The 56,399-nt window shown below is 72.4% G+C and carries 50 protein-coding genes and 4 pseudogenes (1 of these 54 running past the window's edge); 27 read left to right on the forward strand and 27 right to left on the reverse strand.

The annotated features are described in order from the left end of the window. Positions 1-63: 63 nt before the first annotated feature. Positions 64-795 (forward strand): hydrogen peroxide-dependent heme synthase, encoded by a 732-nt coding sequence (gene hemQ / locus ACFP2V_RS24625; RefSeq protein WP_381216536.1) that lies wholly within the window; start codon positions 64-66, stop codon positions 793-795. A 121-nt stretch (positions 796-916) separates the two neighbouring features. Here the strand turns inward: hemQ and ACFP2V_RS24630 are convergent. From ACFP2V_RS24630 to ACFP2V_RS24655, 6 genes and pseudogenes are all read right to left on the reverse strand, one after another. Next, positions 917-1,477, reverse strand: a pseudogene (locus ACFP2V_RS24630) (alpha/beta hydrolase); the annotation flags it as partial. Continuing rightward, the gene (locus ACFP2V_RS24635) at positions 1,471-2,358 is read right to left on the reverse strand and encodes a TIGR04222 domain-containing membrane protein (RefSeq protein ID WP_381216539.1); all 888 of its coding nucleotides are present in this window, start codon (positions 2,356-2,358) and stop codon (positions 1,471-1,473) included. The gene ACFP2V_RS24635 and the pseudogene ACFP2V_RS24630, both read right to left, overlap by 7 nt. A 137-nt stretch (positions 2,359-2,495) precedes the next feature. After that, entirely contained in the window at positions 2,496-3,827 is a 1,332-nt protein-coding gene (locus ACFP2V_RS24640) for an MbnB/TglH/ChrH family RiPP precursor modification enzyme (RefSeq protein WP_381216542.1), read from the reverse strand. A 212-nt stretch (positions 3,828-4,039) separates the two neighbouring features. Further along, complete coding sequence (locus ACFP2V_RS24645) at positions 4,040-4,582, reverse strand: hypothetical protein (RefSeq protein WP_381216545.1); 543 nt, start codon at positions 4,580-4,582, stop codon at positions 4,040-4,042. A 767-nt stretch (positions 4,583-5,349) separates the two neighbouring features. Continuing rightward, entirely contained in the window at positions 5,350-5,721 is a 372-nt protein-coding gene (locus ACFP2V_RS24650) for a YunG family protein (protein ID WP_461089043.1), read from the reverse strand. 170 nt (positions 5,722-5,891) lie between these two features. Continuing rightward, a complete protein-coding gene (locus ACFP2V_RS24655) occupies positions 5,892-6,620 on the reverse strand; it encodes an aminoacyl-tRNA hydrolase (protein ID WP_381216548.1) in 729 nt (242 codons plus the stop codon). A gap of 131 nt (positions 6,621-6,751) precedes the next feature. Here ACFP2V_RS24655 and ACFP2V_RS24660 point away from each other — a divergent pair, with 131 nt between their 5' ends. After that, positions 6,752-6,880, forward strand: a complete 129-nt coding sequence (locus ACFP2V_RS24660) for a hypothetical protein (RefSeq protein ID WP_381216742.1) — start codon at positions 6,752-6,754, stop codon at positions 6,878-6,880. A gap of 5 nt (positions 6,881-6,885) precedes the next feature. On the opposite strand, the gene ACFP2V_RS24665 is transcribed toward ACFP2V_RS24660, so the two are convergent. After that, on the reverse strand, positions 6,886-7,731 hold the full coding sequence (locus tag ACFP2V_RS24665) for a polysaccharide deacetylase family protein (protein ID WP_381216551.1): 846 nt from the start codon (positions 7,729-7,731) through the stop codon (positions 6,886-6,888). Between the two features lie 141 nt (positions 7,732-7,872). Here ACFP2V_RS24665 and ACFP2V_RS24670 point away from each other — a divergent pair, with 141 nt between their 5' ends. Both ACFP2V_RS24670 and ACFP2V_RS24675 read left to right on the forward strand, forming a co-directional pair. Beyond that, positions 7,873-8,271 (forward strand): ArsR/SmtB family transcription factor, encoded by a 399-nt coding sequence (locus tag ACFP2V_RS24670; protein ID WP_381216554.1) that lies wholly within the window; start codon positions 7,873-7,875, stop codon positions 8,269-8,271. Then, entirely contained in the window at positions 8,268-8,756 is a 489-nt protein-coding gene (locus ACFP2V_RS24675) for an SRPBCC family protein (RefSeq protein ID WP_381216556.1), read from the forward strand. Before ACFP2V_RS24670 ends, ACFP2V_RS24675 begins: the two co-directional genes overlap by 4 nt. A gap of 54 nt (positions 8,757-8,810) precedes the next feature. Here ACFP2V_RS24675 and ACFP2V_RS24680 read toward each other — a convergent pair whose 3' ends face one another. From ACFP2V_RS24680 to zapE, 3 genes are all read right to left on the reverse strand, one after another. After that, positions 8,811-10,235, reverse strand: a complete 1,425-nt coding sequence (locus ACFP2V_RS24680) for an alkaline phosphatase PhoX (protein WP_381216559.1) — start codon at positions 10,233-10,235, stop codon at positions 8,811-8,813. A gap of 133 nt (positions 10,236-10,368) precedes the next feature. Next, the gene (locus ACFP2V_RS24685; RefSeq protein WP_381216562.1) at positions 10,369-11,376 is read right to left on the reverse strand and encodes a slipin family protein; all 1,008 of its coding nucleotides are present in this window, start codon (positions 11,374-11,376) and stop codon (positions 10,369-10,371) included. A gap of 134 nt (positions 11,377-11,510) precedes the next feature. Beyond that, on the reverse strand, positions 11,511-12,623 hold the full coding sequence (gene zapE / locus ACFP2V_RS24690) for a cell division protein ZapE (protein ID WP_381216565.1): 1,113 nt from the start codon (positions 12,621-12,623) through the stop codon (positions 11,511-11,513). A 37-nt stretch (positions 12,624-12,660) separates the two neighbouring features. Between zapE and ACFP2V_RS24695 the strand changes: the two genes are divergently transcribed. The 4 genes from ACFP2V_RS24695 to msrB all read left to right on the forward strand — a co-directional run bounded on the left by ACFP2V_RS24695 (position 12,661) and on the right by msrB (position 16,184). Continuing rightward, on the forward strand, positions 12,661-13,491 hold the full coding sequence (locus ACFP2V_RS24695; protein WP_381216568.1) for a pyrimidine reductase family protein: 831 nt from the start codon (positions 12,661-12,663) through the stop codon (positions 13,489-13,491). 250 nt (positions 13,492-13,741) lie between these two features. Further along, the gene (locus ACFP2V_RS24700) at positions 13,742-14,215 is read left to right on the forward strand and encodes an indole-3-glycerol phosphate synthase (protein WP_381216570.1); all 474 of its coding nucleotides are present in this window, start codon (positions 13,742-13,744) and stop codon (positions 14,213-14,215) included. Between the two features lie 101 nt (positions 14,216-14,316). Then, positions 14,317-15,723, forward strand: a complete 1,407-nt coding sequence (murC, locus tag ACFP2V_RS24705; protein ID WP_381216574.1) for a UDP-N-acetylmuramate--L-alanine ligase — start codon at positions 14,317-14,319, stop codon at positions 15,721-15,723. Between the two features lie 53 nt (positions 15,724-15,776). Beyond that, entirely contained in the window at positions 15,777-16,184 is a 408-nt protein-coding gene (msrB, locus tag ACFP2V_RS24710; RefSeq protein WP_381216577.1) for a peptide-methionine (R)-S-oxide reductase MsrB, read from the forward strand. Between the two features lie 101 nt (positions 16,185-16,285). Here msrB and ACFP2V_RS24715 read toward each other — a convergent pair whose 3' ends face one another. Beyond that, positions 16,286-17,701 carry a hypothetical protein gene (locus ACFP2V_RS24715; RefSeq protein ID WP_381216580.1) on the reverse strand — a complete coding sequence of 472 codons (1,416 nt, stop codon included), beginning with the start codon at positions 17,699-17,701 and terminating at the stop codon, positions 16,286-16,288. Positions 17,702-17,814: 113 nt separating this feature from the next. Between ACFP2V_RS24715 and ACFP2V_RS24720 the strand changes: the two genes are divergently transcribed. Then, positions 17,815-19,173 carry a molybdopterin-dependent oxidoreductase gene (locus ACFP2V_RS24720; protein ID WP_381216583.1) on the forward strand — a complete coding sequence of 453 codons (1,359 nt, stop codon included), beginning with the start codon at positions 17,815-17,817 and terminating at the stop codon, positions 19,171-19,173. 12 nt (positions 19,174-19,185) lie between these two features. Then, complete coding sequence (locus ACFP2V_RS24725; RefSeq protein WP_381216586.1) at positions 19,186-19,701, forward strand: hypothetical protein; 516 nt, start codon at positions 19,186-19,188, stop codon at positions 19,699-19,701. A gap of 75 nt (positions 19,702-19,776) precedes the next feature. Here ACFP2V_RS24725 and ACFP2V_RS24730 read toward each other — a convergent pair whose 3' ends face one another. From ACFP2V_RS24730 to ACFP2V_RS24740, 3 genes are read right to left on the reverse strand one after another with little or no spacing between them, the layout of a single operon-like run. After that, positions 19,777-20,544, reverse strand: coding sequence for a class I SAM-dependent methyltransferase (locus tag ACFP2V_RS24730; RefSeq protein WP_381216589.1), 768 nt, complete (start codon positions 20,542-20,544; stop codon positions 19,777-19,779). Continuing rightward, positions 20,541-21,176, reverse strand: coding sequence for a TIGR04282 family arsenosugar biosynthesis glycosyltransferase (locus ACFP2V_RS24735; RefSeq protein ID WP_381216592.1), 636 nt, complete (start codon positions 21,174-21,176; stop codon positions 20,541-20,543). Before ACFP2V_RS24735 ends, ACFP2V_RS24730 begins: the two co-directional genes overlap by 4 nt. After that, a complete protein-coding gene (locus ACFP2V_RS24740) occupies positions 21,173-21,844 on the reverse strand; it encodes a glycosyltransferase family 2 protein (protein WP_381216729.1) in 672 nt (223 codons plus the stop codon). The genes ACFP2V_RS24735 and ACFP2V_RS24740 overlap by 4 nt, the downstream gene beginning before the upstream one ends. A 197-nt stretch (positions 21,845-22,041) precedes the next feature. On the opposite strand from ACFP2V_RS24740, the gene ACFP2V_RS24745 reads away from it, so the two are divergent. Continuing rightward, complete coding sequence (locus tag ACFP2V_RS24745; protein WP_381216595.1) at positions 22,042-22,764, forward strand: response regulator transcription factor; 723 nt, start codon at positions 22,042-22,044, stop codon at positions 22,762-22,764. A 2-nt stretch (positions 22,765-22,766) separates the two neighbouring features. Next, positions 22,767-23,879 carry a sensor histidine kinase gene (locus ACFP2V_RS24750; RefSeq protein ID WP_381216598.1) on the forward strand — a complete coding sequence of 371 codons (1,113 nt, stop codon included), beginning with the start codon at positions 22,767-22,769 and terminating at the stop codon, positions 23,877-23,879. A gap of 74 nt (positions 23,880-23,953) precedes the next feature. On the opposite strand, the gene ACFP2V_RS24755 is transcribed toward ACFP2V_RS24750, so the two are convergent. The 3 genes and pseudogenes from ACFP2V_RS24755 to ACFP2V_RS24765 all read right to left on the reverse strand — a co-directional run bounded on the left by ACFP2V_RS24755 (position 23,954) and on the right by ACFP2V_RS24765 (position 26,268). Next, positions 23,954-24,955 carry an NAD-dependent epimerase/dehydratase family protein gene (locus ACFP2V_RS24755; RefSeq protein ID WP_381216601.1) on the reverse strand — a complete coding sequence of 334 codons (1,002 nt, stop codon included), beginning with the start codon at positions 24,953-24,955 and terminating at the stop codon, positions 23,954-23,956. A gap of 79 nt (positions 24,956-25,034) precedes the next feature. Then, positions 25,035-25,370 (reverse strand): annotated as a pseudogene (locus tag ACFP2V_RS24760) (sensor histidine kinase); the annotation flags it as partial. Positions 25,371-25,576: 206 nt separating this feature from the next. After that, positions 25,577-26,268: pseudogene (locus ACFP2V_RS24765) on the reverse strand (response regulator transcription factor). 284 nt (positions 26,269-26,552) lie between these two features. Here ACFP2V_RS24765 and ACFP2V_RS24770 point away from each other — a divergent pair. The 4 genes from ACFP2V_RS24770 (at position 26,553) to ACFP2V_RS24785 (ending at position 30,319) form a co-directional block, all read left to right on the forward strand. Beyond that, entirely contained in the window at positions 26,553-27,677 is a 1,125-nt protein-coding gene (locus ACFP2V_RS24770) for an ABC transporter ATP-binding protein (protein WP_381216604.1), read from the forward strand. Beyond that, positions 27,674-28,381 (forward strand): ABC transporter permease, encoded by a 708-nt coding sequence (locus ACFP2V_RS24775; protein WP_381216607.1) that lies wholly within the window; start codon positions 27,674-27,676, stop codon positions 28,379-28,381. The genes ACFP2V_RS24770 and ACFP2V_RS24775 overlap by 4 nt, the downstream gene beginning before the upstream one ends. Further along, positions 28,378-29,043, forward strand: coding sequence for an ABC transporter permease (locus ACFP2V_RS24780; RefSeq protein ID WP_381216610.1), 666 nt, complete (start codon positions 28,378-28,380; stop codon positions 29,041-29,043). The genes ACFP2V_RS24775 and ACFP2V_RS24780 overlap by 4 nt, the downstream gene beginning before the upstream one ends. A gap of 319 nt (positions 29,044-29,362) precedes the next feature. Further along, positions 29,363-30,319, forward strand: coding sequence for an ABC transporter substrate-binding protein (locus ACFP2V_RS24785; protein WP_381216613.1), 957 nt, complete (start codon positions 29,363-29,365; stop codon positions 30,317-30,319). Positions 30,320-30,442: 123 nt separating this feature from the next. On the opposite strand, the gene ACFP2V_RS24790 is transcribed toward ACFP2V_RS24785, so the two are convergent. The 5 genes from ACFP2V_RS24790 to ACFP2V_RS24810 form a co-directional block, all read right to left on the reverse strand. Further along, positions 30,443-31,039, reverse strand: coding sequence for a GTP-binding protein (locus tag ACFP2V_RS24790; protein ID WP_381216616.1), 597 nt, complete (start codon positions 31,037-31,039; stop codon positions 30,443-30,445). Next, positions 31,026-31,385: a DUF742 domain-containing protein gene (locus ACFP2V_RS24795; protein WP_381216618.1), complete on the reverse strand. Its 360-nt coding sequence runs from the start codon at positions 31,383-31,385 to the stop codon at positions 31,026-31,028. Before ACFP2V_RS24795 ends, ACFP2V_RS24790 begins: the two co-directional genes overlap by 14 nt. Position 31,386: 1 nt before the next feature. Then, positions 31,387-31,815: a roadblock/LC7 domain-containing protein gene (locus ACFP2V_RS24800; RefSeq protein ID WP_326755524.1), complete on the reverse strand. Its 429-nt coding sequence runs from the start codon at positions 31,813-31,815 to the stop codon at positions 31,387-31,389. Between the two features lie 50 nt (positions 31,816-31,865). Then, on the reverse strand, positions 31,866-34,385 hold the full coding sequence (locus ACFP2V_RS24805; protein WP_381216621.1) for a sensor histidine kinase: 2,520 nt from the start codon (positions 34,383-34,385) through the stop codon (positions 31,866-31,868). A 186-nt stretch (positions 34,386-34,571) separates the two neighbouring features. After that, complete coding sequence (locus ACFP2V_RS24810; protein ID WP_381216624.1) at positions 34,572-35,585, reverse strand: substrate-binding domain-containing protein; 1,014 nt, start codon at positions 35,583-35,585, stop codon at positions 34,572-34,574. A gap of 693 nt (positions 35,586-36,278) precedes the next feature. Here ACFP2V_RS24810 and ACFP2V_RS24815 point away from each other — a divergent pair. From ACFP2V_RS24815 to ACFP2V_RS24840, 6 genes are all read left to right on the forward strand, one after another. Beyond that, positions 36,279-36,926 (forward strand): ScbR family autoregulator-binding transcription factor, encoded by a 648-nt coding sequence (locus ACFP2V_RS24815; protein WP_381216627.1) that lies wholly within the window; start codon positions 36,279-36,281, stop codon positions 36,924-36,926. 119 nt (positions 36,927-37,045) lie between these two features. Then, positions 37,046-38,224 carry a damage-control phosphatase ARMT1 family protein gene (locus tag ACFP2V_RS24820; RefSeq protein ID WP_381216630.1) on the forward strand — a complete coding sequence of 393 codons (1,179 nt, stop codon included), beginning with the start codon at positions 37,046-37,048 and terminating at the stop codon, positions 38,222-38,224. 146 nt (positions 38,225-38,370) lie between these two features. After that, positions 38,371-40,566 (forward strand): germacradienol/geosmin synthase Cyc2, encoded by a 2,196-nt coding sequence (gene cyc2 / locus ACFP2V_RS24825; protein WP_381216633.1) that lies wholly within the window; start codon positions 38,371-38,373, stop codon positions 40,564-40,566. Between the two features lie 75 nt (positions 40,567-40,641). Further along, entirely contained in the window at positions 40,642-41,310 is a 669-nt protein-coding gene (locus ACFP2V_RS24830) for a PDZ domain-containing protein (protein ID WP_381216636.1), read from the forward strand. A 223-nt stretch (positions 41,311-41,533) separates the two neighbouring features. After that, positions 41,534-41,665 carry a hypothetical protein gene (locus ACFP2V_RS24835; protein WP_381216639.1) on the forward strand — a complete coding sequence of 44 codons (132 nt, stop codon included), beginning with the start codon at positions 41,534-41,536 and terminating at the stop codon, positions 41,663-41,665. A 48-nt stretch (positions 41,666-41,713) separates the two neighbouring features. After that, on the forward strand, positions 41,714-42,664 hold the full coding sequence (locus ACFP2V_RS24840) for an aminoglycoside phosphotransferase family protein (RefSeq protein ID WP_381216642.1): 951 nt from the start codon (positions 41,714-41,716) through the stop codon (positions 42,662-42,664). A 30-nt stretch (positions 42,665-42,694) separates the two neighbouring features. On the opposite strand, the gene treZ is transcribed toward ACFP2V_RS24840, so the two are convergent. Beyond that, positions 42,695-44,440, reverse strand: coding sequence for a malto-oligosyltrehalose trehalohydrolase (gene treZ / locus ACFP2V_RS24845; protein WP_381216645.1), 1,746 nt, complete (start codon positions 44,438-44,440; stop codon positions 42,695-42,697). Between the two features lie 181 nt (positions 44,441-44,621). Between treZ and ACFP2V_RS24850 the strand changes: the two genes are divergently transcribed. The 3 genes and pseudogenes from ACFP2V_RS24850 to ACFP2V_RS24860 all read left to right on the forward strand — a co-directional run bounded on the left by ACFP2V_RS24850 (position 44,622) and on the right by ACFP2V_RS24860 (position 46,152). After that, on the forward strand, positions 44,622-45,173 hold the full coding sequence (locus tag ACFP2V_RS24850) for an FHA domain-containing protein (protein ID WP_381216648.1): 552 nt from the start codon (positions 44,622-44,624) through the stop codon (positions 45,171-45,173). A gap of 3 nt (positions 45,174-45,176) precedes the next feature. Continuing rightward, a pseudogene (locus tag ACFP2V_RS24855) lies at positions 45,177-45,715 on the forward strand (dehydrogenase); the annotation flags it as partial. Next, a complete protein-coding gene (locus ACFP2V_RS24860) occupies positions 45,712-46,152 on the forward strand; it encodes an SSI family serine proteinase inhibitor (protein ID WP_381216651.1) in 441 nt (146 codons plus the stop codon). The pseudogene ACFP2V_RS24855 and the gene ACFP2V_RS24860, both read left to right, overlap by 4 nt. 19 nt (positions 46,153-46,171) lie before the next feature. On the opposite strand, the gene ACFP2V_RS24865 is transcribed toward ACFP2V_RS24860, so the two are convergent. Both ACFP2V_RS24865 and lpdA read right to left on the reverse strand, forming a co-directional pair. Beyond that, a complete protein-coding gene (locus ACFP2V_RS24865) occupies positions 46,172-47,452 on the reverse strand; it encodes a M14 family zinc carboxypeptidase (protein ID WP_381216655.1) in 1,281 nt (426 codons plus the stop codon). Between the two features lie 125 nt (positions 47,453-47,577). Further along, positions 47,578-49,011, reverse strand: coding sequence for a dihydrolipoyl dehydrogenase (lpdA, locus tag ACFP2V_RS24870; protein WP_381216658.1), 1,434 nt, complete (start codon positions 49,009-49,011; stop codon positions 47,578-47,580). A 113-nt stretch (positions 49,012-49,124) separates the two neighbouring features. On the opposite strand from lpdA, the gene ACFP2V_RS24875 reads away from it, so the two are divergent. Next, complete coding sequence (locus tag ACFP2V_RS24875) at positions 49,125-50,048, forward strand: LysR family transcriptional regulator (protein ID WP_381216732.1); 924 nt, start codon at positions 49,125-49,127, stop codon at positions 50,046-50,048. Here ACFP2V_RS24875 and treY read toward each other — a convergent pair. Continuing rightward, positions 50,028-52,499 (reverse strand): malto-oligosyltrehalose synthase, encoded by a 2,472-nt coding sequence (treY, locus tag ACFP2V_RS24880; protein ID WP_381216660.1) that lies wholly within the window; start codon positions 52,497-52,499, stop codon positions 50,028-50,030. The genes ACFP2V_RS24875 and treY overlap by 21 nt on opposite strands. A gap of 103 nt (positions 52,500-52,602) precedes the next feature. Beyond that, a complete protein-coding gene (glgX, locus tag ACFP2V_RS24885) occupies positions 52,603-54,924 on the reverse strand; it encodes a glycogen debranching protein GlgX (RefSeq protein WP_381216663.1) in 2,322 nt (773 codons plus the stop codon). A gap of 337 nt (positions 54,925-55,261) precedes the next feature. On the opposite strand from glgX, the gene ACFP2V_RS24890 reads away from it, so the two are divergent. After that, positions 55,262-56,399 carry the 5' portion of an SAV2148 family HEPN domain-containing protein gene (locus ACFP2V_RS24890; protein ID WP_381216736.1) on the forward strand. 131 nt of this gene lie beyond the right edge of the window, so the window shows 1,138 of its 1,269 coding nt (coding positions 1-1,138); it begins with the start codon at positions 55,262-55,264; its stop codon lies beyond the right edge, outside the window.

The following is a 56,399-nucleotide window of genomic DNA, read 5'->3' on the forward strand; positions in this document are numbered from 1 at the left end:
ACGTGCGGGACGTCACCGCCACCCGGTGAGAACCCTCCACGGAGGAGCAGGAGAATAAGGGACATGAGTGACGACGCCACCACCCCCGCACCCGACCGGATCCCGAACAAGGGCAAGCTGGCCAAGGACCTGAACGAGGTCATCCGCTACACCCTCTGGTCCGTCTTCAAGCTGAAGGACGTGCTGCCCGAGGACCGCGCCGGGTACGCCGACGAGGTCCAGGAGCTGTTCGACCAGCTCGCCGCCAAGGACGTCACGGTCCGCGGCACGTACGACGTCTCCGGTCTGCGCGCCGACGCCGACCTGATGATCTGGTGGCACGCCGAGAGCAGCGACCAGCTCCAGGAGGCGTACAACCTGTTCCGCCGCACCAAGCTGGGCCGTGCGCTGGCCCCGGTCTGGTCGAACATGGCGCTGCACCGGCCCGCCGAGTTCAACCGCTCGCACATCCCGGCGTTCCTCGCCGACGAGGAGCCCCGCGCGTATGTGAGCGTGTACCCCTTCGTGCGCTCCTACGACTGGTACCTGCTGCCCGACGAGGACCGCCGCCGCATGCTCGCCGACCACGGCAAGATGGCCCGCGGCTTCCCCGACGTGCGCGCCAACACGGTCCCCTCGTTCTCCCTCGGCGACTACGAGTGGGTCCTCGCCTTCGAGGCCGACGAGCTGTACCGCATCGTCGACCTCATGCGGCACCTGCGCGGCTCCGAGGCGCGGATGCACGTCCGTGAGGAGATCCCGTTCTACACGGGCCGTCGCAAGGACATCGCGGAACTCGTCGCGGGCCTCGCCTGAGCGAGTGTGACGGTGACCGGGCCTGCCTGTTCTTGAACGGGGTGGGCCCGATCGGGCTCGACCAGGCCTGCTCAGGCCTGAGCCGGTCAGGTCTGGTCGAGCCTGGTCTGGTCCGGTTCGATCAGGCCGTCGGCCGGGCGGGCGTCGCCTTCCCGGCCGGCGCGACCGCACGCGCTTCCGGTTCCGGGCGCGGTGCGCAGGACGCGCGCCGCGCCGGGACCCGGCCGGTGAGCAGATACGCCTCCAGGTGGCCGTTCACGCAGGCGTTGGACCCGCCCGCGACGCCATGCGTACCGGTGTCCCGCTCGGTCACCAGTGCCGAACCCGCGAGCCGCCGGTGCAGCTCCAGGGCTCCCTCGTACGGGATCGCCGCGTCCCGCTCGGCCGCCAGGATCAGCGTCGGCGGCAGCGCGCCCGCACCGGCCCGTACGTCCAGTGGCCGCTGCCGGGGGGCCGGCCAGAAGGCGCAGGGCAGATTCGCCCACACGTTGGCCCAGGTCTCGAACGGGGCCCGGCGGGCGAGCCGCGTGTTGTCCCGGTCCCACACCTCCCAGTCCGTCGGCCAGGGCGCGTCGTTGCACTCCACGGCGACATACACCGAGCGCGCGTTCTCCGCCTCCATGGCCGCCTCCGGATGCGATTGCGCCTGCTCGACCAGCGGCTCCGGATCGCCCTTCAGGGCTCCCGTACGCTCCCGGGACCGGAACCGGAGTCGGAGCCGGGGTCGTCCCTCGCGCGGTGATGTCCGGATGAGTGGCCGGGACGGTGCCCCGGAGTGCGGCCCGGGTGGTGCTCGCGGTGTGCGAAGGCCGCACGCAGGTCCGGTTCGCCGACCGCGCGGATGCCGTGCACGGCGACCGACGTCAGATACGTACGGTCGTCGTCGCCGGTGCTCACCGAGCGCCGGGGGAGGGCGCCCAGCAGCCGCAGGCCGGCCGGGGAGGCCCAGTGGGTGTGCGGGGGGAGCTCGATCCGCGCGATGACCAGGCAGCTCAGGGTCAGCGTCAACGGCAGTGCGAACCACAGGGCGACCAGATGGCCCGGCAGATACGACGCGGCCGGCACCAGCAGCGCGGCGGCGCCCAGTCCGGCCACGGCCAGCGCGGCGATCCGTACCTGCCGTACGCCGTCGGCGATCGTCGTGGCCGCGCCGTCGGGCACGGCCAGCCCGGCCCGCTCCAGCCGGTCGGCGAGGCCGCGCACCGCGTCCGTCGCCGCCGCGGCGGCCCGCACCGGAGCGATGGGGGACTGCCCCTCCGGCCCGATGACCCCTATCACCGACCGCTCCATGTCGTCCCGCCCGAGCGGATCGACCACGGTCGCCCAGCCGGTGTGGGCCAGCAGCAGCCGGCGCTGGCGCGCCATCGCGACCAGGGTGACGTCGGCGACCCGCCGAGGGCCGCCGGACAGGAACGCCGTCTCGTACAGCGTCAGCTCACGCCCCCCACCCCCGGCCGTACCCACGTCGTGGACGGCCGCCGCGCGTACGGCGGCCAGGCACAACCGTGTGCACGCGGCGCCGGCGACGGCCCACGAGACGAGCAGGAGGAGCACCCAGAGCATGACTTGTTTGTAAACGACACGGTCCCCGAAGCACCATGCCCTGTTCACCATCCGGACAGAGTGTTGTCTGCACGTGACGTTCCGTTTGACGGCCGGGTGCCGGAAACGGACCCCGCTCCGACTGGTGTGCCTCGGCCTCAACGCCGCAGCAGCACCCGCCGCGTGGCGCGCGCCAGCCGCACCGCGGGCCGGCGCGACCGCGGCACCGGCCCGGACCGCTCCAGCCACCACTCCCGCAATTCCCGCAGGGGCACCTGCTCGTCCTGCCGCCCCCGCTGCCCGGAGGCGAGCAGCAACTGCTCGACGAAGTCCAGGGCGTCCTGCCGGTAACCCCCGGTCATCGGCCGCTTCTGGGCATGGGCGAGGAAGGCCGCCCGGTACCGCTCGCCGAGCATCACCGGCAGCTCGGGCGCGACCTTGGCGACGACGTCCGCCCGCTTCGCGGCGAGCGCCCGCGCCTGCACAGCCATCCGCACCCGGTCGAACCCTTCGGGCACGGGTGTCCCGGCGACCAGCGAGGACAGCACCGCCGCCTGGGCGAGCGCCACCCGCTGCCGCGCGGGTTCGCAGGAGCCGGATTCCCTTACGGAGTCGGAGTCGGGGTCGGATCCGGAGCTCTTCGCCTGTGCCGTGCTCCGCGCGGTCGCCCCCTTCTCCACCGCTTCCCGAATGGCCGTCAGCTCCCGCTCCAACTCGCCCGGTTCGGGGAAGTCCTCGTCCCGTTCCAGGAGGACGCCGGGAGGGGAGACGCGGGAGGCGAGGTCGGTGAGGATGTCCAGTACCGGCCGGGGTACGGGGTGGGCGTGGCTGTCGTGCCAGACGCCGTCCCGCTCGACGCCGCCCGCGACATGGACGTACGCGATGGCTTCCAGGGGAAGTTCGGCGAGCGCTCTCGCCGGGTCCTCGCCGCGGTTGACGTGGTTGGTGTGCAGGTTGGCCACGTCGATGAGCAGCCGTACGCCGGTGCGGTCGGCCAGGTCGTACAGGAACTGGCCCTCGGTCATCTCCTCACCGGGCCAGGAGAACAACGCCGCGATGTTCTCCACGGCGAGCGGTACGGGCAGGGCGTCCTGGGCGATCCGGATGTTCTCGCACAGCACGTCGAGCGCGTCCCCGGTGCGCGGCACCGGCAGCAGGTGACCGGCCTCGAGCCGAGGGGAGACGCTGAGCGGTCCACCCGCCCGCACGAACGCGATGTGCTCGGTGACCAGCGGCGCCCCGAGCGCCGTGGCCCGCTCGGCCAGCGCCTCCAGCCGCCCCGCGTCCGGCCGCTCGGCCCCGCCGAGCCCGAGCCCGACCCCGTGCGGCACGACGGTCACCCCGCGCTCGCGCAGCCGCAGCAGCGACTCGGGGAGGTGCCCGGGACACACGTTCTCGGCCACCACCTCGACCCAGTCGATCCCCGGCATCCGCTCGACGTCCCCGGCGATCTCCGGCCGCCACCCGATACCCGTCCCCAGTCGCTCCATGTCACTGCCCCCTCCTCCACCGGCCACCCCGTCGGCCCCCGCCGGACGCCCGCTCGGACGTGACAGGGGTATGGCCCCGAAGTCCGCGCCCGAACCGTGTCGCGGCCACATCCAGAGCAACATTTGAGCTTCCCCGAAGGAGTCGCCGGGCGGTGCCGGGAAAGCGCGTGCGGCGGGGCCCGCCGTTCTGGTCCGGCCCGGACGTACGCGTACTACCAGTGGTCGCCCACAGGGATGTCGGGCGCGAAGTGGGCGACGGTGGCGACCAGCCGGTCCCGGTCAAGGCGCCATCCGGTCACCGGTCGGGAGGTCATCACGACCCCGGCCGGCACCGGAACGAGGCGCCCGAGAACGGCACGGGCCTTCGGGGAGTCCCCGGGCAGGGCCGGAGCGTCCTCCCGCCGGGTGACCCCGACATAGGGCACATGGGCGCCGCCTGCGGTTTGCCGCCAGAGCACCACACCGGTGATGTCGCCCCACGGCACATGGGCGGTGGTGGCTCCGTACCGGGCGGGGTTCCCGCCGAGCAGCACACCTGTCTCGTCCACCCGGAACGCGACCTTGCCGCTCATCGCCATGTACGCCATGAACAGCCCGCCCACGCCGAAGAGCGGCAGACCCAGGAGGCGCATGTACAGCGGCGCGTCCGAGAAGAACAGGACCGCGGTGAAGACGGTGCAGAGGACCACGACCGCTGTGGTCCTGCGGTCCCAGCCGTAGTGCGCCTGGTACACGGGTGGGGTGGTCTCGGCCATGGTCGGATCATGGCGGTGACCGCCCGCAGGGGGAAGTGCTGGGGACGGCGCCGTTCCCGCCCGGCATGGCCTCCGTCTCGGGTGCGGCCGGGGTGAGGCCGCGGACCCGCGGGGCCGGCAGGGCGAAGACCCGGACCAACCTGCGTTGCCTGTTCCTCATCAGGCCGCCGTAGGAGTGGGCCCGCCGGTCCGGACTGACGCTCAACACCGCGGTGCAGGGCTTGTGGACGGTACTGCCGGCCCGGTCGACGGGACGGGACGACGTGGTGTTCGGTGCCACCGTCTCCGGCCGGCCACCGGAGGACGTCGAGGTGATGAGAACGCCAGCTTTCCTCCGGATGACCGGCTGCTCGCCGGTGCGGCACAGTGAACGGCCGGCCTGCTGGCGCAATGCAGGAGGGCTGGTAGCTGCTCGCCGGGGAGTGGACACGGGGCCGCGTCGGCTCGATCGTGTGATGGTTCGTTCGCGCGCTCATGGCGCCCCGGGCCGGCCGGGTCGACGTGAGCGTGCGCTCCGGGACGCCGGGCACGGCGCCGGCGGGCGGGGCCCCCGCTCCACCGGTGGGATGGTTCGGGGCCTCCCCGTCGCCTTGGCCGTACCCGTGGGGCCGGGTCGCGCAGGGAACCGGCCTCCCGGGACCGGACCACGCACGGGAGGCGGGCCGCCGACCCGGGGCCGGGTACGCCGGGGGCCTGGGGGCGCCTCCCACGCCCTTGAGGCGGTGGGGGAGCGCCCAGGGCCGTTCGGGGCGTGCGACTGAGTGGGCTCACTCCCGCTCAGTCTTCAGGAACGGTCCGTCACTGCCACCGGGCTTTCGGGCTTCGGGCGGCCTGCCCAGCCGAGCGGGCCGGCGCCGGCCCGCTCGGAGAGGCTCCGGGAGCCGGCCGAGATGCTCGGTGACGCGCTCGCGCGGCAGGAGGCGTCCCTCCCAGCGGCGGGGCAGGCGGCCCGGCGGGCGCTCGACGACACGGGCGGCCACGACGGTCTGTCCACGCTGGAACTGCTCGCGGGTCAGGTCGAGTTCCACACCGCTGGGCAGCCGGTTCCACCGGTGGAAGCCGCGCTGGGCCCCGTCGACGTGCACTTCGCCGACCATGGGATCGCCGCCGAATACATCGTTGACGACCAAGGCCGTGATGTCACGGTGTCCTCAGGCCGGGTCGTCCGGCTGCCGGTCGGCCTCGGCCTGGTCGTCGGACGAGCAGGTGTCGGCGGCCCAGGAGGCGCGAAGGGCCCTGTCGAGGTCGAGCAGGTTCCACGGAGTCATGCCGCGAGCATCGCAGCCGCCGCTGACACCGAGCCGGGGTGTCAGCGCAGCGACGGGTGGTCCGCGACCACCGTGCAGGAGCCGGGTGCGATCTCGGTGAAGCCCGCGTCGCGGACCGTGGGAAGGCCACTGGTCGTCAACTCGCCCCAGCGGGACGGGGCCGCGGTGCGGACCGTGAGCGGGAAACCGGCCTTCCGCCAAGCCGTGCGTTCCTCGTCCGACAATTCCCACCAGGCCAGTTGGGCGCCGTGGCCCGCCTGGGCCATCGCCTTGCCGGCCGACATGTCGAGGTCGGGGTTCAGCCAGAGGACGGGGGCCGTCGGGTCCGCCGGGGGCGGGGGCTCCGGGTCGTCCAGGTCGGTGCCGGAGACCTGGAGGCGGGCCAGGTCCTTGGGCCAGCCCTCCAGCGGGACGGGCGGGAAGACGCGGACCTGGGCCGACTCGCCGGTGACCGTGATGCCGGCCAGGGCCTCCGCGCGGCGCCATTCCGCGCCGCGGGCCCTGCGGACCACCTTGCGGATGCGGGCGTCCTGCCAGTCGCGCATCGCCTGCGCCCACTCGCCCTCGCCCACCGACCGCTCGTCCGCCAGCATCGTCAGCACCGCGCGGGCCGCCGTCTCCAGCGCGTCCGTGCGGGCCGGGGGCGCCGACCGCTCGATGCGCGCCACCAGGGGCAGCACGAACTGAGGGGCCTCGTCGCGGGCACTGGGCTCGGAACGGAAGGGGCTCGCGGCGGCGGGCGTCCGCTCATGGGTCTGGTCGTTGTCCACCCCGCCAGTCTGCCAAGTCGTGCCGCGCTTTCGTCAGCCCGGGCAGGCCGTGCGCCGTGCCTCCCGCCTCCCCCGAGTTCTCGACTTCGCTCGGACAGGGGCCCATGCACACCGGGCACAGGGTGATCCCCGTGTACGACTCCGGGTACTCCGTCGGCTTCCGGCACAGCACGCACTCCGCGTACGGAGGCACCCCGGCCTTCGGCGGCCTGGTCGCGTCGATCGGGCAGGAGCCGTTCTCGGTCAGGTCTCCAGCGTAGGACGCTCAGCCTCGTTCGCCCGCAGCCGCGATCAGGTCGGAGACCTTCACGAAGCGGTAGCCCTGGCGGCGCAGTTCCGGGACGATCGTCCGTACCGCGCGCTCGGTCGCCGGGGCCGCGCTGCGGGTGCAGTGCAGGACGACGACGGAACCCGGGCGCACTCCGTCCAGGACCTGCCGGGCCACCGCTTCGGCGTCCGTGGCGAAGGCGTCACCGCCGACCACGTCCCACTGCACGGCGGTGACACCGGCCGGGGCGAGTGCCTTCAGCGCCTCGCGGTCGTAGCAGCCGCCGGGGAAGCGGAAGTACGGCATCGGATGCGACACCCCCACCGTGCGGAAGGCCGTGTACGCCCGTTCCACGTCCGCGCGTATCCGGTCCCGGTCGAGGGTCGGCAGGCCGTAGCAGTCGTCCGTGAACGCGTAGTGGCTGTACGAGTGGTTGGCGACCTCGAAGAGCGGGTCCCGGCCGATGGAACGGGCCTGGTCCGGGTACTCTTCGGCCCAGCGCCCCGTCATGAACACGGTGGACGGCACCTTCAGTGCGCGCAGGGTGGCGATCAGCCGGGGATGGTCGAAGCGCTCGCCCGCCGCCGCCCGCGGGCCCTGGTCGGCGGTCATGTCGGCGTCGAAGGTGAGGGCGACGGTCTTCTCGGCGCTTCGGGGGGCGTGCTCGAAGACCGGGGTCAGGCCCGCCGGCCCCGGGGTCAGGGTGGGCAGGCGGGGGGCCGGTGTCGTGGGGGTGGCGGAGGGGGTGGGACGTGGCCGCTGCGCGGGGTGAGGGGCGGCGCAGGCGGCGAGCGCGACGGTGAGGGCGCAGACGGCTGCTGCTCGGTGTACCGGTGTGATCACTACATGAAGATATGAGGGGTGTCGAGTCTTTTCCTTTCTCGCGGGCGGGTGTGGCGTGGTGTCGCTCGGATGGCCGAGCCGTGGCGCTTCCCCGCCCTCCGCTTGCAGGGGGTGGGGTGTGCGAGGCTAACGTGCAACCAAATGGTTGTAGATGGATTGACCGACGAGACCGTGGACCGGCTGTTCCACGCCCTGGCCGACGCGACGCGTCGCGACATACTCCGTCGTTGTGTGCGGGGTGAGCTGTCCGTGTCACGTCTGGCCGAGGCGTACCCGATGAGCTTCGCCGCGGTGCAGAAACACGTCACGGTGTTGGCACGGGCCGGCCTGGTCACCAAGCAGCGCCGCGGCCGGGAGCAGCTCGTGCGCACCGACCCCGACGCGGTGGGCAGGGCGCGGCAGGCCCTCGACGAACTGGAGACGGCCTGGCGGGCGCGCGTGGACCGGATGTCCGGTCTGCCGGCGGGCGACGCCGGAACCGAGGCCGGAACCGAAGCAGGGTCCGGCGACAAGGAATCGACGGAAGGACAGGAACGATGACCGTCACGAGCGTGGACAAGGATCCCGACCGGCTGACCCTCACCGTGATCGCGGACTTCACCGCACCGGTCGAGAAGGTGTGGCAGCTGTGGGCCGACCCGCGGCAGCTGGAGCGCTGGTGGGGGCCGCCGACCTACCCGGCGACCGTGGAGGAGCACGACCTCACCCCGGGCGGGGAGGTCAGGTACTTCATGACCAGCCCGGAGGGCGAGAAGTTCGGCGGCTGGTGGCGGGTCGCGACGGTCACGCCGCCCACCGCCCTCGAATTCACCGACGGCTTCTCCGGCCCGGACGGCAAGCCGAACCCCGAGATGCCGACCACGGCGGTGCGGATGACGCTCAGCGAGCACGAGGGCGGGACCAGGATGGAACTGCGCTCGGTCTTCGACACCCGGGAGCAGATGGAGCAGCTGGCGGAGATGGGCGTGGTCGAGGGGCTGGGGCAGTCGATCGGGCAGATGGACGACCTGCTGGTGGCCGCCTGAGCAGTGTGCGGACCGCCGGGGCCGGCCGGGGCGGCCCCGGCCGGCCCCGTGCCGTCACCGCCGCCAGGGCCCCGTGACCGCGAACGTCGTGCCGGGGGAGTAGCAGTTGACGTACATCGTGCGGCCGTCGGGGGAGAAAGTGACGCCCGCGAACTCGCCCCACTCCGGGTCCTCGGGCGTTCCCCCCGCTGCGGTAGCGGCTGATGTGATCGCCTGGCGGTTGCGGGCCAGCGCGTACACCTCGCCGTGCCGGGTCACGCCGTAGACGTGCTGCGCGCCGCCGCCGTCCTCGCAGACCATCAGGCCGCCGCTGGGGGCGAGGCAGATGTTGTCCGGTGACTCGCCGGGAAGCTGTACGTCGGTGTCCGGCCCGAAGACGATCACCAGGGTCAGCCGGCGCCGGTCCGGGTCGTAGCGCCAGATCTGCCCGTAGTGGTCGCCGGCCGAACCCTCCGCGCTGCGGGCGAAGGACGACACGAAGTACACCGACCGACCGCCCCAGTAGCAGCCCTCCAGCTTCTGCGCGTGCGTGATGCCGCCGGTGCCGAAGTCCTGAAAACGGATGGGTGTTTCGGCGGCCGACGGGTCCGGTACGTCCACCCACTCGATGCCGTCGAACCGGGCGCCCGGCTCCTGGACCGAGGACAGGTCCGGCACCCCGGGCACCCGCATCGCCTGGAGTCGCCCGCCCGCGCGCAGCGAGCCGGTGCCGCCGAGCGGCTTGTGCGGGAGGAACCGGTAGAAGAGACCGAAGGGCCGTTCGAAGGCGTCCTCCGTCTCGTAGACGATGCCCCGTTTCGGGTCTACGGCGACCGCCTCGTGCTGGAAGCGGCCCATCGCGGTCAGCGGCACGGCACCCGTGCGGCGCGGATCGGCGCCGTCGACCTCGAAGATGTAGCCGTGGTCCTTGGTGTAGCCGTTGGTGCCGGCCTTGTCCTCGGTCTCCTCGCAGGTCAGCCAGGTGTTCCAAGGAGTCGGTCCGCCCGCGCAGTTGACGGCCGTACCGGCGATCGCGACCCGCTCGGAGCGCACCCGGCCGCGGGAGTCCAGGGTCAGCGACGTGCAGCCGCCCTTGCCCTCCGGGTCGTAGGTCAGGCCTTCGACCACCGGGACCGGGATCCTGCCGTTCGCGCGGTTCTCGTGGTTGCGGACCAGGTGGACCCGGCCCTGCCCGCCCGCGAAGGCGGCCATGCCGTCATGGTTGGAGGGGACGGGGCCCTCGCCGGAGCGCAGTGCGTCGCCCTCGCGGGAGAGCACCTGGTAGCGGAAACCTTTCGGCAGGTCGAGGAGCCCGTTCGGGTCGGGGACGAGAGGACCGTAGTCGTGGTGGCCCAGGTGCTGCGAGGCGGCGGCAACGGGGGTGAACAGTTCGGAGAGCGCGCCGGAGAACGCGATACCGATGCCCAGAGCGCCGGTACGGGCGAGCAGCCGGCGTCGTGTCCAGGGCAGGAATCCGGTGTCGGACCCTGTTTCTGGCATGCCTGTTTCTGACATGGGGAACCTTCCTGCTGGCGGACAGGAACTGTGGTCCCGCCGTGTCTATCACCTGCCGTGAGTCACGGGAACCACGCGCGGAGCACGTGTCACGTGTCTGTCCGCGGGCGGTCTCGCGTCACGCGTCCGGGGGTGAGGTCGGTGCGGGTGCGGGTGCGGGTGCGGGTGCGGGTGCGGGTGCGGGTGCGGAGCCGGTACCGGGGCCCGTGTCCGCGTCCGTGGCCAGGCGCCCGAAGTCCGGGACCGGGCGATCGGTTTCCAGGGGCCGGTTCCTGCCTTTGTCCCCGTCCACGTTTCCGGCGAGGTCCCCGCCCCGGTCGGCCGGCGGTCCGGGTTCCTCGAGGGCGCGTTCCTGTTGCCCCGGTGGCTGGGCGGCCCGCTCCAGGAAGCGCAGCAGTTCGACGGGGAAGGGCAGGACCAGCGTGGAGTTCTTCTCGGCCGCGACCGCCACGATGGTCTGCAGCAGCCGCAGTTGCAGTGCGGAGGGCGTGTCCGCCATCTGCTGCGCCGCCTCGGCCAGTTTCTTCGACGCCTGGAGTTCGGCGTCGGCGTTGATGACCCGGGCGCGGCGCTCGCGGTCGGCCTCCGCCTGGCGGGCCATGGATCGCTTCATGGTGTCGGGCAGCGAGACGTCCTTGATCTCGACGCGGTCGATCTGCACGCCCCAGCCGACCGCCGGGCTGTCGATCATCAGCTCCAGGCCCTGGTTCAGCATCTCCCGGTTGGACAGCAGATCGTCGAGATCGCTCTTGCCGATGATCGAACGCAGTGAGGTCTGCGCCATCTGGGAGACCGCGAACCGGTAGTCCTCCACGTTGACCAGCGCCGCAGACGCGTCCACGACCTTGAAGTACACCACCGCGTCGACCCGCACCGTCACGTTGTCCCGGGTGATGCCCTCCTGCGCGGGCACCGGCATCGTGACGATCTGCAGATTGACCTTGTGCAGCCGGTCCACGAACGGAACGATCGTCGTGAACCCGGGCTGACGCTCCTCGCGGTGCAGCCGGCCGAGGCGGAAGACCACGCCCTTCTCGTACTGCTTGACGACCCGCGCCGCCGCGGCGAGATAGACGATGCCCGCGGCACCGGTGGCGACGACCGCGGTGAGCAGTTCCTCGACCATGACGACCTCCCGTCAGAGGCCTGTTCTCTGACCTTATGGTCACTCCTGCCACGATATGCCCGCCGTCCCGGTCGGGGCCACGGGTGAGGTCAGGCAGCTGGAGCGGGGCCGGGGGAGCGGGGCCGGGGAGGGCCCTACGGGGTTCCCGTGAGCCGGCCCGCGTCCCGGGCCAGGGCGGTGAGGCGGGAGATGGCCCGGAAGTACTTCTTCCGGTAGCCGCCCTTCAGCATGTCCTCGCTGAACAACTGGTCGAACGGCAGTCCCGAGGCGAGTACGGGCACCTCGCGGTCGTAGAGCCGGTCGGCGAGGACGACGAGACGCAGTGCCGTCGACTGGTCCGGTACCGGCCGGACACCGGTGAGGCACACGGCGGCGAGTCCGTCGGTCAGGGCGCCGTACCGGCTGGGGTGCACCTTCGCGAGGTGGTCCAGCAGGTCCGCGAAGCTGTCCAGGGAGGCGCCCTCGGTGGCGTACGCCGTCTTGGACACCAGTTCGTCGGTGTACGGCGGCGGCGCCTTCGGCAGGCCGCGGTGGCGGTAGTCCTCGCCGTCGATGCGCAGGGCGCGGAAGTGGGCCGACAGGCCCTGGATCTCGCGCAGGAAGTCGGCCGAGGCGAACCGGCCCTCGCCGAGCTTGCCCGGCAGTGTGTTGGAGGTGGCGGCGAGCGCGACGCCCGCCTCGACCAGCTTGCCGAGCAGGGTGGAGACGAGCACGGTGTCGCCGGGGTCGTCCAGCTCGAACTCGTCGATGCACAGGAGCCGGTGACCGGAGAGGGTCCGCACCGTCTGCTGGAAGCCGAGGGCGCCGACCAGGTTGGTCAGCTCCACGAAGGTGCCGAACGCCTTCAGCGCCGGCTCGGCCGGGGTGGCGTGCCAGAGGGAGGCCAGCAGGTGGGTCTTGCCGACGCCGTACCCGCCGTCGAGGTAGACGCCGCGGGGGCCGGCCGGGGCGGGTTTCGCCGCCTTGCCGAAGCCGAACAGCCTGCGCTTGCCGGAACCTGTGGCCCCGGGTCCGCCGAGCCCCGCCGCGAAGCCTTCGAGGACGTGCACGGCCTCGGTCTGGCTGGGCTGGTTCGGGTCCGGTATGTACGTGCCGAAGCGGACCGCGTCGAATCGCGGCGGGGGCACCATCTCGGCGACGAGCCGGTCCGCGGGGACATGCGGCTCACGGGCGCACAGGGACAGCGGGGCAGCTTCGGCTGTGACACCGGGCCGGGAGGCGGGGGAGGCGGGGGAGGAGGACGACACGCTGACTCATACTACGGGGCGTGGAACACTGCACGTCATGCGACGCCTGTTCCCTGTGACCCACGAAACAGCAGCTCCCGGAGTGAGTTCCGGTACGTCCGGCGACGGCGGGGACGACGTCCGTGGCGGTGGTGGTGGCGACGGCGGGGACGGCCGGGAGTGGAGCCCGGCCGAACTGGCGGCCGCGTACGCCTACCCGGAGGCGGCGCCGTGGCTGCGGGCCAACATGGTGTCCACGCTCGACGGTGCCGCTCAGCACGAAGGCCGCTCACAGCCCCTCTCCTGCCCCGCCGACATGCGGATCTTCGGCACGCTGAGGGCGCTGGCGGACGTCGTGCTCGTCGGTGCGGAAACGGTTCGGCAGGAGGGCTACCGGCCGGCACGCGCGCGTGCCGAGTTCGCGGCGGCGCGGGAGGCGGCCGGGCAGGGGCCGGCGGCGGCGATCGCGGTCGTGTCCGCGAGCCTGGACCTGGACTTCTCCCTGCCGCTGTTCACCTCCCCGCTGGTGCCCACTCTGATCCTGACCGGCTCCGCCGCGCCCCCGGACGGGGTTGCGGCCGCCGAGGCGGCCGGGGCCCGGGTCGTGACCGCCGGGGAGGGGGCGGGCGTGGACCCGGGGCGTGCGGTCCGGGCCCTCGCGGAGCGGGGGTACACCCGGCTGCTGACCGAGGGCGGTCCGCGCCTGCTGGGGCAGCTGGTGGCGGCCGGGGTGCTGGACGAGCTCTGCCTGACCGTCGCCCCGATGCTCACCGCGGGGGACGCTCAGCGCATTGCCGGGGGCCCCTCTGTGACACTTCCGCGGCGTTTCACGCTGAAGTCGATGCTGGAGGAGGACGGCTTCCTCTTCACGCGGTACGCGCGGCCCTGATCCAGATGTGACCGGGCGTGGCCAGGTGGGGTCGGAAGCAGCCGCGCCCGGCGGCCGGAAATATCCGGAAACGGGTTCGACGGTTACCGCTGGTCCGGTCATCGGCGGAATGTTTTGTTCCGCTTGATGCCGTGAGGGGCAGACTGAATCCGGCAGTGCCCGTGCGAACACGGGGCAGGATGGTTTCCGCAGGGCCTGGCTCGGCCCACGGGAAAGAGGGCCGCGGCCCTCCGAGGAGAAGGGGCGCCTGGTGTTCACAAGCGTACTGATGATCGAGAAGGCCCTGACGTCCGCCGACGTGGACTTCGTCACCACCCTGCACGGCGACGAGGGGGTCACCTTCCAGGTGCTGCTCCAGCCGCGCGGAGAGCAGGCGGACCGGCTGCTGCGGGCCATCGACGACGTGGCGCTCGGCGAGCTGGACGACGCCGTCCGCGAGGGGGAGACCCCCGAGGGCGAGGAAGCGGAGACCATGGGCGGGCGTGCCCTGGAGGTGTCCCTGCAGGCCCTGCGTACTGCCGGTCACGAGGCCGAGGGCCGCCTGATCGAGGCCCACCCGCTGGACGCGCTGAGAGCGATGGTCCAGGAGGCCGAAGCGGACGAGGTGATCGTGCTCACCGATCCGCACTACGTGGAGGAGTTCTTCCACCGCGACTGGGCCTCCCGGGCCCGGCACAAGGTGGGGGTGCCGGTGCTGAAACTGTTCTCGCACAGCAAGGCATAGGCTGGGGCGGCGCCTTCGCACGAAGGCGCGAGGACCGTCGTCCCGCTCGTCGCACCACTCGTACGACCCGCACCGCTCGTCACCACTGGGGAGAAACACGCATGGCAGCCGGCCTTCCTACCGCCATGGACCGACCGCACTTCATCGGCATCGGCGGCGCCGGGATGTCGGGCATCGCGAAGATCCTCGCGCAGCGCGGCGCCAAGGTGGCCGGCAGCGACGCCAAGGAGTCCGCCACCGCCGAGGCGCTGCGCGCGCTGGGTGCCACCGTGCACATCGGGCACGCCGCCGGGCACCTGGCCGACGACGCGAGCTGCGTGGTCGTGTCGTCGGCGATCCGCGAGGACAACCCGGAGCTGGCCCGCGCGGCCGAACTGGGCGTGCCCGTGGTCCACCGCTCCGACGCGCTGGCCGCCCTCATGGACGGCCTGCGCCCGATCGCGGTGGCCGGCACCCACGGCAAGACCACGACCACCTCGATGCTGGCCGTTTCCCTGACCGAGCTGGGCCGCCGGCCGTCGTACGCCATCGGCGGCGACCTGGACGTGCCCGGTTCCAACGCGCTGCACGGCGACGGCGAGATCTTCGTCGCCGAGGCGGACGAGTCCGACCGCAGCTTCCACACGTACGCGCCCGAGGTCGCGATCATCCTCAACGTGGAGCTGGACCACCATGCCAACTACGCGTCCATGGAGGAGATCCACGAGTCCTTCGAGACGTTCGTCGGCCGGATCGTGCCCGGTGGCACACTGGTGATCTCGTCGGACCACGAGGGCGCGCGGGAGCTGACCCGGCGCCTGCGCGACGCGGCCGGTCCGGCCGGTTCCGTGCGGACGGTGACGTACGGGGAGTCGCCGGACGCCGACGTGCGGGTGACGTCGGTCGTCCCGCAGGGGCTGAAGAGCGAGGTGACCGTCGAGTTCGAGGGCACCCCGCTCACCTTCACGCTGTCCGTCCCGGGCCGCCACTACGCGCACAACGCCGTGGCCGCGCTCGCCGCGGGTGTCGCGCTCGGCATCCCGGCCGCCGAACTGGCCCCGGCGCTGGCCGCGTACACCGGGGTGAACCGGCGCCTCCAGCTCAAGGGCGAGGCGGCGGGCGTCCAGGTCATCGACTCCTACGCGCACCACCCGACCGAGATGACCGCCGATCTGGAGGCGATGCGCGCCGCCGCGGGCGACGCCCGCATCCTGGTCGTCTTCCAGCCGCACCTCTTCTCCCGCACCCGGGAGCTGGGCAAGGAGATGGGCGAGGCCCTGGCCCTGGCCGACTCCTCGGTCGTCCTCGACATCTACCCGGCCCGCGAGGACCCGATCCCCGGCGTCACCAGCGAGCTGATCATCGACGCGGCACGGGCGGCCGGCACGGACGTGACGCCGGTGCACGACAAGACGGAGATCCCGGAGGCCGTCGCGGGAATGGCGAAGCCCGGTGATCTGGTTCTCACCATGGGAGCGGGCGACGTCACCGACCTCGGCCCGCTGATCCTGGACCGTCTGTCGAAGTGAAGTACCGGCAGAAGCAGCAGCAACAGAAGACGTAGGGGAAGGGCTGGACGCACATGTCGTACGACGTGGAGAAGCCGGACGAGCAGTGGCGCGCGGAGCTGTCGCCGTCCGAGTACACCGTTCTGCGCCAGGCGGCCACGGAACCCGCCTTCACCGGTGAGTACACCGACACCAAGACCGAGGGCGTCTACTCGTGCCGCGCCTGCGGCGCCGAACTGTTCACCTCGGGAACCAAGTTCGAGTCGCACTGCGGCTGGCCCTCCTTCTACGACCCGCGGGACTCCGACGCCGTCGAACTGGTCGAGGACCGCTCGCACGGCATGGTGCGCACCGAGGTGCGCTGCTCCCGCTGCGGCTCACACCTCGGACACGTGTTCGAGGGTGAGGGGTACGCGACGCCCACGGACCAGCGGTACTGCATCAACAGCATCTCGCTGAAGCTGCAGCCCGCCGAGGGCTGATCCGCACACCTCGCACCGCACACTGCGCACTACACACCGCACTGATACCGAAGGGCCGCCGGGAATCCCGGCGGCCCTTCGGCGGTCGTCCGGAGCCCGCCCTACCAGCCGGTGCGCAGCAGATGGTTGAGGAGCAGGGCGAGGACCGCCTGCCCGGCGAGCCAGGCGCGCGGGGCGGGCAGCAGGGCACCGGCGGGCAGCAGCCAGAACACGAACGGCAGCCAGATGCGTTCCGTTTCGGCCTTGCTCATCCCGGACAGATCGGCGATCAGCAGCGCGAGCAGTGCCGACAGCACCAGCAGGGCGAGGCGGGGGACCGGGCCGCCGGTGAGCGGGGCGGGCCACCGCCGGGCCGGCAGGCCGCCCACGCACCGGCGCAGTCCCGCCACCGTCGCCGGGCCGGCGATCAGCACCGTGCAGGCGAGGTTCGCCCAGATCCAGTACCCGTAGGGCCGGACCCCGCCCGCTCCCTGGTGGTAGCGGGTCACCAGCAGCCGGTACGCCTCCCACCAGTCGAAGCCCAGGACGGCGAACACCACCGGTACCACCAGGAACCCGGCGACCAGCGGAGGCAGCAGCCGGGGCAGGAACCGGGGCCGCCGACGCCACCGGCCCAGCGGCAGGACCGCCGCGCCGATCACCGCGAACAGCGTCAGCCCGTACGACAGGTACACGGTCAGTCCGAACAGCAGTCCCGAACCCAGGCCGCTCCAGGCCGGCCGGCGCCCGGTCACGGCGAGGGCGAGCAGGGCGAGTGCCCAGGCGGCGACCGCCGTGAAGTAGCCGTCGGCGGACGTGCCCACCCACACCGCGGCCGGGGCGAGCACCAGGAACGGCGCGGCACGGCGGGCCAGGGACTCCTCGGTGAGCGCGCGTACGGCGACCAGGACCGCCGCCGCCGCCGTGGTGCCGACGGTGACGCAGAACGCGCCGGCCCAGCCCCCGCCGCCCAGACCGGCCCGGTCGAGCAGGACGAAGGTGAGGGTCGCGCCCGGGGGATGACCGGCGACATGGGCGGGCCAGTTGTCCGGGGCGTCGAGCAGGATGTGCCCGCTGAAGTCGCGCAGGGCGTCGGGGATGTTGTGGAAGCGGTCGACGGCCCGCAGATACTCGTGCCGCGTCGTCAGCTGCTCGGCGACACCGCGGAACCAGCCGTCGACGAGGGCGAGCGACCACGTCCAGGCCAAAGAGGCCCCCCACACGGTGAGGAGCAGCGGACGCCAGGACAGACGGGCCGCCAGGGACGGGCCGTACGCCACCACGGCGGCCGCCACCACCAGCGCCGCCGGAGTGCCCGGCCCGACGTGCGGCGACCACTGGGCCAGCAGCGGAGGCCAGCCGACGCGCAGCGTGCCGTCGCGGCGCTGGACGGCGTCGCCGATCAGCACGGCGGCCAGGACGAGCAGCGCGGCCGCCACGACCGCGGCGAGATCTCGGACGAGGCCGCGCCGGTCGGGGAAAGGGGCATCGGGGGGAGGGGCGAAGGGCCGGGCAGCCGGGGGATGAACGCGGGTCACGCCGTCACGCTAGGGCGGATGCCCTCCGCCGGGCGGCTGACGGGCGGGGACGTCAGAGTTTCGTCATCGTTCGCCGGCCCTTTCCGGGGGTGCTCCGGTCCTACGGTCGGGGTATGGCACGTTCGTCACGGTCCTCCCTCCCCGAAGGCCTCTCCGCCGGTCCTTTTGCCGCTCTGCGGCGCGGAGGCACCCCGCGCGGCCCGTTCTCGCCGGGCTTCTGGCGCAGCCCGGTGCGCGGTGCCCCGTTCACCTCGGTGCTCGGGCTGGTGCTCCTCGTGGGCATCACGGTCCTGTTCCTGACGGGACTCCTGTCGTACGCCGCGTACAACCCGGACCTGTCCCCGGTGAACGACAAGACCCCCGGCAAGGGGATCCTCGGCTTCTACCTCTCCTCCTGGCCGACCGACCCGCCCTGGCTCTACCGGCTCACCCAAGGCGTCCACGTCACGCTCGGGCTCACCCTCGTCCCGGTGCTGCTGGCCAAGCTGTGGTCGGTGGTGCCCAGGCTGTTCACCCTCCCGCCGGCCCGCTCGATCACCCACGCCCTGGAGCGGATCTCGCTGCTCCTCCTGGTGGGCGGGGCGCTGTTCGAGTTCGTCACGGGCATCCTCAACGTCCAGCTCGACTATCTCTTCCCCGGCTCCTTCTATCCGCTGCACTTCTACGGTGCCTGGGTGTTCTTCGGCGCGTTCGTCGCCCACGCGGTGCTGAAGACGCCGGTGGCGCTGCGCAATCTGCGGCGGCTGCGGGAGGAACGGAAGGGCGAGGGGGAGAGCGACGAGGGGGAGCACGACGTGGGCGTGGGCGTGGGCGGCGGCACGGACGGCCTGACGGCCCCGGAGCCGGATCCGCCGACCGTCTCGCGGCGCGGTGCCCTGGGGCTGGTCGGCGGCGGTTCGCTGCTGCTGTTCGCGACCTCCGCCGGACGCAGCTTCGACGGGCCGCTGCGCGAGACCGCCGTCCTCACCCCGCACGGCGGCCCCGAGCCCGGCACCGGACCCAACGGCTTCCAGATCAACAAGACGGCCGCGTACGCCGGCATCCGTCCGGCCGAGACGAGCGAGGAGGCGTGGCGGCTGGTGGTCGCCGGACGTACGGGAACCGTCCAGCTGGACCGCGCCGGCCTGCTCGCCCTGCCGCAGCACAGTGCGGCACTGCCCATCGCCTGTGTGGAGGGCTGGTCCACCTCCGACCAGTGGTGGCGGGGCGTTCGGCTGCGGGACCTCGCCGCGCTCGTCGGCCACGACGACCCGGTCGACGTCTTCGTGGAGTCGTTGCAGCGCCGTGGCGCCTTCCGGCGCGCCGCGCTGCGCGCCAACCAGGTCGCCGACCCGCGCTCCCTGCTCGCCCTGTCCGTCAACGGCGAGGAGCTGTCTCCCGACCACGGCCACCCGGCGCGGATCATCGTCCCCGGCGCGCCCGGCGTGCTCAACACCAAATGGGTCGCCCGGCTGACCTTCGGCGAGCTGTGAGGAGCCTGTCCGATGACACGATTCGTCCGGTCCACGCGGTACTCGCGGTCCAGGCCGTGCTGTGCGGCAGTGCTCGGCAGCCCTCCCCAGCTCCTCCTGCTGCTGTGCTCGTTCGCCCTGTGCGGGTACGCGGGGGTGCGGCTGCTCGACGGGGACTGGTTCCTGATCGCCCTGTGGTTCGTGGGCGCGGCCGTGCTCCACGACCTGGTGCTGCTGCCGCTGTACGCGGCGGCCGACCGCGCGCTGGTGAAGAGCACCGGCCGGCACCGGGAGTGGGTCAACCACGTACGGGTTCCGGCCGCCCTGTCGGGCCTGCTGCTGCTCGTGTGGTTCCCGCTGATCACGGGCAGGGTGTCGAAACGCTACGCCGGTGCCACGGGACTGTCCGCCGACGGCTACGCGACCCGCTGGCTGATCCTCACGGCGGTCCTGTTCGGTGGCTCGGCGGTTCTGTTCGCCGTGCGGTCCCGGAGACGGCGCCGGCGTCGTGAACACGTGGTGGACGGGCGCCCGCCGGTCGATGGCTGAAGGCGCGCCGGAGGGGACGAGGAGCGGGTGGCCGAGGTGTGGAGCCTCGGCCACCCGACCTTCTTCGTACGAGGATCAGTGCGCAGGCCGGGCCGGTGGCCGGCCGGTGCGCAGTGCGACGAAACAGCGGTCGCCCGTCGACCACTGGGCGTCGGGGTGCCAGCCCGCGCGGTCCGCGTGCCGCAGCAGGGCCGGGGTGCCGAGGCGGGCCCAGGGGAAGGGCGGGCCGGGGCCGCCCCGGGCGTCGGTGACCTGGACCAGGGCGCGCTCGTCGACGTCCGGCTGCGGCGCCGTCTCGGCGATCAGCAGACCGCCCGGTACGAGCAGCTGGGCCAGCCGGTCGAGCAGGGCGGACGGATCACCGCCGATGCCGAGATTGCCGTCCATGAGCAGGACGGTGCCCCAGCGGCCGGTTCCGGGCAACGGGTCGAAGACGGAACGGCACAGCGCCTGCCCGCCGCAGCGGACGGTCCGCGCGACCGCGGCCTCGCTGACGTCGATGCCCAGGCCCCGCCTGCCCCGGGCGCCCAGCGCCGCGACCAGACGTCCGGGCCCACAGCCCACGTCCAGCACCGCGCCCTCGCAGCGCGCGAGCACTTCCAGGTCGGCGGCGTCGGCCGGCGCGCACCACCGCTCGACGTCCAGCGGCAGCAACCACCCGTCCGTACGGCGCAGGAACAGTGGCCCCCGGCCGGTGCGCAGGGCGTGGGAGTAGGGGTCGGCGGACCAGGAGCGCTCGGGAGAGGGCCCTGGCCGGCCGGGCGTCCGCTGACGGCCGACGGGCACGGCCGTCGCCGCCGGTGCGGTCTCCGCCGGTACGGACCCTACCGGTGCCGCGCTCACCGGTGCGTCGCCGTCAGCCGTGCCAGCCGGGCGGCGAACCGCCCGCCCGGTGCCGCGCCGGCGACCACCTCGGCGTCGTACGCCGTGTCCACGTCCCGCAGCCGCGGCAGTTCCCGCACCCTCAGGTGCGCGAGCCGCCGCCGCTGCGCGGCGCCCGTGTCCGGCGTCGACATGGGGACCCCGCGCAGCAGGCCGGGGTCGGGCGAGGCCAGGCCCAGCGCCCAGAAGCCGCCGTCCTCGGCGGGACCGAAGTACGCGTCGCAGTCCGCGAAGTCCACGGTGAGCAGCTCCGGTGTCACCTGGGGCGTGTCCATGCCGACGAGGAGAGCGGGCCCGTCGCACTGCGCGAAGGCCGCGGCGAGCCGCTCGTCGAGGCCGCCCGCGCACTGCGGTACGACCTCGACGCCGACCGGCAGCCAGGGCCCCGGGGCGCCGTCCAGCACCAGTACCCGCCGCCGTGCGGGCGTGCGCACCACGACGTCCAGGGTGTCCGCCAGCGCGGCCTCGGCGAGCCCCGCCGCCTCCCCGGGAGTGAACGGCGGCGTCAGCCGGGTCTTGACCCGGCCGGGGCGGGGTTCCTTCGCGATGACGAGCAGGGTCACAGGGCTGGGCGTGAGGGGAGCCGTGCTCATGAGGCCGCCCCCGTACGTTCCGGCGCCTCGTGCAGCACCCGGCTCATGTCCCGGACGGCCTGGAACGTGCCGCGCCAGGTGCCCGTCACCTTCGAGGCCCCGGAACGGGGCAGGTACGGGACATCGTGCTCGGTGACCCTCCAGCCCGCGTCGGCGGCCCGCACCACCATCTGGAGCGGATAGCCGCTGCGCCGGTCCGTCAGACCGAGGGCGAGCAGGTCCGTGCGCCGGGCCGCACGCAGCGGACCGAGGTCGTGCAGCCGCAGCCCGGTGCGGCGGCGCAGCAGCCGGGCGAGCGCGAGGTTGCCCGCGCGGGCACGGGCCGGCCAGACGCCCCGGGCCTTCGGCCGGCGCCTGCCGAGCACCAGGTCGGCCTCGCCGGCCCGGATCTCCCGCACGAACGGCACCAGGTCGGCCGGGTGCAGAGAGGCGTCGCAGTCGCAGAAGCACACGATGTCGGCGGTGGCGGCGGTCAGCCCCGTATGGCAGGCGGCCCCGAAACCCCGCCGTTCCTCGCGGACGACGGTCGCGCCGAGCTCACGGGCGATCCGGCCCGAACCGTCCGTCGAACCGTTGTCCACGACGATCGCGCGCCAGCCGGGCGGGACATGCTCCAGCACCCATGGCAGGGCCTCGGCCTCGTCGAGACAGGGCAGGACGAGGTCCACGCCCGCCGACGGCTCCCGCGGCGATCCGGACGAGGGAAAGGGGGACGGAGGAAAGGCGGAGGAGGAGAAAGGGGAGGTGGTCACGGGGTTCACCCTACGAATGCGAACCTGGCATACCGGACATTGTCTTCTTACGAAACGCGGACGTCGGCGCCCGGTCCCCGACGTCCGCGTGCGCGTGGTGCGAGGCTGGCCGCATGGAGCAGCAGCAGTCACCCGCGGAGTCCGGCGCCCGGGTCCTCGTCGTCGACGACGACCCCACCGTCGCCGAGATCGTCTCGGGCTACCTCGACCGCGCCGGATACGTCGTCGACCGGGCCGGCGACGGTCCTGACGCGCTCGCCAGGGCGGCGGACCACTGGCCGGACCTCGTCGTGCTCGACCTGATGCTGCCCGGCATGGACGGCCTGGAGGTGTGCCGCCGGATGCGCGGCCGGGGGCCCGTGCCGGTCATCATGCTCACCGCGCGCGGCGACGAGGACGACCGCATCCTCGGCCTGGAGGTCGGCGCCGACGACTACGTGACCAAGCCCTTCAGCCCGCGCGAACTGGTGTTGCGCGTGGAGTCCGTACTGCGCCGCACCCGCTCGGCGTCCTCTCCCGCGTCCGGGGTCCTGCGCGCCGCCGGACTCCAGATCGACCCCGCTGCCCGCCGCGCCACCAAGCACGGCACCGAACTGGCCCTGACCATCCGCGAGTTCGACCTCCTCGCATTCCTGCTGCGCCATCCCGGCCGGGCTTATACCCGGGAGGAGCTGATGCGCGAGGTGTGGGGCTGGGATTTCGGCGACCTGTCCACCGTCACCGTCCACGTACGGCGGCTGCGAGGCAAGGCCGAGGACGATCCGGCGCGGCCCCGCCTCATCCAGACGGTGTGGGGCGTCGGCTACCGCTTCGACCCCGCGGCCGGGGAGGAGTGAGCATGCGCGACACGCTGCTCATCGCCCTGTTCGCCTTCCTCGGCGCCGCCGCGGCCGGGGTGCTCGGCGCGTGCGTCCTGCTGCTGATCCGGCGGTGGACGCTGACCGCGCATCTCGCGGTGGTCGCGGCCGTCGCGGTCACCGCGATGCTCGCGGGCACGCTGGCCGTCGCGCAGGCGATGTTCCTCTCGGCACACGACCTGACCGTGGTGACGACCGTCGTCGCGATGGCCGCCGTCGTCTCCATGGCGACCGCGCTGCTGCTCGGCCGCTGGGTCGTCGCCCGCAGCCGGGACCTGGCGCTCGCCGCCCGTTCCTTCGGTGACGGCGGCGACTTCGCCGCCCCCGACGGCCCGGCCACCGCCGAACTCGCGGCGGTCAGCAGGGAGTTGCAGACCACCAGTAACAGGCTCGCCGAGTCCCGGGACCGGGAGCGTGCCCTGGAGGCCTCCCGGCGTGAACTCGTCGCCTGGATCTCCCACGACCTGCGCACCCCGCTCGCCGGACTCCGCGCGATGGCCGAGGCGCTGGAGGACGGCGTCGCCGCCGACCCCGACCGCTACCTCGGCCGGATCCGCACCGAGGTGGAACGCCTCAACGACATGGTCGGCGACCTCTTCGAACTCTCCCGCATCCACGCGGGCGCCCTCACCCTGTCCCTCTCCCGGATGTCCCTGTACGACCTGGTCGGCGACGCCCTCGCCGGTGCGGACCCGCTCGCCCGCGAGCACGGTGTACGGCTCGTCGGCGAGGGCGTCGAGTCGGTGCCGGTGGAGGTGGACGGCCGGGAGATGAGCCGCGTCCTGGGCAACCTGCTGGTCAACGCGATCCGCCGGACACCGGCCGACGGCACCGTCGCCGTCGCGGCCGAACGCTCCGCCGAGGGCGTGGTCCTGTCCGTGACGGACGGCTGCGGCGGCATCCCCGAGGAGGACCTGGCCCGCGTCTTCGACACCGGCTGGCGCGGCACTCACGCCCGCACCCCGCCCGCCGGCGCGGGCCTCGGCCTCGCCATCGTCCGCGGCCTCGTGGAGGCCCACCGGGGCACCACCACCGTCCGCAACGTCACCGGCGGCTGCCGCTTCGAGGTGACCCTCCCGACGGCGGAGGCCTGAACCCGGCCCGCAGCGGGTCTCAGGCCGCCGACCGCCGACCGCCGACCGCCGACTGCCGTCGGTCGTCGAAGGCTTCAGTCCTCCCGCAATCCCGCCGCCGCGAACTCGCGCATCCCGTCCTCGAAGGTGATCTCCGGCTTCCAGGACAGGTCGGTGTGCAGGCGGGAGGAGTCGGCCGTGATGTGGCGGACGTCGCCCAGGCGGTACTCGCCCGTGACGACCGGTTCCGGTCCGCCGTACGCCGAGACCAGAGCACGGGCCATCGCGCCGACCGTGTGGGGCGTGCCGCTGCCCGTGTTGTACGCGGTGAGCGCGCCCCGCGCCGTATCGGCCTCCAGCGCCGCGACATTGGCCGCCGCCACGTCCCGTACGTGGACGAAGTCCCGGCGCTGGCGGCCGTCCTCGAAGACGCGGGGTGCCTCGCCGCGGGCCAGCGCCGAGCGGAAGAAGGAGGCCACACCCGCGTACGGGGTGTCGCGGGGCATCCGGGGACCGTAGACGTTGTGGTAGCGCAGGGACACCGCGGTCCCGCCCGTCGAGCGGGACCAGGCGGCGGCCAGGTGTTCCTGCGTCAATTTGGTCGTGGCGTACACGTTGCGCGGGTCGACGGGAGCGTCCTCGCCGACCAGGCCGGGGGAGAGGGCCGCCCCGCAGACAGGGCAGACGGGTTCGAACCGGCCGGCCGCGAGGTCGGTGACCGTGCGCGGGCCCGGACGCACCGTCCCGTGCCGGGCACAGGAGTAGCGGCCCTCGCCGTACACCACCATCGACCCCGCCAGGACGAGGCGCCCCACGCCGGTCTCCTCCATGGCGGCCAGCAGCACCGCGGTGCCCAGGTCGTTGTGGGAGACGTAGTCGGGGGCATCGGCGAAACCGGTGCCGAGGCCGACCATCGCCGCCTGATGGCAGACGGCGTCGACACCGGACAGGGCGTCGCGCACGGCACCGGCGACACGGACGTCCGCCGCCGGATCGGTGCGGACGTCGTACACCACGGGCTCGTGCCCGCGCGCCCGCAGCGCCTCCACGACGTGGGACCCGATGAACCCGGCACCGCCGGTGACCATGACACGCATACCCTCACGCTAGGCCCGCGCCCCGCCCCGAAGCAGCTCCGGGCCCCGCATGTCACGGGTCCGTAAGACCCGTCCGGCGTCAAGGGCCCGTGGCACCGGGCCCGGTGAGCGGCAGCCGTACGGTGAAGACGGTCGGCCCCGGCCTGCCGGCGCTCAGCTCGATGTCGCCGCCGTGCGCTCTGACCAGGGACCTGGCGACTGCGAGGCCGAGACCGCTGCCGCCCCGGTCGCGGCTGCGGGCCTTGTCGACCCGGTAGAACCGGTCGAACATCCGCTCCCGGTCCTCGGCCGGGATGCCGGGCCCCTCGTCGGCGATCCGTATCCGCGCGGCGGTGCCGGTGTCGCCGTCGGCGGCGACGGAATCGGAGCCGGAGTCGGACACGTCGACGCGGGTGCCGGGCGGGGTGTGCACGGCGTCCTTGGCCTGCACGGTCTGCACCAGCTTCAGCTGCGTGCCGAGCTGATGCTCCGGATAGTCCTTCATATACATGGTCAGCGTCGCGCCGATGACCGCGAACACGACCAGGGCCGGCACCCTGACGCCCAGCGCCGGCCGGGTGCCCAGCCGCAGCCCCCGGTAGCTCCCCGGCAGCCGCCGCGACGCCTCCCGCGAGCGCCGGATCACTCCGCGGCCCCCCGGATCGAGTAACCGAATCCCCGCACGGTCCGGATCAGCGGTTCCCCGGTGTCGTCGAGCTTGCGGCGCAGTTTGCTGACGGCCAGCTCCACGACATTGGACCGGCCTCCGAAGCCGTACTCCCACACGTGCTCGAGGATCTGCGTCTTGGTCAGCACGGTCGGGGACCGGAGCATGAGGTGGCGCAGTACCTCGTACTCGGTCGGGGTGAGCGACAGTAATCTGCCGCCGCGCCGTACCTCGCGGGTGTCCTCGTCCATCGTCAGGTCCGCCACCCGCAGCACGGGCCGAGCCGCGGACTCGGGCCCGCGGTGCGCCGCAGCACCGTCCGCAGCCGGGCCATCAGTTCCTCCACGGCGAACGGCTTGACCAGGTAGTCGTCCCCGCCCCGGGTCAGCCCCGCCACCCGGTCGGCGACCCCGTCACGGGCGGTGAGGAACACCACCGGCAGCATCGCCCGGGAGCCGCGCAGCCGGTCCAGCGCGCCGAAACCGTCGACGTCGGGCAGCATCACGTCGAGCACCACGATGTCAGGCCGGAACGCGGCGGCCCGACGCAGCGCCTCCTCACCGGAGTGGGCGGTGACGGCCTCCCAGCCCTCGTACCGGGCAACGATCGCCACCAGGTCGGCTATCGGCGGATCGTCGTCCGCGACGGGCAGTCGTACTTTCTCCACCCGCCCAAACTGAGGTACCCGGCCCCGGAGGTGTTTCGAACGGTGGGTTCGAAGGGAGTTTCCCGTGGTGGGCGCTGGGCAGGCGGCGGCGTGGGGCGGCCCGTCCGGCGGCCGGTCGTGCCGGAGCCGAGGGGGACAAGGACACGGGAAACCCGGGAGGCGCGGGAGGCGCGGACAACGCGCTCTTCGGGCAACGTCGGAGGTGCCGTCTAGACTCGACCGGCGGCAGACCCCGTGGCCGTCTCGGCCAGAAGTTTCCAGCCACCCGAAGGGCATCCGGCGCCTTGATACGGATCGAATCAGTCACGAAGCGCTATCCGGACGGCACGGTGGCGGTCGACCGGCTCTCCCTGGAGATTCCCGACCGCTCGATCACCGTCCTCGTCGGACCGTCGGGCTGCGGCAAGACGACCACCCTGCGCATGATCAACCGCATGGTCGAACCCACCGAGGGAACGATCCTGCTCGACGGTGCGGACATCCAGCGGCAGCCGGTCACCACCCTGCGCCGGTCCATGGGATACGTCATCCAGAACGCCGGACTGTTCCAGCACCGCACCATCGTCGACAACATCGCCACCGTGCCCCGCATGCTCGGCTGGGGCAAGCAGCGGGCCCGGGAGCGGGCGGCGGAGCTGATGGAGCGGGTGGGCCTCGACACCGCCATGGCCAAGCGGTACCCGTATCAGCTCTCCGGAGGCCAGCAGCAGCGCGTCGGGGTGGCGCGGGCGCTTGCCGCGGACCCGCCGGTACTGCTGATGGACGAGCCGTTCTCGGCCGTCGACCCGGTGGTCCGCAAGGGCCTTCAGGACGAACTCCTGCGGATCCAGGAGGAGCTGGGCAAGACCATCGTCTTCGTCACGCACGACATCGACGAGGCGGTCAAACTCGGCACGATGGTCGCCGTCCTGCGCGAGGGCGGCCGGCTCGCCCAGTACGCGCCGCCCGCCGAGCTGCTCTCCGACCCCGCGGACGCGTTCGTCGAGGACTTCCTCGGCGCCGACCGGGGCATCCGGCGGCTCTCCTTCCTCGCCACCACCGCACTGGAACTGGCCACCGACACCGTGATCCCGCCGGACGCCACCGCCGAGCGGATCGGCGAGGCCGCCGCCGCCCACCTCCTGGTGACCGACGACGAGGGACGCCCGCTCGGCTGGTCCGAGCCGCGCCGGCTGACCGCCGGGGACATCCGGCCCGACCAGCTCCTGCCGTACGGGCGCCCGTTCGTGCCCGGGGTGGACTCGCTGCGGGTCGCGCTCGACTGCGCCGTGCTCTCCCCGACCGGCTGGGCCGTCGCCGTGGACGACGCCGGCCGGGTGCGGGGAGTCGTCTCCCAGCAGACCATCGGCGACGCCATCCGCACCGCGCACCGAGACGGCCGCGCCGATGACGAGAAGGTCGCCGGATGAGCGGCTTCTTCACCATCCCCAGCGACCTCCAGCACAGCTGGGCCGGCCTGATCGGACTGCACCTGAGGGAGGCGCTGATCCCGGTCGCGGCCGGGCTGCTGCTCGCGCTGCCCATCGCCCAGCTGTGCGGCCGCTTCCGCTGGCTGTACCCGCCGGTGCTCGGCCTGACGACCGTGCTGTACGCCATCCCGTCACTGGCGTTCTTCGTCGTCCTCATCGACTACACCGGCCAGACCGAACTCACCGTGATGATCCCGCTGGCCCTGTACAGCCTGGTGGTGCTGATCCCGGCGATCGTCGACGGCGTGCGCTCGGTACCGGACGAGACCCTGGCCGCCGCCACCGCCATGGGCTTCGGCCCCGTACGGCGCTACACCCAGGTGCAGTTGCCGATCGCCGCGCCCGCCATCATCGCCGGCCTGCGGGTCGCCACCGCGTCCAGCATCTCCCTGGTCAGCGTCGGCGCCCTGATCGGCAACCAGGGCGCCCTCGGCAACCTGCTCGCGGCCGCGCAGAAGTACGACCGGCCCGAGCTCGCGGTCAACGCCGTGATCACCATGGCCGTACTGGCGATCCTGTGCGACGCCCTGCTGGTCCTGCTCAGGGTCCTGCTCACGCCCTGGATGCCACGCGGTACGCAGCCCAGGACCAAGTCCACCGTGGGTCCGAGGCAGTTCGAAGAAGCTGAGGTCGAGGCCCCGTGAACATCTTCGACTTCGCCAACGCGTTCTTCAGCGACAGCGCCAACTGGCAGGGCTACGACGGCATTCCGCAGCGCTTCCTCGAACACCTCCAGTACTCGCTGCTGGCGCTCGCCCTCGCCGCCGCGATCGGCCTGCCCGTCGGCCTGCTGACCGGACACACCGGCCGAGGCGGTAACGCGCTCGCCTTCATCGCCAACGCCGCCCGCGCCCTGCCCAGTTTCGGCCTGCTGGTGCTGGTGGTCCTGCTGATCGGCTTCGGTCTGCTGCCCGTGATGATCCCGCTGGTCGTCCTGGCCGTCCCGCCGATCCTGGTGACCACCTACGAGGCCGTCCGTACCGTGGACCCCTCCCCGGTGGACGCGGCCCGCGGCATGGGCATGCCCGAGTCACGGATCCTCTTCCAGGTCGAGGTGCCGGTGGCGCTGCCGCTCATCCTCAGCGGACTGCGCTCGGCGGCCATCCAGATCGTGTCGACGGCCACCATCGCCGCGTACGTCAGCCTCGGCGGCCTCGGCCGGTACATCATCGACGGGCTCTACCAGCGCGACTACGAGAAGGTGGTCGGCGGCGCCACCCTGGTGGCGGCCCTGGCGCTCGTCACGCTCGTGCTGTTCTGGGCGGCGGGACGATTCGTGGTGTCGCCCGGGGTGCGCAGGCGCTAGGGGGTGTTTCGAAAGTCCTGTGCGGTGTCCGCGGTGCTCGGTGCGTGCTCTCGGCGTGCCGGACGAAAGCCCTCGTACTGGACGTACTTGGGCTTTCGGCCGGTGCGGCGAAGGGGGTACCTCCCTGCTCGAGCGAAGCCGAGAGCTTGGGGGCGCGTGCCGGGTGCCGTGGGCGCTGTGCGGGACTTCCGAAACACCCCCTAGGAGCGAGAGGCTCGCGCGCAGGATCTCCGCGCGCGGCCCGCCGAGTGACAGCCGAGTGACAACCGTGATCCGGCCGCGCTTGACGGAGAGTGAAGCGGCTGGATTGGATCGGTGGATGACTTCTACCGCGAAGAGCAGCTGGTCCAGGACGAGGCACACCGGTGCGGCGGCCGTCGCGCTCACCGCCGCGACGGCCCTGCTCGCGGGCTGTTCGTCCGGCGACACCTCCGACAATCCCCTCGATGAGGAGAAGGCGGAAGCCGGCACCGTCGTCGTCGGTTCCAACAACTTCGCCGAGAGCACCCTGCTCGCCGACATCTACGGCGAGGCACTCAGGGCCAAGGGCCTCAAGGTCACCTACAAACACAACATCGGCAGCCGGGAGACGACCTACGGTCTGATGAAGAACGGCTCCATCACCGTTCTGCCCGAATACAACGGCTCCCTCCTCGCCTACCTCGACCCCGAGGCCGAGCAGGAGTCCACCGACGCCGTCAACGAGGCCGTCAAGGCCAAGCTCGACAAGAAGCTGACGCTGCTGGACCCGTCGCCGGCCGAGGACAAGGACTCCGTCGGCGTCAACGCCGAGACGGCGAAGAAGTACAAGCTCACTGCGTCGTCCACCCTCGCCGACCTCAAGGACGTCGCACCGGAGCTGGTGATCGGCGGCTCGCCCGAGTTCCAGACCAGGAGCCAGGGTCTGGAGGGCCTGAAGTCCGTCTACGGGCTGGAGTTCAAGTCCTTCAAGGCGCTGGACGCGGGCGGCCCGCTGACCCAGGCGGCGCTCACCCGGAACACCGTGCAGGCGGCGGACATCTTCACCACTGACCCGACGATCGTGAAGGAGAAGTTCGTCGTCCTGGGGGACCCGGAGAACCTCTTCGGTTTCGCCAATGTGACCCCGCTGGTCCACAAGGACGCCCTTTCCCAGGAGGGTGTCGACGCCCTGAACGAGGTCTCCGCCAAGCTGGACACCCAGACCCTGCTCGACCTCGACGCCCAGGTCCAGCTGGACAAGAAGGACCCGCTGGACGTGGCGAAGGCCTGGCTGGAGTCGGCCGGACTGGTCTGACGGGCCGTCCCCGGGCGCTCCGTCGGCCGAGGGTCCCTCCGGGTGACGATTCTTCCCCGAGGAGGTGGGGCGCGGTCCGCGGAGGGCCGCGCCCCACCTGCTTCCCCCCGCCCCGACCCCGCCTCACTCCGCCGGCGCGGCGGCGGCGATCAGCCGGTCCAGCAGGGCGATCAGCACGTCCCTGGACGTCGTCCGGTCCCGTGCGTCGCACAGCAGCACCGGCACGCCCTCCGGCAGCGTCAGCGACTCCCGGATCTCCTCGACCGGGTAGGGGTGCTCCCCGTGGAAGCCGTTCACGGCGATGACGAACGGGATGCCCCGGCGCTCGAAGAAGTCGATCGCCGCGAAGCTGGACTCGGGCCTGCGCACATCGATCAGGACCACCGCGCCCAGCGCGCCGAGGGACAGGTCGTTCCACATGAACCAGAACCGCTGCTGACCCGGCGTGCCGAACAGATACAGCACGAGGTCGTCGGAGACGGTGATCCGGCCGAAGTCCAGCGCCACGGTGGTGGCACGTTTCTCCTCGATGCCCTCGAGGTCGTCGACGCCGAGGCCCGCCATGGTCAGTGGTTCCTCGGTACGCAGCGGGGCGATCTCGCTGACCGAGCCGACCATGGTCGTCTTGCCCACGCCGAAGCCCCCGGCGATCAGGATCTTGACCGTGTCGGGTGCCGGACGCTCGATGGGCGCCGGAGCGGTGATGTCAGAGCCGGCCAAGGCCGTCCCTCACTTTCTGCAGCAGATCCAGGTCCGGTTTGGTGCGGGTGACGTGATGCGGCGGGCGGACGACGATCCGGCCCGCCTCCAGCAGATCGCAGAGCATGATCACGACCACGCTCATCGGGAGGTCGAGACGCGCCGCGATCTCCGCCACCGCGAGGGGTTCCGCGCACAGCCGCAGGATGCGTGTGTGCTCGGGCTGGGGCCGGGCGGCCTCCACGGGCTGGGGCTCGACCGTCGTCACCGTCGTGATGAGCGTGAAGTCGGCGCGGCTGGGCCGCGTCCGGCCACCGGTCAGCGTGAACGGTCGGACGAGTCGGCCCGCGAAATCGCCTTCGGCCACTTCACGCGCCGGAGTCGGAGGGGCCTGCCGTGCCCCGGGGCGCCGCGCTGAGGTGCTCGCCGATCTTCTTCACCAGCATGTTCATCTGGTACGCGACCACGCCGACGTCCGCACCCGGGCCGGTGAGCACCACGAGATGGGCGCCGGGCCCGGCCGAGGTGAGGATCAGATAGCTGTTGGCCATCTCGATGAGCGCCTGGCGCACCGGGCCGCCGCGGAAGTCCATGCTGACGCCCTTGCTGAGGCTCATCAGCCCGGACGCGGTGGCCGCCAGACGTTCCGCGTCGTCGCGCAGGAACCCGGTGGACTTGCTGACCACCAGCCCGTCCTCGGACAGGACCACGGCCTGGTTCACGTCGGCGACCCGCTCCACGAGTCCGGTCAGCAGCTGATCGAGCTGGGTGTGAGTGGCGGGTACGGGGCGTGTCATGACTGTGTTCCTTCTTCGGTGTTCGGTGTTCGGTGTTCGGCGTTCGGTGTTCAGCGGTCGGCGGGCGGTGTCGAGAGTTCTCGGGAGGGGGCCGGCACCTCGGCGGGCGCCCCTGAGGATTCCGTCGCGTCGTCGTCCGCGGCGGGTGACGCGGCACCGGCACGGGCGCCGCCGTCGTCGTCGCGTGCCTCGGACGTGCCGCGCTGGAAACCGGCGAGCGAGGAGGCGGCGTGTTCCGCCGTGAAGCTCGCGGCGTCGTCCTCGACGGGCGGCATCACCGCCTCCTCGCGGAGTTCGGCGGCCAGGCTGGTCTGCGGCACCCTGCGGGGGAGGGGCGCGAGCCCGTTCGCCCGGGATGCGGACGAGGGAGCGGCGGCCGGGCGGGCGGAGACCCGTTGGGAGGCCCCGGACCGGGACGGCAGCGCCGGCGCTTCCCCGGGAGCCCGCGTGGTCCTGGTGTTCGTGTCGGGTACCGGGTCGGTCCCGTGCGTCGGGTTCGCCGCGTCCGCGGCATGCGCGGCTTGCCTGACGCCGGTGGCGGTGCCGCCGAGGGCACCCGGGGCCGTGCTGTCCGTGCCGTCCGCCTGGCGGTGCCCGTTCGTCGCGCCGGTGAGGACGGGTGCGGCCTCCCGGGGTGTGCCCGGGGTGTCCCGCACCACGATGGCGTGCGGGATCAGCACGATGGCGGTCGTCCCGCCGTACGGCGACGGGCGCAGGGTGACGGTGATGCCGTGCCGGTGGGCCAGCTGGGAGATCACGAACATGCCGAGCCGGAGGTCGTCGGCGAGCGCCACCACGTCGAACTGCGGAGGACTGGCCAACTGGGTGTTGATCGACGCGTAGTCCTCCTCCGACAGGCCCAGGCCCCGGTCCTCGATCTCGACGGCGAGGCCCTTGGCCACCAGCGCGGCGCGCACTCCGACGGGGATCGGCGCGGGCGAGTACACCGTCGCGTTGTCGATCAGCTCGGCCAGCAGGTGGATGACGTCGGCCACCGCGGGCGGAGCCAGCGCGACCTCCTCGTCGGTGTGCACCTCCACCCGCTGGTACTCGGCGACTTCACCGACGGCGCTGCGCAGGATGTCGATCAGCGCGACCGGCTCGCTCCACGAACGACCGGGCCGCTCACCGCTGATGATGACCAGGTTCTCCTCGTAACGGCGCAACTGACTCGCCGTGGAGTCCAGTTCGTACAGCCCCTTGAGGACCTCGGGGTCGGTGTGCGTGCGTTCCAGCAGGTCGAGCTTGCTGAGCTGGAGGTTGACCAGGTTCTGGCTCTGGCGGGCGATGCCCAGGATGACCTTCTGGAAACCGAGCCGGGTGTCGGCGAGTTCGACCGCCGTGTGCACCGCGGTGCGCTGCGCCGCGTTGAACGCCTGGGCGACCTGGCCGAGTTCGTCGTGTCCGTAGTCGAGGGGCGTGATCGCCGACTCGGCGTCGACCTTCTCGCCCCGTTCCAGTCGCGCCACCACGTCGGGCAGCCGCTCCTCGGCCAGGCTGAGGGTGGCCATCCGCAGCCCGCGCAGTCTGAGGGACAGGGAGCGGGTGATCCGCCACGACATGCCGACGCAGAGCAGCAGGGCGACCAGTCCGCCGGCGCTGAGCGAGGCCGCGGTCAGCAGCATGCCGCGGGCCTCGTCGGCGCTGCGGGTGAGCAGCGCGCCGGTCTGTTCCTCGATCAGGGCGGCGTACTGGGGTGCGACCTTGTCCAGAGCGGCGTCCCACCGCTTCTGCGCGTCCGGCAGGCTGATGCTCCGGCCCTCGGCCGTGGGACGGGAGTCGCGCACCTCGTCCTCGACCTCCTGCAGGGTCCGCCACTCGGGGCTCTGCAGGATCTGCTCGGCCTGCGTCTTGGTGCTGCCGCGCAGGAACGGCACGATCTGGTCCTCGACCAGCCAGCGGCGGGTGGTGACCAGCTCCGCGAAGGTGGCCCAGGACTCGTCCTCGAGCTCTCCGGACGGCCAGGCCAGGGTGAGATGCGCGTTCTCCTGGGAGAGCACTTCCGCCGCCTGCTCCAGCGAGACCAGCGGCCCGGCCTGGGAGGTCAGGTCGCCGTCGTCGACCTGCGACAGCTGCTGGAAGGCGTGGATCTGGTCCTGGATGATCGAGGAGTACTGGTCGAGCGCCTGCTCGGCGGTGATGTCGCTCGGCTTGTCCACCTGGCCCCGGTAGTACTCCAGGCTGCCCACCGAACCCAGCACCGAGTACAGCGGGTCCGACACGCGGGCCGGTGCCTCGGCGATCGCGTCGGCCTGTCCGACCAGTCTCGCCACCGCGGCGTCGGTCTTCTCGCGCTGCGCGTCGAGGGCGGCCCGGGAGTCCTTCGGTGAGGCCAGCCAGGTGGCGGTCAGCCCGCGCTCCCGCTGCAACGCGAGGGTCGCGTCGGTGCCCATCGCGCCGGTCGACCGGCTCAGCTCCGTCTGGGAGCGGAGCCGCAGCCCCTCCGAGAACATCTGGATCGTCGTCACGCCCCACATGGCGGTGAGAGTGACGGTGGGCACCAGTGCCAGGAGGACCAGCGAGAGACGTATGGAGCCGAGACGGCGCCGGGCACCTGTCCGTGGAGACATCGTCGTCCTAGAGCGGTCGGATCATCGGAAATGCGAGCAGAGGGCAGGAGGGGAACGGGTTGCGGACGCGTACGGAGGACGTACGTCCGGTACGTCACAGATGATGCGCAGGATGCTATCCGTGCAAGTGACCGTACGGTCCGTTCGTAACCGAATCTTTGGGTACGTCCTCACCGGATATGTCCGTCACCGGGTGCCGTTGGCGGCGAACTCGGCGACCGCGGCCGCGTTGGTCTTCGTGACGAACGCCGGCCCGGTGAGCACGGGCGACACCCCGCCGCCGCTGATGTTGCCGTTGGTCCGGTACAACCACAGCGCGTCCACGGAGAGATAGCCCTGCAGATAGGGCTGCTGGTCCACGGCGAACTGGATGTCACCGCCGCGGACGGCGTCCACCAGCTCCTCGGTGAGGTCGAAGGAGGCGACCCGCGCCCCGGTGTCCGCCTTCTTGGCGGCCTCGGCCACGAGGAGGCCGTACTGCGCGCCGTTGGCGACGACCTCGTCGATGGTCGGGTCCTGCCGCAGCGTCGCGGTGACGATGCCGGAGACGGCACGCTCGTCGGAGCCGTCCACGTAGAGGTTCTCGAACTTGCCGTCGAACGTCTTCCGCATGCCGGCGCAGCGCGCCTCCAGTCCGACATTGCCCCGCTCGTGGATGACGCAGAGGGCGTTCTTGGCCTTCAGCTCGTTGAGCTTGTTGCCCACGGCCTGGCCCGTGACGCCGTCGTCCTGACCGAAGTACTCCAGCAGTCCTGCCGACTTCCAGGCAGCGATACCGGAATTGAGCCCGACGACGGGGATCCCCGCCTTGCGTGCCTCCTCCACCGGGCCCTTCATCGCCTGCGGCTTGGCCAGCGTCAGGGCGATGCCGTCCACCTTGTCGCGGACGGCGTTGCGCACGAGCTCGGCCTGGCCCTCCGGGTCCGCGTCGCTCACATACGTGAGGTTGATGCCGTCCTTCGCGGCGGCGGCCTCGGCGCCCTTCCTCACCCGGTCCCAGAAGATGTCCCCCTCACCGCCGTGCGTGACCATCACGACGTGCATCCCGTCGCCGGCCGCACCCGCGCTCTTCGCATCCGAGGGGGCGTCGGCCGTGCCGAAGACGGAACAGCCGGTCGCCATCAGGACGACGGCTGCCGCCAGGGCCGCGAGGCGGACGGGCCGTCTCGGGAAACCATGGGCCGGGGGACGAGTGTTCATGAGGGAGCGGACCTCGCTGTACGCCGAGCTGGAGGAGAGGGGAGGGGACGAGAACAGGGGACGTGAGCAGGGGCGGAGCCGTGGCGTGTACGCCGATTGGATGACCCCCGCTGGGACGGGAGCCAATCGCGTCTTACTACTGGTAGTCAAGTGACCGGCCACGTGAAGTGAGACGATGCTGCCGCATTGTGATGAACGGTGAGTTCTGAGGTGACAGGGGCGGAAGGCACCCCTGCGCATGAACCGCGTGGACGGTACGGAACCGGCTCCGCAGTGCCCGACCGGCCGACCGCCGATCAACGTCCCCCGGATTCCCGGGTGTTCACGGGTGCGCGCGGGCGGCATGCGGCACCCGGACGGCCGGGCCTCCTCGCACGGGACGCCAGGCGGCTCCGCACCTTCTCCCCTCCTTCCCGCTCCCCGGCCCACCGGGCGCCCGGCCACCCGTAACAGCCCTTTCGGTTGTGACGAGTTCCCCTGGGGACCGCTCGTCGTTCTCTTTCTCCCGCACACCTGCCACACTCAGATACCGGACGCGCTGTTTTCTTTCCGTGCCCGCAGTCGATGTGCCGGATGTATGCCGCGTCACGGGGCGAACCGGTGTGATGAGCCCGGCCGCAGGGTGAGTTATTGTGTACGCGCGGTGAAAACAAACGGCATGACCCGTTCCTTTTCGGCCCAGGAGTTCAGTCCATGGCGAGGCAGGTACGCGCCGAGCAGACCCGCGCGACGATCATTACGGCCGCCGCCGATCTGTTCGACCGGCAGGGCTATGAATCGACAAGTCTCAGCGACATCGTCGAGCACGCCCGAGTCACCAAGGGAGCCCTGTACTTCCACTTCGCGGCGAAGGAGGACCTGGCCCACGCGATCCTGGAGCTCCAGTCCACCACCTGCCGCGAACTGGCCAGGGACACCGAGATCCGGGGCCACACCTCCCTGGAGGCGCTGATGCGCCTCACCTTCGGCATAGCCCGCCAGTCGGCCGAGGACCCCGTCCTGCGGGCCGGGCTCCGTCTTGCCACCGGGGGCACCCGGCCGCGTCCGCCGCTCAGTCACCCGTTCACCGAGTGGATGGACATCGTCACCGCCCGACTCGTCGGCGCGGTCAAGGAGTCCGACGTCCACCCCGAGGTCGACATCGACGTCGTGGCCCACTCCCTCGTCTGCTTCTTCATCGGCACCCGCGTCGTGGGCCGCTCCCGGGAACCCGTCGCCCGGCAGCCCCGCCGTACCGCGGAGATGTGGCAGATCCTCATCCGGGGCCTGGTCCCGGTGACCCGCAGGGCCCGCTATCTCAGCCTGGCCGCACGGCTGGAACGGGAGATCGCCCCCGTCTGACACCCGGCCGCCGCTTCCGCCAGGCCGCTGGTGTCCCCGGCCCCTCCGTTCCGTCGGCCTCTCCGTTCCGTCGGTGCGGCCGATCCCGCCGCCCGGCGCAGCGCGTTACGGTGAGCCGCATGCCCGACACCCCCACCGCTCCCGTGATCCTCGGCAACCGGCCCGGCTCGTTCCCGCACAGCGTGCTCGCCGAGCGGCACCCCGCGATCATCCGGCAGGTGCGCGACGCCTTCCCGTACGAACCCGAGCAACGGCACGCGCTCGACGCCCTGCTGGCCAACTGCACCGAGGGCACGATCGAACCCCTCCCCGCCGACGCCCCCGACCGGGAGCGCTGGGCGGCCTGGGGGATGGACGCGTACGCCGGACAGTCCTGGTACGACGTGCCCTGGCTGTGGTCCGAGAGCTGGTTCTACCGCCGACTGCTGCAAGCGGTCGGCTACTTCGGCCCCGGCCCCTGGCAGGGCATCGACCCCTTCCGCCCCTCCAAACGCGCCGAACTCGACTCATCCGCGACGGACGAGGAACTCGCCGCGCTCGACGGCCTCGCAGGTCGGCCCGCGGACGAACAGAGGCAGGCCCTGCTGCACGGCTCCCTGTGGGGCAACCGCGCCGACCTCGGCTTCCGGCTCTCCGCCGAGGGGGCCGACCTCGCGGCAGCCGTCCCCGCGCTGGTCGCCGACGACAGCGAGAGGCTGTGGTCGCTGCTGGACGCCTCCCGCGCGGGCACCCTCGTCCTGGTCGCCGACAACGCCGGACGCGAACTGGTCCCCGATCTCCTGCTCATCGCCCACCTGCTGGACCACGGAACCATCGGCCGGGCGGTGTTGCACGTCAAGCCGTACCCGTACTACGTCTCCGACGCCACGACCGCCGACGTCGTCGACGCGCTGCGCCGACTGGTCAAGGCCCCGGGAGCGGCGGCCGGTTACGGGCGCGGACTCTGGGAGGCCCTTTCCGACGGCCGGCTCACCCTCCGCGCCCACCCGTTCTCCTGCTCACCGCTGCCGTACGAGGGGATGCCCGGCGACCTCCGTGCCGACATCGCCCGGGCCGCGGTCACCATCGTCAAGGGCGACCTCAACTACCGCCGCCTGGTCGGCGACCGGACCTGGCCGCCCACCACACCCTTCACCGACGTCACCGGCTATTTCCCCGGACCGGTCGCCGCCCTGCGCACCCTGAAGTCCGACGTCGTCACCGGACTGGCTCCCGCAACGGAGAAGGCCCTGGTCGCGGCCGAGGAACAGCGCTGGCGCACCGGTGGCACCCACGCGCTGATCCAGGTACGGGCGTAGGATCCGCACTCCCGTACCGGCAGAGCGGCGTCGCGCGTTCGGCACTCCCGCACCGGCATTTCGGCATTTCGGGGAGGGTTCACGCGATGGTGTGATCATGTCCGGGCCGGTGGATGCCGGCACGGGCCCACGGGTAGTGCCGGGCCATGACCCAGCCGTTCGTACTTCCGCACTTCTACCTGCCGCACCCCGCGCGGCTGAACCCGCATCTCGAAGAGGCCCGCGCCCACTCGTCGGTGTGGGCGCGCGAGATGGGCATGCTGGAGGGATCCGGAGTCTGGGAGCAGGCCGATCTCGACGCGCACGACTACGGCCTGCTCTGCGCCTGCACCCACCCCGACTGCGACGGGCCCGCCCTCTCCCTGATCACCGACTGGTACGTGTGGGTCTTCTTCTTCGACGACCACTTCCTGGAACTGTTCAAACGCAGCCAGGACCGCGAAGGCGGCAAGGCCCACCTGGACCGGCTGCCGCTGTTCATGCCGCTGGACCTGGCGACCCCGGTGCCCGAGCCGCGAAACCCGGTCGAGGCGGGCCTCGCCGACCTCTGGGCGCGCACCGTGCCCGCGATGTCCGAGGACTGGCGCGCCCGGTTCGCCGTCGCCACGGAGCACCTTCTCAACGAGTCGTTGTGGGAGCTGTCCAACATCAACGAGGGGCGGATCGCCAACCCCGTCGAGTACATCGAGATGCGCCGCAAGGTGGGCGGCGCCCCGTGGTCGGCGGGGCTCGTCGAGTACGCGACCGCCGAAGTTCCCGCCGCCGTTGCCGGAACCAGGCCGCTCAAGGTGCTGATGGAGACGTTCTCCGACGCCGTGCACCTGCGCAACGACCTGTTCTCCTACCAGCGCGAGGTCGAGGACGAGGGCGAGAACAGCAACGGCGTCCTCGTCCTGGAGACCTTCTTCGGCTGCACTACCCAGCAGGCCGCCGACACCGTCAATGACATCCTCACCTCGCGGCTGCACCAGTTCGAGCACACCGCGTTCACCGAAGTGCCCGCGGTCGCCCTGGAGGAGGGCCTCGCCCCGCACGAGGTCGCGGCCGTCGCGGCGTACGCGAAGGGGCTGCAGGACTGGCAGTCAGGCGGCCACGAATGGCACATGCGCTCCAGCCGGTACATGAACGAGGGCGCACGGCAGACCGACCCCTGGGAAGTCCCGACCGGGCCGGGCACCTCGGCCGCCGACGTGCGCGGGCTGCTCGCCGCCGCGGGCGCGATGGGGGCACCTCCCGCGGCGTCCAGGCAGTGGGGGAGGCTGCGGGCGCACACCCATGTGCCCTACCAGAAGGTCGGCCCGTCCCTGATCCCCGACATCCGCATGCCGTTCCCGCTCACGCTCAGCCCGCACCTCGACGCCTCCCGGAGGGCCCTCGTCGAGTGGTGCCACCGCATGGGCATCCTGAGCGAAGGCGTGTGGGACGAGGACAAGCTCGAGGCCTACGACCTCGCCCTGTGCTCCGCCGGAATCGACCCGGACGCCACCCCCGAGGCCCTCGACATCAGCGCGCAGTGGCTCGCCTTCGGCACCTACGGCGACGACTACTACCCGCTCGTCTACGGCCACCGCCGCGACCTGGCCACGGCCCGGCTGACCACGGCCCGCCTGTCCGACTGCATGCCCGTCGACGGCGAACCGGTGCCCCCGGTCGCCAACGCCATGGAGCGGTCCCTGACCGACCTGTGGGCCCGCACCACCGCGGCCATGACACCCGGGGAACGGTCCACCCTGAAGAACGCCGTCAACGTGATGACCGAGAGCTGGCTGTGGGAGCTGGGCAACCAGATCGTGCACCGCGTGCCCGACCCGGTCGACTACCTGGAGATGCGCCGGCAGACCTTCGGCTCCGACCTGACCCTCGGCCTGTGCCGGATGGGCCACGGCCCGGCCGTCCCGCCCGAGGTCTACCGCAGCGGCCCGGTCCGCTCGCTGGAGAACGCGGCGATCGACTACGCCTGCCTCCTCAACGACGTCTTCTCGTACCAGAAGGAGATCGAGTTCGAGGGCGAGATGCACAACGCGATCCTCGTCGTGCAGAACTTCTTCGGCTGCGACTACCCGAGGGCGCTCGGCATCGTCCACGACCTGATGAGCCGCCGCCTGGACCAGTTCGAGCATGTCGTGGCACACGAGCTGCCCGTGCTGTACGAGGATTTCGGGCTGTCCCAGGAGGCACGCGCGATCATGCGGGACTATGTGCTGGACCTGCAGAACTGGATGGCGGGCATCCTGCACTGGCACCGCAGCGTGGACCGCTACAAGGACGCGTGGCTCTCGGGCCGGGCCCACGGCTTCCTGCCGGACCGCACACCCGCGGTGCCCATGACCACCCGTATCTGAGAGGGAGTCGGTCTCACTCTTTCGTGGCTCGTCGGCCTCCGCCGATCCGGGTAGGACTCCAGGCGGAGGTGATCCGTGGAACAGACTGCGTTGCGCCCCAAGCCGATGCCCGGCCGTGAGGCGGCCGATGTCGGGGACACGGGTGGGGGCACGGACCGGAACGGAAACGGGAGGGGGAACGAGGCCGGGGCCGGGGCCCGGCGCGGTTCCGGCCGGCCGCGTCCGCATGCCGCGCGACGGCGGGGGCGGCGGCGGGGGCGGCGGCTGAAGACCACGCTGTTCGCGATGCTCCTCGGCACCGTCCTGGTGCTGTCCGGGGTGGGCGTCGGGGCGATGGGTGCCACGGTCGTCGGCGTGGGCGGACCGGCCGAGTTGCAGCGCCGGGCGGGATTCGCGGGCGCTGCCGCGCCGTCCGGGCCGTCCGCGCCGTCCGGGTCGTCGTTGTCGGGGGCCGTCCCCTCCCCGGCGTCCGTGCCCGTCGTCGCCGGGCTCGGCGTGGAGGTCGTGGACGACAGCGGGCCGGGGGCCCTGGTGGTCGGCGTGCATGTGCCGGGTCCGGGGTTCTCGGCGGGCTTGGTGCGGGGCGACGTGCTCCTCGCCTTCGGCGACACCGGGATCGACACGGCCGCCGACCTGGCGCGCGCGGTCGTCCGGGCGAGACCGGGCGCCGAGGCGACCCTCACGGTGCGCCACCGCAGCGGCGGCTTCCAGCAGCTCACGGCCGTCCCCGGCCTCGTCACCTGAACACCGGGCAGTGGTATCGCCGAAGCTGTCGCGACCCGGAGCGCCGCATCCGGAGGGATGGGCACAGTGGTGCGACATGGTGGGCCCGTGTGCGAGCGGGGCCGCTCCCCCGGCGTATCGGGCGCGGTGACATGCCGGATGAACACGGCACACCGGCTCGCGCCGCACCCGCCCGCCGGGCAGGATGCTGCTCATAGCCCCTGCACCTGCCCGGGAGGCCCGGATGACCGGCAGTACGTCCGCGTTCCGCACCACGCCCGGTGCCGAGTCCCGCACCGCGTCCCGCACCGCCGCCGACGACGCGGCTCGTCCCCGTACGGAGCGTGCGGCGGGGGAGACGGTCATAGTGGACTGAACGGCCCCGACGTCCCCTCCCCGCCCACCGAACGACAGCGGCGCGACCATGACCCAGGCACCGACACCCACCGCGGACACCGTCCGCCGGCTGGTCCGTACCCTCCTCAAGGACGAGGGGGACGGTGAGACCGTCGACGGACCGGAGGTGCGGCCCGTCGGCGAGGGCGCCGAGCCCGCCACCTGGTGGGTCGGCACCCGGCAGGTACTGCGCCTCGCGCTCGACCGGGAGATGAGCACACGCCGGCGCCGCGAGCTGCGACTGCGGGAACTCGTCCGCCCGCACATCCCGGTCGCGGTGCCGTCGAGCGTGGCGCACGGCGAGTGGGCACCAGGCCTGATCTGCACCCTGGACACCAGACTGTCCGGCGGGTCGGCGGAGGAGCACCGGGTGTCCGCCGTCGGTGAGACCGATCTGGCCGGGCTGCTCACCGGGCTGCGCGAGGTATCGGTGCGGCAGGCGGAGACGCTCGGCGTGCCGCGGGTCTCCCCGCGTTCCCTGGAGTCCCTGCGCCGGGCTGCCGGAGAGGCCGCGGAACGGCTGGCCGTCGCCGACGAGTTCGCCCCCCACCGCATGCGGCAGCTCACCCCCTCCGCCGCCGTCCAGCTCACCGCCCAGTCCGGCTCGCCGGTCCTCGTCCATCACGGCCTCACGGGCGCGCATCTCGTGGTCAGCGCCGACGGCCGGGTGCGCGGGGTCCTCGGCTGGGCCGGGGCGGTGGTCGGCGACCCCGCCGAGGACATCGCGGGCCTGGCGCTCGCCGTGGGCTCCCCGGCCGCCGTACGCGCCGCCACCCTCGCCGGCTACGGAGCCCGCCCCTGTCTGCGCGGCCTGTGGCTGGCCCGCTGCGACGCGGTCCTGCACCTCGCCCAGGCACTGGCCGGCGGGGGCCCCGGCCCACTGCCGATGCCGCTCCTGCGCGTCCGGTTGCGCCGGGCCTGGGAGGCGATCCTGCTGGAGCGCGTGACGGACCTCCGCAGCGCCGACGACATGCCGTAGCCGCGTGCCCGAGCCGCGTGCCCCGGGCGCTCACTGCTGCAGCAGCACCACCGCGGACTCGCCGGGCAGGTGCAGCACTCCGTCCGCGCCCGGTACCCCGACGGGCTCCCAGGCGGCGAGTACGCGCGCGTGCGGGACGCCCAGCGTGATCGCGGCCGGTTCACCGGCCAGGTTCACGGCCACCAGCACGTCCCCGCGCCGGAAGGCGAGCCAGCGCCGGTCCTCGTCGAAGACCACCTTGGTGTCGGCGAGGTCGGGGTCGGTGAGGTCCGGCTGCGCGTGACGCAGCGCGATGAGCTGCCGGTACCAGGCCAGCACGCGCGCGTGGGGCTCGCGTTCCGGCTCCGACCAGTCCAGACAGGAGCGGTCGCGGGTGGCGGGGTCCTGCGGGTCGGGCACGTCCGTCGCGGCCCAGCCGTGCGCCGTGAACTCCCGCCGCCTGCCGTCGCGCACGGCCTCGGCGAGTTCGGCGTCGGTGTGGTCGGTGAAGAACTGCCAGGGCGTGCCCGCCGCCCACTCCTCGCCCATGAACAGCATCGGCGTGAACGGAGCGGTCAGCGTGAGGGCCGCCGCACAGGCCAGCACGCCGGGGGAGACCAGCGCGGCCAGCCGGTCGCCCTGGGCCCGGTTGCCGATCTGGTCGTGGGTCTGGCTGTAGCAGAGGAGCCGGTGTCCGGCGATCCGCGTACGGTCCAGGGGCCGTCCGTGCCGCCGGCCGCGGAACGAGGAGTACGTGCCGTCGTGGAAGAAGCCGCCGGAGAGCGTCTTGGCGACCGCCGCGAGCGGGGCGCGCGCGAAGTCGGCGTAGTAGCCCTGCGACTCACCGGTCAGCGCGGCGTGCAGGGCGTGGTGGAAGTCGTCGTTCCACTGGGCGTGCAGCCCGTGACCGCCGTCCGCGCGGGGCGTGACGTACCGGGGGTCGTTCCGGTCCGACTCGGCGATCAGGAACAGCGGTCGCCCGGTGTCGGCCGACAGGGCGTCCACGGCCGCCGCCAACTCCTCCAGGAAGGGGTACGCGCGTGTGTCCGCCAGTGCGTGCACCGCGTCCAGACGCAGCCCGTCGATCCGGTAGTCCCGCAACCACGCCACCGCGCTCTGAACGAGATACGTCCGCACCTCGTCCGAGCCGGGGGCGTCCAGGTTGACGGCGGCGCCCCACGGAGTGTGATGGGTGTCGGTGAAGTACGGGCCGAACCGAGGAAGATAATTCCCGGACGGCCCCAGATGGTTGTGCACCACGTCGAGGACAACGCCCAGACCCAGGGCGTGCGCCCGGTCGACGAACCGTTTCAGCGCCTCGGGTCCCCCGTACGGCTCGTGCACCGCCCACAGCGAGACCCCCTCGTACCCCCACCCGTGACGGCCGGGGAAGGGACACACCGGCATCAGCTCCACATGGGTGACGCCCAGCCCGGCGAGATGCTCCAGCCGCTCGGCGGCGGCGTCGAACGTGCCCTCGCGCGTGTACGTGCCCACATGCAGCTCGTACAGGACGGCGCCGGGCAGCGGACGCCCGTCCCAGGCCGCGCGCCAGGCGAACGCGTCGTGGTCGACGACGGCGCTCTCCCCGTCGGGCCCGTCCGGCTGCCGGCGCGAGCGCGGATCGGGCAGCACAGGTCCGCCGTCCAGCGCGAAGCCGTACCGGGAGCCGTCCCGCGCGTTTGCCTCACCCCGCCACCATCCCTCCCGTTCCGGAACGCGCGTCAACACGCGCGTGACGCCGTCGCACTGGAGCGTCACGTCGCCGGCCTGCGGTGCCCACACCTCGAACTGCACGGACGGTTCCCCTTCGTCTGCTCACCGTGATGTAGCTCGTACATCGTGCTGCATCGGAGACCGATCCGCCGGTGAATGTTCCCTTTGCGGCGGGTGTCGCCACCTCAGGAGTGGGGGCGGTGGTGCGGTGCTTCTGCCGTCTCCTGGACAGTCCGGCCCGTGCTGGCCGACAATCAGCGGTGTGACGTCGTCATTCGAGTTCAATACGTACCCCGCGCGGCTCTCCGACGTGGAGCGCGACAAGGCGCTGAAGGTACTGCGGGACGGCGTCGCGGTGGGGCGGCTGTCCCATGACACGTTCATCCGGCGCATGGAGCTGGCGCTCGCGGCCCAGCGCCCCGACGAACTCGTCCCGCTCACCGCCGACCTGCCCACCGAGGGCCGCTTCTCGCGCCTGGTGTTCTCCTCCGTGGAGGCGGTCTCCGGGTTCACGGTGCGGCTGCGTGGGGCATGGCGGGCCGAGCGGCTGCCGAAGCTGCTGCTGCCCCATCCGGCGACCGCCCATCCGTTGCGCATAGGGCGCGACCCCGCCAACGGGCTGAGGCTCAACCACGAAACGGTCTCCCGCGTGCACGCGGAACTCCGTCAACAGGGCGGCCTGTGGGTGCTGCGGGACCTCGGTTCCACCAACGGCACGACAGTGAACGGGCGCCGGGTGGTCGGCGCGGCCGTCGTCCGGGAGGGTGACCAGATCGGCTTCGGACGGATGACCTACCGGCTCACGGCGAACTGACCGTCCGCGCACGGCGGGACAGCGTCCGCCTGCGGCGGCTTCGTCGAACTCACCCGCGACCTGCCCGGCCCCGGCCGCCAGGTCGCCGGCATCGCGGCCCGCCTCGGCATCCCGTGCGAACTCAGCGCCTACGACGCCCTGTACGGGGCCGATCCGGGCCCGCCGTCCACCGCATTCCGCCGCCGCGCAGGGGCGGTCCGGCCGCCGCCGTCACCGAGGCCGCCGTTGAGTCGACGTGGTTCCATCCGCACCGCCACGGCACCGTCACCGCGGTCGTCGAGGCACCCATGTGGGGTGTCCAGACCGTCGGCCGCGATCCGGCCGGGGTGCTGCCGGGACCGGACCGGCTCATCGACGCGCGGTGCGCCGACTGCCACGACGCCTGCGCGACACGCTGGATCCCGGTCGCACGTCAGGCCGAGTACCAGGCGCGGGTCGTGGCCGCCGCGTTCGAGCCGGCCGTGAGGCACCCGGGCGCAGCTTCCCGTTCGGGTGAGCCGGGCTGGGGTTCCGGCACCGTCGTGCCGATGCATCTGGAATGACGTACACCTCACTGAAAGCGGTACGGGGCGCGCTGCTGGCGGCGACCGCCCTCCTCGCCTGCCTCGCACCCACCCCCGCGCAGGCGGACCCGGGCCCCCGGGGCGCCGACACCTCCGACACCTGGCTCGTCCTCGGCGTCGACCAGGGCGAGACCCGGACCGGCGCGGCACCCGGCCGCATGCTCCTCTGCGACCCGCCCCAGGGCCACCCGCGCGCGGCCGACGCCTGCGCGGAACTCGCCGCGGTGAACGGGCGTATCACCCGCATCCCGGCCCGGGACACCTACTGTCCGATGGTCTATGCCCCGGTGACCGCGCACGCGCACGGGCAGTGGCGGGGACGGCCGGTCGAGTACACGGAGACCTTCTCGAACCGGTGCTCGATGGAGGCCCGGACCGGCTCCGTGTTCGCCCTGGACGGGCCGCAGCCCTCATGAGGTGGGGGAGCGGGCGGGTTCAGCCCGCTCCCGTTCCCCCACCCGTACCCGCGCGGGCGTGCAGCGCCGCCGCCACGACCGTGCGGACCTGATGCTCCACCTGGTGCGCCACGGGCACCCAGCGGGCCCGGAAGTGCACGGCGAACGAATCGCTCCACAAGGCGACCAGGCGCTCGAGACGCGCCGCCGCGTGCGTGTCGCTCTCCCGCAGCTCCCGCAGCAGCATCGCCGCCGCCCGCAGCGGCACCCGGCGCGTGAACGCGTCCACGCTGCCCACGTACGCCCTGGTGCCGTCGGGCGGCCGGGTGCGGACCAGGTCTCCGGCCAGTCCCGGGACCAGCTCCAGCCCCCAGGTGGCCGCCCGCAGCAGCGGACCACCGGCGGTACCGGCGCCCTCCATGGCCCCGGGCCGGGCCTCCTCCAGTACCCGTCGCACCTCGCGCGCGTCCCGCAGCAGCCGGTCCGCGAGATGCCGCAGCGCCTCGGCCGGAGCCGGATGCGGCTCCGGATCGTCCACCAGGGCACCGGCCCACATCGGTACCTCGACGACCGCCGTCAGACCGCCGTACCGGTGTGTGCGGTACCAGGTGCTGTGCCGCGCGTCGTCCGGCAGGCTCGGATACACCGGCCCGGCCTCCGCCGGGGGCATCACCCGCACCCCGGGGCCGGACGCCGGCCAGCCCGCCGCGTCCGAGGCGCCCGTCTCCACCGGGATGTGCAGCTCCGCGGCGGACTTGCCGAACGGCTCGGCGAGACCCTGCACGTCCCTCGTCAACTGGACCCAGCTGCCGCCCAGATCGGTCCCGTGCAGCGACACCTGGAGGTAGGGCCGCAGCTCGTCGATGACCCCGGTCAGGGCCAGGGTCTCGGGCGGCAGCCGGTCGGGCGGCAGGACCGACGGGGCCCACTCCGGCTGTTCCCGGCCGGCGGGACGGAAGAAGCCCAAGTGATAGTCGTACAGATTGTCCGGCTCCGTCGCCGTATGGAGGATCGCCCCGTCGGGGTCCGCGCACAGCAGGAAGTGCCAGGACGTGTCGTCCCGCAACTCCCGCTCCGCCACGACCCGCCGGGCCAGTGCGAGCACTGTGCCCCCGCCGGCCGGCTCGTTGGCATGAGCACCCGCGACCACCAGCACGGCACGCCGGGCGTGGCCCACGGACAGCAGGTGCAGCGGCCGCCCCGCGCGGGAGAGGCCCACCTGCCGCAGGACGCACAGGCCGGGCCGTTGGACGGTCAGCGCGCGGGCGGAGGAGACCAGTTCGGCCACCGTCGGATAGCGCAGTTCGGGCAACGGACTCACCCCCTGTCACATCCACGTGACCCCGCACTGCGCAGTACCCCACGGCCACAAGGAGGTGTCAAGGGCGCGACGGGGGAGACGCCAGGGGGCGCCCGGGATATTTACGTCCGTTTGCCGCACGGGCGTCACTGCTGGTGCAGCCCGCGCCCCGCCAGTGTCAGGAACACCTCGCCCACCGCCTCCGAGAGCGTCGGATGCGGGTGTACGTGCCGGGCCACGTCGGACGGTTCGGCGTCCCAGCCCACGATCAGCTGGCTCTCGGCGACCATCTCCGACACATGCGGACCCACCAGGTGCACGCCCAGCACCCGCCCCCCGGCCTCGGTGACCACCTTCACCATGCCGCCCCGCCCGTGCACCATGCCCTTGGCCACGGCCGTCAGCGGCATGGTGTTGACCGCCACCTCGTGCCCGCGCGCGCGTGCCTCCGCCTCGCTCAGACCGACGGCTGCGGTCTGCGGCGACGAGTAGGTGACCCGGGGCACGGCCGCGTAGTCCACCGGCGGGGACGGCACTCCCGCCAGCGTCTCCGCGACCAGCAGGCCCTCCGCGAACGACGCGTGGGCGAGTCCGGGTGAGGGCGGCGGCAGCAGGTCGCCCACGACGTGCACGCCGGGTACGGCCGTCTCGAGCCGGTCCCAGTCGGCCGGTACCACGAACCCGCGCCCATCCGTCGTCAGGCCCGCGGCGGCCAGGTCCAGGCCGTCGGTCACGGGGACCCGCCCGACGGCCACCAGCAGCCGCTCGGCTCCGACCGCACGGGTCTCGCCGCGGGAGGTGCGTACGCGCGCGCGTACGCCGTCGGCCGACACCTCCGCGTCCAGCAGCCGGGTACCCGTCAGCACGTCGATCCCGCGCTTCTTCAGACCCCGCGTCAGATGACGGCTCACCTCGACGTCCTCCAACGGCACGATGCGGTCGGCGGCCTCCACGAGGGTGACGTCGGCACCCATGGAGCGGTGGAACGACGCGTACTCCACGCCGATGGCGCCACCGCCGAGCACCAGGACGGACATCGGGAGCCCGGGAGCGAACAGCGCGTCGTCGCTCGTCACCACGCGCCGGCCGTCCGGTTCGAGGCCCGGGACCGTACGCGGCCGTGAGCCGGTCGCCAGCACGACGCCACGGCGCGCGGTGAGGGCCTGGGCACCCTCAGCCCCTCCCTCCGGGCCACCGGGCGTTCCCTCCACCCGCGCGCTCCGCGAGCCGGTCAGCCGTGCGTGCCCCCGCACCACCCGCACGCCGGCGTGGGCGAGATGGGCCTGCACACCCCGGTGGTTGCGCGTCACGATGTCGTCCCGCGTGGCGACGAGCGCGGGCCAGTCGACCGCGTCCAGGCTCGCCTTCACTCCCCAGCGTTCACGCGCCTCGGCGATGCCGTCGACGAGTTCCGCCGCGTGCAGCATCGCCTTGCTGGGGATGCAGCCGCGGTGCAGACACGTCCCGCCGACCTTGTCCCGCTCGACGAGCACGACATCCAGACCGAGGGCTGCGGCACGCAGGGCGGTGCTGTAGCCCCCCGTACCACCGCCGATGACGATGATGTCCGTTGCGTTCATGACTCTCAGCCTCGGCCCGCCCCTTGCCATGAGTCCAAGGCAATGTTTTTGTGGGATCGATGCAGGACGTCTATGGCGACGTCGTCGACGGCAGAGGGGGGAACGGTGGCGGGATGAGCCTGCGGCAGATGGAGTACTTCCTGACGGTCGTCGAGGAGGCGTCGTTCACCCGCGCGGCGGAGGCGCTGCACGTCTCTCAGCCGGCACTGTCCCACCAGATCAAGGCACTTGAGCGGTCGACAGGCGGCCCCCTCCTGGAACGTATGCCGCGCGGTGTGCGGCTCACCGCGATGGGCCGCGCCTTCCTGCCGCACGCCGAGGTCGCTGTCCGCAGCGCCGCCCAGGCCCGCCGCGCGGCGCGTGCCACCGCCGGCGCCGAGGGTGGCGAACTGCACATCGCCGCTGTCCACTCCGTCGCGGTCGGCGTCCTGCCGGACGTCTTCGCCCGCTGGTACGCCGCCCACCCCGGCGTCCTGCTGCACCTGCGCGAATACGCCTCCGCCGAGGCCCTGGAGGAGGAGGTCCAGCGCGGCACCGCCGACCTCGCCCTCGGCCCGGCGCCCACCACTTGGGCGGGTCCGGTCGTGCCGGTCGGCGAGGAGGAAATCGTCCTCGTCGTTCCCTTCGACGACCGTTTCGCGGGCCGTACGACGGTGTCCCTGCACGAACTCGCCGACCGCTCCTGGGTGCGCTGTGCGATGGAGCCCGTGGTGCACGGTGAGCGCTTCCTCGACTGGGCGTGCGGACGGGCCGGGTTCGCGCCGCGTACCGCGGTCTTCACCGAACACACGTCGACCGCCGTGCGGATGGCGGTCGCCGGGGTCGGTGTCTGCGTCGCGCCCTCGTACGTCGTGCGCGGCGCCGTCGGGGAGGACTGCGTGGTCCTCTCGGCCGACCCGCCCTGGAAGCGCACGCTGACCGTCTTCGCGCGGGTGCCACCCACCGGCGCCGCCGAGGTCTTCGTCGACCTCCTGCGGACGGCGTGGCAGGGCCCGCAGGCCCCCGTCGCCCCGCCGCTACGGGTGCGGGCGGACTGAGCGCTCCCGCCCGGAGTCCGCGGGTCGTGGTGCGCCGACCCGCTCCAGCAGCGCCACCGGTGACCGCTCGAACAGCTCCGCCAGGCGCGCGTGCCCGGTGAACTCCCGTCCGGGCTCCAGCACGTCGGCCCACCGGCCCGGTGGCAGCGCCAGCCGGGTCTCTTGCCAGCCACCTGCCTCCGCCAGCCGCAGCGACAGCCGGGTCACGGCGGTCAGCACCGCACCGGACCGCACGAACGCCACACAGTGCGCCGCCCCGGGCCCCTCGGCGGCCAGCGGCTCGTAGGACGCCGTGTCACCGAACACTTCCGGCCGCCGCCCCCGCAACCGCAACGCGGCCCGTGTCACCGCCGCCTTGCCGCTGCCGCTGCCGCTGCCGCTGCCGCTGCCGCTGCCGCTGCCGTCGTCGGCATCGTCCGCGCCGTCCTCGTCGCCCGTCCCCCCGGCCGGGAAGTCCACCGTGCGCCGGTTGTCCGGGTCCACCAGGGCCCGGTACTCGGACTCGGTGCCCTGGTAGACGTCGGGCACGCCCGGCATCGTCAGATGGACCAGGGCGGTGCCCAGCACGTTCGCGCGGACGTATGGCTCCAGTGAGGTCCGGAACCGCGCGACCCGTTCGCCCGTGGCCCCGCACGGCCCCGCCGTCACGAACCGGGCCACCGCCTCCTCGTACGCCGGTTCCCGCTCCGTCCAGCTCGTGTGCAGGCCCGCCTCACGCACATGCTTGAGCAGCGCACCCGTCACCCGCTCCGGGTCCGCCGGGCCCAGTCCGAACACCGTCTGCCAGGCCGCCCACGCCAGTTGCGGGTCCGGTACGCCCTCGCCGACGTGGGTCACCTCGGTCAGGACGTCCGCCCACCGTCCGGCGCACTCGGTGAGCACATGGAGTGCGGCCCGCACATCGGCGCTGCGCTTGGTGTCGTGCGTGGAGACGACGGTCCCGGCCGCCGGCCAGTCGCGCTGCACGCGCGCGCAGTACGCGTGGAACCGCTCCGGGGACAGCGCGGGAGAGCCGGGGTTCTGGCCCACCTCCGTCGCCGACAGCAGCGGCACGTAGCGGTAGAACGCCGTGTCCTCCACGGACTTGGCCCGCAGCGCCGACGCGGTCTGCGCGAACCGCGTACGGAACTCCACCTGCCCCGGCCCGTCGCCGTACCGCCCGAGCACCAGATTCCGTACGACATCGACGACCCCGGCCTCCTCGGGGACGGCGAAGGCGCGCCGGGCGCCGGCCGCGGCCTCCTCGGTGACCACGCCGGCCGGGTCCACGGAGGCATAGGGGCGGTACACCTCGAGCCGGACCAGCAGTTCCTCGAGCGCGGTGCGCAGGGCCCAGGGCGCACGGTCGCGCAGCGCGGGTTCGGGCGAGGCCGCGCACACGCGGTGGGCGACCCGGGTCAGCCGGTCCACCTCGGTCGACAGCTCGTGCGTGAGCACCTTGTACGCGGCCCGCCGCACCGTCGCCTCCCACTCGCCGCCCCGGTCCGGCTGCGGCGCCGCGAACCGCCGGTACTGGCCGAGCAGTTCCCCGGCCCCCGCCGGGTCCGTGAACAGGCCGTCCACGTGCCGCAGGGCGTCGTAACCGGTGGTGCCCGCGACCGGCCAGGAGGCGGGAAGATCCTCGCCGTCGGCGAGGATCTTCTCCACCACGGTCCAGCGGCCGTCGCTCGACTCGTGCAGCCGCCGCAGATACTCGTCCGGGTCGGCGAGCCCGTCCGGGTGATCGACCCGCAGCCCGTCGACGACCCCCTCGCGCAGCAGCTGGAGGACCTTGGCGTGGGTGGCCTCGAACACCTCGGGGTCCTCCACGCGCACGCCGATCAGCTCGGAGATGCTGAAGAACCGGCGGTAGTTGATCTCGGTGCGGGCCAGCCGCCACCACACGGGGCGGTACCACTGGGCGTCCAGGAGCTGCGGCAGCGGCAGGTGGGCGGTGCCCTCACGCAGCGGGAACGCGTGGTCGTGGTAGCGCAGCACATCGTCGTCCACCTTCAGCCGGTCGAGCTCCGCGCCGAGCGGTCCGCCCAGCACCGGCAGCAGCACCTGGCCGCCCTGCGCCTCCCAGTCGATGTCGAACCACCGCGCGTGGCGCGACGAGGGCCCCTCGCGCAGCACCTCCCACAGGACCCGGTTGTGGCGCGGGGACATCGCCATGTGGTTCGGGACGATGTCCACGACCAGGCCGAGACCGTGCTCCCGCGCGGTGCGCGACAGGTCCCGCAGCGCCTGCTCGCCGCCCAGTTCCCCGCGCACGCGCGCGTGGTCCACCACGTCGTAGCCGTGCCGCGAGCCCGGCACTGCCTCCAGGACCGGCGACAGGTGCAGATGGGACACTCCGAGCGAGGCCAGGTACGGCACGGCGGCCGCCGCGGCGGCGAACGGGAAGTCGGGCTGCAACTGCAGCCGGTACGTGGCGGTGGGCACTGCGGGCTCAGGTCGCTCAGGGGTCATGCAGACCTAAGTACCCGCCCTGCCGCTTTTCCTGTCAACAGTCCCTCCGCTGCCGTGCCACCGTCCGCGCCACTCCTCCACGCCCGCTCCAGGCCGCTGTCCGTCACGCCGGCCGCTGGAGCACCGTCAGGCTCCGGTCGGTCAGGGACAGCCGGGCACCGGCCCGCACCTTCGGGCCGGTGCCCGGTGGGACCCCGTCCTCGCGGGCGGTGTCGACGACCACCTGCCACTGCCGGCCGTGGTCGACGGGCACCACGAACTCCAGCGGGCCGGGGGAGGCGTTGAACATCAGCAGGAACGAGTCGTCCGTGATCCGCTCCCCGCGCCGGCCGGGCTCCGAGATCGTGTTGCCGTTGAGGAACACCGTCAGCGCCGAGGCGCGCGCCTGGTCCCAGTCCCACTGGGTCATCTCCGTCCCCTCGGGGGTGAACCAGGCGATGTCGGACAGGTCGTCGTGGGTGCCCTCGACCGGCCGTCCGTGGAAGAAGCGGCGCCTGCGGAAGACCGGGTGGTTCTTGCGCAGCCACACCATCGCGCGCGTGAAGTCCAGCATCCGCAGGCGGGCGTCGTACCCGCGGTCCGCGCCGTCGTACCCGCGGTCCGCGCCGCCGTCCCCGCGGTCCGCGCCGTCGTACCCGCGGTCCGCGCCGCCGTCCCCGCGGTCCGCGCCGCCGTCCCCGCGGTCCGCGCCGCCGTCCCCGCGGTCCGCGCCGCCGTCCCCGCCGGTGTCGCTGTCGTGCTTCTCCCGCTCGTCCCGGTGCCGCCGGCCCTCCCGCTCCGAGGGCCAGTCGAGCCAGGACAGCTCGTTGTCCTGGCAGTAGGCGTTGTTGTTGCCGCCCTGGGTGCGGGCGACCTCGTCGCCGTGACTGATCATCGGCACGCCCTGGGAGAGCATCAGCGTCGCGATGAAGTTCCGCATCTGACGGGCCCGCAGCCGCAGCACGTCCGGGTCGTCGGTGTCGCCCTCGACACCGCTGTTCCAGGAGCGGTTGTGGCTCTCGCCGTCCCGGTTGTCCTCGCCGTTGGCGGTGTTGTGCTTGTCGTCGTACGAGACCAGGTCGTGCAGGGTGAAGCCGTCGTGGCAGGTCACGAAGTTGATCGAGGCCAGCGGGCGCCGCCCGTCGTCCTGGTACAGGTCGGACGAGCCGGTCAGCCGGGAGGCGAACTCGGCGAGCGCGCGCGGCTCGCCCCGCCACAGGTCCCGCACGGTGTCCCGGTACTTGCCGTTCCACTCGGTCCACAGCGGCGGGAAGTTGCCCACCTGGTAGCCGCCCTCGCCCACGTCCCACGGCTCGGCGATCAGCTTCACCTGGGAGACCACCGGGTCCTGCTGCACCAGGTCGAAGAACGAGGACAGCCGGTCCACCTCGTGGAACTGCCGCGCCAGGGTCGCCGCGAGGTCGAAGCGGAACCCGTCGACGTGCATCTCGGTGACCCAGTACCGCAGCGAGTCCATGATCATTTGGAGGACGTGCGGGGACCGCATGAGCAGGGAGTTCCCGGTGCCCGTCGTGTCCATGTAGTAGCGGGGGTCGTCGCTCAGCCGGTAGTACGAGGGGTTGTCGATGCCCTTGAAGGACAACGTCGGACCCAGGTGGTTGCCCTCGGCGGTGTGGTTGTAGACGACGTCGAGGATGACCTCGATCCCGGCCTCGTGCAGCGCCTTCACCGCCGACTTGAACTCCAGCACCTGCTGACCGCGGTCGCCCCAGGACGCGTAGGCGTTGTGCGGGGCGAAGAATCCGAGGGTGTTGTAGCCCCAGTAGTTGTTCAGACCCATGTCCACCAGACGGTGGTCGTTGACGAACTGGTGAACCGGCATCAGCTCCAGTGCCGTCACGCCGAGTTCGGTCAGGTGCTCGATCACCGCCGGGTGCGCGAGGCCCGCGTAGGTGCCGCGCAGCTCCTCGGGCAGCCCCGGATGGCGCATGGTGAGGCCCTTGACGTGCGCCTCGTAGATCACGGTGTGGTGGTACTCCGTCCGGGGCAGCCGGTCGTCGCCCCAGTCGAAGTACGGGTTGACCACGACCGACGTCATCGTGTGCGGGGCGGAGTCCAGGTCGTTGCGCCGGTCGGGCGCGTCGAAGTGGTAGCCGTACACCTCCTCGCCCCACCGGACCGACCCGCTGATCGCACGCGCGTACGGGTCGAGCAGCAGCTTCGCCGAATTGCAGCGCAGCCCCCGTTCGGGGGCGTACGGCCCGTGGACACGGAAGCCGTACCGCTGTCCCGGCATGACGCCGGGCAGGTACGCGTGCCGTACGAACGCGTCGCTCTCGCGCAGTTCGACCGCCGTCTCGGAGCCGTCGTCGTGCAACAGACACAGCTCCACTCGGTCCGCGGCCTCGGTGAAGACCGCGAAATTCGTGCCGGCGCCGTCGTACGTGGCACCGAGGGGATACGCCTCGCCAGGCCAGACCTGCATGGACACGACTCTTTCAGGTGTACGGCTCCGGTGGGTGCGCCTTGGCCCGGAGCGTTGGCGTGTCGTCCTGTTGCGGTGCTCTTGTCGTACCGGTTTTCGGGTCAGTGGCCGTGCCGTCGCCGCGCCGCCGCCGACGCGTCCTCCTCGAGTGTGCTTCCGGTTCTCCGCGAGTGTGTCGGAGACGCAACATCTGTGCGTGTCCTGTGACTTCATCCACTTCCGGCGGACAGGCATACCAGAACAGTGGTGTGGAAGGCGGAAGTTGAGAAACGACACCGTCATCAGGCTGCACCGCGCACCGCAAGCGGAGTACTCTCCTTGATCGTTGGGGCTGGGAGTGCTCGGGGGAGTGGAAGGCGGTGCGCGGGTGGGCTCGGGAGGGCTGGAGCTGCCCCCTGGTGACCAGGGTCACGAGGGGAACTCCACGGACGTCCCGCCCGGTGCGGTGTCCCTGGCGCGGCCGATGGACGCGGGCTCGATCGGGCCGGACCTGGACTGGGGCGTCGACGCCTGGCGCGAGGTGCGGACCCGTGCCCAGCGGGCCGGCCGCGCCTACATATGGCTGAACCTCGTCGAGCAGCGACTGCGCTCGGTCGTGGCCGCCGTGCTGCGGCCCGTCTACGAGCCCGTCCACGGCGACGACTGGGTGGTCGCCGCCGCCGGACCCGCAGGGCAGGAGTGGGTGCAGCGCGCGGTCGCGGTGCGCGAGGTCAGCCGCCGCAAGGGCTACCTGCTCGACCCGGCCGACGACAACGTCCTCTCCTTCCTCACGCTTCCGCAGCTGCGCGAGCTGATGGTCCAGCACTGGCCCTGTTTCGAGCCGTACTTCGACGACCGCCGGGACGTCGAACTCGCCCTGGACGAGCTCGAGGTGACCCGCAATGTCGTCTCCCGCAACCGGGCGCTGTCCGAGGCGGTACTGAACCAGGCCGAGCGGGCCTCCGCGCGGCTGCTGGAGATGCTCGGCGCGGACGGGGACGTGCCGTCCGCCCGCCGGCTGCCCGTCGACGCGGTGGAGGACCTGGTCGGCGACCGGTACGCGGACGTGGTCGCCGTCCACCCCGACCGGGTGCGACTGCTGCGCCAGTTCCCGGCCGAGGACATCTTCGGCGGTGCCCGCCGCCTGGACGCCATCGGCATAGGCCTCAACCTGCTGGTGCAGAACTTCTCCGGGCGCCGCCTGGTGCGGCTCGCCGAGGCCGGCTGCCGGGTGCGGCTGCTGTTCCTGAACCCGGCCTCCAGCGCGGTCAAGCGTCGCGAGCGCGAACTCGGTCTCAAACGCGGGGAGCTGGGCCGCGCGGTCGAGATGAACATCCTCCACATGCGCCGGGTGCGGTCCCGGCTGCGCGACCCGGGTGCCTTCGAGATCCACGTGTACGACGAGACGCCCCGCTGCACGGCGTACCTCGTCGACGGGGACGGCGCCGACGGCGTCGGCGTGGTGCAGAACCATCTGCGCCGGGCCCGGGGGATGG

The sequence above is a fragment of the Streptomyces incanus genome (assembly GCF_042656345.1).
In the GTDB taxonomy this organism is placed as follows: domain Bacteria; phylum Actinomycetota; class Actinomycetes; order Streptomycetales; family Streptomycetaceae; genus Streptomyces; species Streptomyces incanus.

Excerpts from the sequence above, each read along its gene's own strand:
- hemQ (WP_381216536.1), top strand. The coding sequence starts at position 64 with ATGAGTGACGACGCCACCACCCCCGCACCCGACCGGATCCCGAACAAG.
- ACFP2V_RS24635 (WP_381216539.1), bottom strand. The coding sequence starts at position 2,358 with ATGCTCTGGGTGCTCCTCCTGCTCGTCTCGTGGGCCGTCGCCGGCGCC.
- ACFP2V_RS24640 (WP_381216542.1), bottom strand. The coding sequence starts at position 3,827 with ATGGAGCGACTGGGGACGGGTATCGGGTGGCGGCCGGAGATCGCCGGG.
- ACFP2V_RS24645 (WP_381216545.1), bottom strand. The coding sequence starts at position 4,582 with ATGGCCGAGACCACCCCACCCGTGTACCAGGCGCACTACGGCTGGGAC.
- ACFP2V_RS24670 (WP_381216554.1), top strand. The coding sequence starts at position 7,873 with ATGGTTGTAGATGGATTGACCGACGAGACCGTGGACCGGCTGTTCCAC.
- ACFP2V_RS24675 (WP_381216556.1), top strand. The coding sequence starts at position 8,268 with ATGACCGTCACGAGCGTGGACAAGGATCCCGACCGGCTGACCCTCACC.
- ACFP2V_RS24680 (WP_381216559.1), bottom strand. The coding sequence starts at position 10,235 with ATGCCAGAAACAGGGTCCGACACCGGATTCCTGCCCTGGACACGACGC.
- ACFP2V_RS24685 (WP_381216562.1), bottom strand. The coding sequence starts at position 11,376 with ATGGTCGAGGAACTGCTCACCGCGGTCGTCGCCACCGGTGCCGCGGGC.
- ACFP2V_RS24695 (WP_381216568.1), top strand. The coding sequence starts at position 12,661 with ATGCGACGCCTGTTCCCTGTGACCCACGAAACAGCAGCTCCCGGAGTG.
- murC (WP_381216574.1), top strand. The coding sequence starts at position 14,317 with ATGGCAGCCGGCCTTCCTACCGCCATGGACCGACCGCACTTCATCGGC.
- msrB (WP_381216577.1), top strand. The coding sequence starts at position 15,777 with ATGTCGTACGACGTGGAGAAGCCGGACGAGCAGTGGCGCGCGGAGCTG.
- ACFP2V_RS24720 (WP_381216583.1), top strand. The coding sequence starts at position 17,815 with ATGGCACGTTCGTCACGGTCCTCCCTCCCCGAAGGCCTCTCCGCCGGT.
- ACFP2V_RS24725 (WP_381216586.1), top strand. The coding sequence starts at position 19,186 with ATGACACGATTCGTCCGGTCCACGCGGTACTCGCGGTCCAGGCCGTGC.
- ACFP2V_RS24735 (WP_381216592.1), bottom strand. The coding sequence starts at position 21,176 with ATGAGCACGGCTCCCCTCACGCCCAGCCCTGTGACCCTGCTCGTCATC.
- ACFP2V_RS24745 (WP_381216595.1), top strand. The coding sequence starts at position 22,042 with ATGGAGCAGCAGCAGTCACCCGCGGAGTCCGGCGCCCGGGTCCTCGTC.
- ACFP2V_RS24750 (WP_381216598.1), top strand. The coding sequence starts at position 22,767 with ATGCGCGACACGCTGCTCATCGCCCTGTTCGCCTTCCTCGGCGCCGCC.
- ACFP2V_RS24755 (WP_381216601.1), bottom strand. The coding sequence starts at position 24,955 with ATGCGTGTCATGGTCACCGGCGGTGCCGGGTTCATCGGGTCCCACGTC.
- ACFP2V_RS24775 (WP_381216607.1), top strand. The coding sequence starts at position 27,674 with ATGAGCGGCTTCTTCACCATCCCCAGCGACCTCCAGCACAGCTGGGCC.
- ACFP2V_RS24785 (WP_381216613.1), top strand. The coding sequence starts at position 29,363 with ATGACTTCTACCGCGAAGAGCAGCTGGTCCAGGACGAGGCACACCGGT.
- ACFP2V_RS24800 (WP_326755524.1), bottom strand. The coding sequence starts at position 31,815 with ATGACACGCCCCGTACCCGCCACTCACACCCAGCTCGATCAGCTGCTG.
- ACFP2V_RS24805 (WP_381216621.1), bottom strand. The coding sequence starts at position 34,385 with ATGTCTCCACGGACAGGTGCCCGGCGCCGTCTCGGCTCCATACGTCTC.
- ACFP2V_RS24810 (WP_381216624.1), bottom strand. The coding sequence starts at position 35,585 with ATGAACACTCGTCCCCCGGCCCATGGTTTCCCGAGACGGCCCGTCCGC.
- ACFP2V_RS24815 (WP_381216627.1), top strand. The coding sequence starts at position 36,279 with ATGGCGAGGCAGGTACGCGCCGAGCAGACCCGCGCGACGATCATTACG.
- ACFP2V_RS24820 (WP_381216630.1), top strand. The coding sequence starts at position 37,046 with ATGCCCGACACCCCCACCGCTCCCGTGATCCTCGGCAACCGGCCCGGC.
- cyc2 (WP_381216633.1), top strand. The coding sequence starts at position 38,371 with ATGACCCAGCCGTTCGTACTTCCGCACTTCTACCTGCCGCACCCCGCG.
- ACFP2V_RS24835 (WP_381216639.1), top strand. The coding sequence starts at position 41,534 with ATGACCGGCAGTACGTCCGCGTTCCGCACCACGCCCGGTGCCGAGTCC.
- ACFP2V_RS24840 (WP_381216642.1), top strand. The coding sequence starts at position 41,714 with ATGACCCAGGCACCGACACCCACCGCGGACACCGTCCGCCGGCTGGTC.
- ACFP2V_RS24860 (WP_381216651.1), top strand. The coding sequence starts at position 45,712 with ATGACGTACACCTCACTGAAAGCGGTACGGGGCGCGCTGCTGGCGGCG.
- lpdA (WP_381216658.1), bottom strand. The coding sequence starts at position 49,011 with ATGAACGCAACGGACATCATCGTCATCGGCGGTGGTACGGGGGGCTAC.
- ACFP2V_RS24875 (WP_381216732.1), top strand. The coding sequence starts at position 49,125 with ATGAGCCTGCGGCAGATGGAGTACTTCCTGACGGTCGTCGAGGAGGCG.
- treY (WP_381216660.1), bottom strand. The coding sequence starts at position 52,499 with ATGACCCCTGAGCGACCTGAGCCCGCAGTGCCCACCGCCACGTACCGG.
- glgX (WP_381216663.1), bottom strand. The coding sequence starts at position 54,924 with ATGCAGGTCTGGCCTGGCGAGGCGTATCCCCTCGGTGCCACGTACGAC.